The following is a 56,593-nucleotide window of genomic DNA, read 5'->3' on the forward strand; positions in this document are numbered from 1 at the left end:
TCCCCGCGGTCGGCGCGATCCTGACGGCGGCCGTCCCGGCTTCCCGCCGGACCGCGGCCAAATGGCTCGCCCTGTTCTTCTCGCTGGCGACCCTGGCCCTGGCCGTGCTCGTCGCCGTCCGCTTCGAGCCCGGTGGCGACCGCTACCAGCTCACCGAGTCCCACGCCTGGATCCCCGACTTCGGGGTCCGCTACGAACTGGGCGTCGACGGCATCGGGGTGGCGCTCATCGCGCTCACCGCGCTGCTGATCCCCTTCGTCATCGGCGCCGGCTGGCACGACGCCGACCCCCTGGAGACGCACTCGTCCCGCTGGCGGCCGACCCAGGGCTTCTTCGCCCTGATCCTGCTGGTCGAGGCGATGGTGGTCATCTCCTTCGAGGCCACCGACGTCTTCCTCTTCTACATCTTCTTCGAAGCCATGCTCATCCCGATGTACTTCCTCATCGGCGGCTTCGGGGACCGGGCGCACTCCGGGTCCGATGAGAACGCGGCCGCGCAGCGCTCGTACGCGGCGGTCAAGTTCCTCCTCTACAACCTGGTCGGCGGCCTCATCATGCTGGCCGCCGTCATCGGGCTGTACGTCGTCGCCGGGAACTTCTCGCTCCAGGAGATCACCGCCGCCCGCGCCGCGGGCACGCTCGACATGGCGACCAACACCGAGCGGATGCTCTTCCTCGGCTTCTTCTTCGCCTTCGCGGTGAAGGCCCCGCTGTGGCCGCTGCACACCTGGCTGCCGAACGCGATGGGAGAGGCCACCGCGCCGGTCGCCGTCCTGATCACCGCGGTCGTCGACAAGGTCGGCACCTTCGCGATGCTCCGCTTCTGCCTCGGCCTCTTCCCCGAGGCCAGCAAGTGGGCCACACCGGTGATCATCGTCCTGGCCCTGATCAGCATCGTCTACGGCGCGCTGGTCGCGGTCGGGCAGCGGGACATCAAGCGGCTGGTCGCCTACGCCTCGATCTCGCACTTCGGCTTCATCGTCCTGGGCATCTTCGCGATGACCTCCCAGGGCCAGTCGGGCGCGACGCTGTACATGGTCAACCACGGGCTCTCCACGGCGGCGCTCATGCTGGTCGCCGGCTTCCTGATCTCGCGGCGCGGCTCGCGGCTCATCGCCGACTTCGGCGGCGTGCAGAAGGTGGCCCCGGTCCTGGCCGGCACGTTCCTGATCGGCGGCCTCGCCACGCTGTCGCTACCGGGCCTCGCACCGTTCGTCAGCGAGTTCCTGGTCCTGGTCGGCACCTTCGCCCGGTACCCGGTCGCGGGCATCGTCGCGACCCTCGGCATCGTGCTGGCCGCCCTCTACACGCTGGTCCTCTACCAGCGCACCATGACGGGCCCGCTGAAGGAGGAGGTCCGCACCCTGCGGGACCTGGACCTGCGGGAGGTCCTGGTCGTCGCCCCGCTGATCGTCCTGCTGATCGGGCTGGGCGTCTACCCGAAGCCGCTGACCGAGATCGTCAACCCGGCGGTGGAGTACACCATGTCGGACGTGAAGCAGACGGATCCGAAGCCCGACGTCGCCGTCGAGGCCGAGCACGCCAAGAACGGGGAGGCGGCGAAGTGAGCACCGTGACTGCTGCCCAGAACCTGCTGCCGACACTGGCGGCGGCGGCGCCGATCGACAAAATCCCGGCGCCGCACATCGAGTACGCCCAGCTCTCGCCCACGCTCATCGTGCTGGGAGCGGCGGTCGTCGGAGTCCTCGTCGAGGCCTTCGTACCGCGCAAGGCCCGTTACTACGCCCAGGTGTTCCTGGCGGTCGCCGCGCTGGCCTCGGCCTTCGCGGCGGTCGTCGGGCTCGCCGCCGGCGGGTACGGCAGCACCAAGGCGCACATCGCGGCCATGGGAGCCGTGGCCGTCGACGGCCCGGCGCTCTTCCTGCAGGGCACCATCCTGCTGGCCTCGATCGTCGCGGTCTTCACCTTCGCCGAGCGGCGCCTGGACCCGGCCGCCCACGGCAACCGGGTGGACTCGTTCGCCGCGCAGGCGGCGTCCGTACCGGGCAGCGAGAGCGAGAAGGAAGCCGTCAAGGCGGGCTTCACCACCACCGAGGTCTTCCCGCTCGCCCTCTTCGCGATCGCCGGGATGCTGATCTTCCCCGCGGCCAACGACCTGCTGACGCTGTTCGTGGCCCTGGAGGTCTTCTCCCTCCCGCTGTACCTGCTCTGCGCCGTCGCCCGCCGCCAGCGGCTGATGTCGCAGGAGGCCGCCGTCAAGTACTTCCTGCTCGGCGCGTTCTCCTCCGCCTTCCTCCTCTTCGGCATCGCGCTCCTGTACGGCTACGCGGGCTCCGTCTCGTACGCGGTCATCGCGGAGGTCGTCGACGGCACCGTGGCGAACGTCGATCCGGCGCTCGCCGACACCATGGGCAACGACGCGCTGCTGCTGATCGGCGGCGCGCTCATCCTGGCGGGCCTGCTCTTCAAGGTCGGCGCGGTCCCCTTCCACATGTGGACCCCGGACGTCTACCAGGGCGCCCCGACCCCCGTCACCGGGTTCATGGCGGCGGCGACCAAGGTCGCCGCCTTCGGCGCCCTGCTCCGCCTGCTCTACGTGGTCCTGCCGGGCCTGCGCTGGGACTGGCGGCCGGTGATGTGGGGCATCGCGATCGTCACGATGCTCGCGGGCGCGGTGATCGCCGTGACCCAGACCGACGTCAAGCGGCTCCTCGCCTACTCCTCCATCGCGCACGCCGGCTTCATCCTGGCCGGTGTCATCGCCACGTCGGCGCAGGGCGTCCAGGCCGTCCTCTTCTACCTGGGCGCGTACTCCTTCGTGACGATCGGCGCGTTCGCGGTCGTCACCCTCGTCCGCGACGCGGGCGGCGAGGCGACGCACCTGTCCAAGTGGGCCGGGCTGGGCCGCCGTTCACCGCTGACGGCGGCGGTCTTCGCGGTCTTCCTGCTCGCCTTCGCCGGCATCCCGCTGACATCGGGCTTCGCGGGCAAGTTCGCCGTGTTCAAGGCGGCGGCGGAAGGCGGCGCGGGAGCGCTGGTCGTGGTCGGTGTCATCTCGTCCGCGATCGCCGCGTTCTTCTACATCCGGGTGATCGTCCTGATGTTCTTCAGCGAGCCGAAGGCGGACGGCCCGACCGTGGCCGTCCCCTCCCCACTGACGATGACGACGATCGCGGTGGGCGTCGCGGTCACCCTGGTCCTGGGTGTGGCCCCGCAGTACTTCCTGGAACTGGCGGGACAGGCGAGCACGTTCGTGCGCTGACGGGATTCCCGTACGCGTCGGGGCCCGGCTCCCTTCGGGGGGCCGGGCCCCGTGCCGTGCGGGGTTCAGCGTCGCGCCGGGGAGTCCCGGGAGGCCGCTCTCACGGATGGGCGTGCGGGGCGGGAGCCGGGGTGGCGGACACGGGGCAGGTCAGGGCGGGGTTCCAATTGTGGAAGCGGCCCGCCGGGTTCTTCTCGTAAGCCCACAGGTGGAGGTCGTAGTGCTTGGGCATGCCGGCCCAGTGGCCGGGCATGGGCCCGTCGAACGGCAGCCCGAACATGCTCGGCCGGTCGTCGGTGGTCTTCAGGTCCTGGTCGCGGTCGGTGGACATCCATTCCACGGCCTGCAGCTTGCGGCGGCCGCTCCTGTCCTTCGACGCGCTGTACAGGAGCGCGGTCGGCCTGCTCGGGTCCTTCGAACCCCAGTAGGCCTCCTTCACGTAGTGGAAGCCCATGGCGCCCGCCCCGAACGGGTTGTTCATGCACTGGCCCTTCAGGACGTACCCGTCCTTCAGGGCCGCCCGCTCGTCCGCGTACTTGGCCGTCACCCGGATCGCCGTCGCCATGTCGTTCATGGCCTGCCGGTCGGTCGGGTCGGGCGCGGGCCCGTCGACCCCGTGGGCGGGTGCGACGGTGGCCAGGCCGACCGACACGGCGGCCGCGCAGGTCAGGAAGGCCTTGCGGGTGCGGAGGGACATATGGGCTCCTGCCGTTCGGGGGCTTTCGTTCACCATCCCGGCGCGGTGGCGGGGTTGCACGCGGCGCGCCTCCGAACGGGGTCCCGGCGCGACCGGTTCGGGCCGGACGGGTGGTTCCGGGCGGGCCCGCGGCCCGCGGCCCGCGGCCCCAGGACTAGGGACGGGAGGCGTACGCGCGGACGTCCGCGTCCGGGTCGGACGTGGCCGTGGTCAGGGCCGCGGCGGCCGCCGGGTCCGGGCGGTGGGACCGCAGGGACAGGACCGCCGCCTTGCGAACGTCCGCGTTCGGGTCGGCCAGGGCACGCGACAGCGCCGGCACGGCGGCGCCCGCCCCGGCCGCGGCCAGCGCGGCCGCCGCCCCCGCGCGGACCTGCCACGCCGGATCGGCCAGCGCGGCCACCGCCGCCGCCGAGTGGCCGCCCGTGGAGGCGGCGGCGGTCAGGGCCGCGGCCCGGACCAGCGGGTCGGCGTCGGTGAGGAGCGGAGCGAGCGGCGCGGCGGCCCGAAGGGTGCCCAGGGCCTTGGCGACCGCCACCCGGACCTCCCGGGAGCCGTCCGCCGAGGCCGCCGCCAGCGGAGCCGCCGCGTCCACCGACAGCAGCGCCCGGACCGCCTGGATCCGGACGTCCACGTCCCCGTCGCGCAGGGCCCGCGCGTACAGGTCGCGGTCCCCGAGCCGCAGGACCCGCAGGGCTTCGAGCGCCGCCGATCGCACCGCCGCGTCCGCCACCGCGAGCCCCGCCCGCAGGGCCGCGCCCAGTTCCGGTTCGGGCGCGAGGACCTCCAGCAGCTCGCGCAGCGAGGCCGCCGCGGCCGCGCGGACGGCCGGGTCGCGGTCGCCCAGGCGCGCCCCGATGGCGGGACCCGCCCCCGCCGGGACGGTTTCGCCGATCACCGCGACCGCGGTGGCGCGGACGGCCGGGTCGGGGTCTTCGAGGTAGGGCCGCAGCGCGTCGAGGGCCGGGGCCTCCTCGGCGAGCGAGAGCAGTTCCAGGATCCGGGGCGATCCCGGCGCCGATCCGGTGCTCCGTCCGGCCGCGGACGCCGGCGCCCGGCCCCCGCCCGCCAGGGCCACGCCCACCAGCTCGACCTCGCCCAGGGGGACGCTCGGACCACCCGTCGGGGTGAACTCGGGGACGGGCACCAGGTACGGGTCCACCGGCCGCGCCGTGAACTCCATCGCCCCGGAATCGGATTTGCGCAGGTCCAGGTGGTGCAGCCAGCCCGCGTCATCGCGCTCCGGGTGGTCGAGGCGCTCGTGGTACAGCCCCCAGCGGGACTCCGTCCGGGCGAGGGAGGCGCGCGCCGCCATCTCCGCGCAGTCCCGGATGAAGGAGACCTCCGCGCAGCGCATCAGCTCGTGGGGGGTGTGCCCGCCCATCTCCGAGATCTCGGTCTCCATGCGGGTGAAGGCCTCCACGGCGAGCGACAGCTTCGCGCCCGTCTTGGGCGGGGCCACGTAGTCGTTCACGAAGCGCCGCAGCTTGTACTCGACCTGCGGCTGCGGCGGGCCGGCGGGATGGCGCAGTGGCCGGTAGATCAGCTCGTGGGCGGCGGCGAGCTGCTCGGACGGCAGGTCGCCCTCGTACGGCCGGTACCGCGAGGCGTCCTCGCCCGCCAGGTCGCCGAAGACGAAGGCGCCGATCATGTAGTTGTGCGGTACGGAGGCCAGGTCGCCGGCCGCGTACAGTCGGGGAACGGTGGTGCGGGCGTGGTCGTCGACCCGCACGCCGGAGGCCGAGTGGCCGCCGCACAGCCCGATCTCCGAGATGTGCATCTCGATGTCGTGGGTGCGGTAGTCGTGGCCCCGGTTCGCGTGGAAGGTGCCGCGCGTCGGCCGTTCGGTGGTGTGCAGGATCGATTCGAGGGCGGAGACGGACTCCTCGGGGAGGTGGCTGAGCTTGAGGTACACCGGGCCCCGGTCGGAGGCGAGTTCGGCGGCGAACTCGGACATCATCTGCCCCGACCAGTAGTCGGAGTCCACGAAGCGCTCGCCGTGCCGGTTGACCTGGTAGCCGCCGAAGGGGTTCGCGACGTACGCGCACGCCGGGCCGTTGTAGTCCTTGATCAACGGGTTGATCTGGAAGCACTCGATGCCGGTGAGCGCGGCGCCCGCGTGGTAGGCCATCGCGTAGCCGTCGCCCGCGTTGGTGGGGTTCTCGTACGTCCCGTAGAGGTACCCGGAGGCGGGCAGTCCGAGGCGCCCACAGGGGCCGGTCGCGAGGACGACGGCTCCGGCGCGGACGGTCACGAAGGCACCGGTGCGGGTGTTGAAGGCGGCCGCGCCGATCGCCCGGCCGTCCTCGGGGGACGTCAGGACGCGGACCGGCATCACCCGGTTCTCGATCCGGATCAGCTCGCGCATCTCGCGGCGGCGCAGCTGCCGGTAGAGGACCTTCTTGACGTCCTTGCCCTCGGGCATGGGCAGTACGTACGAGCCCGAACGGTGGACCTGGCGCACCGCGTACTCGCCGTGCTCGTCCTTCTCGAACTTCACCCCGTACGACTCCAGGCGCCGCACCATCGCGAAACCGCGGGTCGCCGTCTGGCGGACCGTGGACTGGTCGACGATGCCGTCGTTGGCGCGGGTGATCTCGGCGACGTAGTCGTCGGGCTCGGCCCGGCCCGGAACGACGGCGTTGTTGACCCCGTCCATGCCCATGGCGAGGGCCCCGGAATGGCGTACGTGCGCCTTCTCCAGGAGCAGGACCCGCGCACCGCGCTCGGCGGCGGTCAGCGCCGCCATCGTGCCGGCGGTGCCGCCCCCGATGACGAGGACGTCGCAGGCCAGTTCCTCGGCGTCGGCGATCGCGGGGATGTCCATGGGGCGGCCTTTCAGAGGGAGTCGATGACGCGTCCGCGCAGGGCGGAGCGGTCGGCGGTGCGAGAGCGGGGGTGGGGTACGTCGATCACCTCGCCGGTGGCGAGGAGCGCGACGCGGTCGCCCAGGAAGAGGGCCTCGTCCACGTCGTGGGTGACGAAGACGACGGTCGCGCCGGTCCCGGCGAGGACGGTGACGAGCAGGTCCTGCATCTCGGAGCGGGTCTGGGCGTCGAGCGCGCCGAAGGGCTCGTCCATGAGGACGGCGCGGGGCGCGGACGCGAGGGCGCGGGCGAGCTGCACGCGCTGGCGCTGGCCGCCGCTGAGCTGGTGCGGGTGTTTGTGGGCGTGATCGGCCAGCCCTACGCGGGCGAGCCAGTCCCCGGCGGTGCGGCGGCGCTCGGCGCGGGGGGTCCCGCGGATGGCGAGGGGCAGCTCGACGTTGGCGCGGACGGTGCGCCAGGGCAGGAGGGCGTCGTCCTGGAAGACCAGGGCCCGGTCGGCGTCGGGGCGGGTGACGGGGCGGCCGTCCTGCTCGACGGTGCCGGCGAGCGGGGGCAGCAGACCGGCGAGGGTGCGGAGCAGGGTCGACTTTCCGCAGCCGGAGGGGCCGACGACGGTGAGGACTTCGCCCGCGCCGACGCTCAGGTGGAGACCGTCGAGGACGGGGGTGGAGGCGGGGTGGTGACCGAGGCGGGTGCCGGTCAGCCGGAGGGTCGCGCCGGGGGGCCGGGCGGGGGTCGTGGTGGCCGTGGCCGTGGGTGCGGACATGGTCCCTCCTGTGGTCGCTGCGGTGGGCCTCAAACGCCGGCGGGGCTGGATTCGGCCGGCGCGGAGGGGGCTGGAGTGGATGTCCGGCGGGGGCTGCGGGTGGGGAGCCAGTGGGTGAGGCGGCTGCCCGTGCGTTCCACCGCTGTGGACGTGAGCCAGCCCAGCGCGCCGATCGTGGCCATGCCGACGAAGACGCCGGGGTAGTCCACGACCGTGTAGTCCTGCCAGGTGCGGTAGCCGACCCCGTACTCGCCGGAGATCATCTCGGCGGAGATCACACAGATCCACGACACCCCGATGCCCACGGAGAGCCCGCCGAAGATGCCCGGCAGCGCACCCGGGAGGACCACCGACAGCAGGACGCGGGGGCGGCCGCCGCCCATCGTCAGGACGGCCTCCTCCCACACGGGGGACAGCGCGGACACCGCGTGCCGGGTCGACACCAGCACCGGGAAGAAGGCCGCCGAGCAGGTGATGAAGACGATCCCCTGCTCGTTGGAGGGGAAGAGCAGGATGGCGACGGGGACGAGCGCGATCGCCGGGACGGGGCGCAGTACTTCGAAGAGGGGGCCCAGCAGGTCCGCCGCGAGCCGGGAGCGGGCGATCGCCGTGCCCGCCGCCACCCCCAGTACGGCCGCCAGCGCGAAGCCCGTCACGATGCGCCGCAGGCTGGAGCCGAGATCCTGCCAGTACGGGCCGATCGTCACCCGGTCCGCGAAGGTCGACGCCACCTCGACCACGGTCGGGAACTGCTCGAAGCGCAGCCACAGGTTGACGTCGAGCGACGTCAGGAGTTGCCACCCGAGCAGGGCCGCGCCGAGCGAAGCCACCCTCAGGAGGCGGCGGCCGGCCGTCATGACGCGATGCCCCCGGCTTCGGCGAAGCTCACGATCCGCGCCCCGGACCCCTGGTGGCGGGCGACGTACGACGTGGCGCCCGACGGGGTGACGAACGCGCGCAGCTCGGAGCCCTCCGCCACCCAGACCGCCTTGTCCGCGAACCAGAGGGTGCCCGTCACCGCGTCCGGGACGTACGCCGCCCGCACGTCCGCGCCCTTGAGGGCCTTGAGGAGGGCGGCGGGTGAGTCGAAGGCGCGGGTGGCCGGCTGCCCCTTCAGCCACAGCTCCGGACGCGCCGGGGCGGCCGCCGGATAGGGCTGGGTGCCCGCGGTGGCGCGGGCGAGCGGCGCCGGGTCGACGAATGCGTCCACGTCCACGGGACCCACGAGCTTCGCCTCCTCGAGTACGGGGACGTCCTCCTTCAGCGCCGCAAGCAGCTCGGGGCGCAGCGCCGGATCGAAGGTCGCGATGCCGTTCGCGCCGTTGTAGAGGTAGACGACCTCAGCCGGCAGGCCGGTCTCCTTCGCCACCGACTCGGCGGCCGCGACCGGCTGCGTGCGCAGGTACTCGGTCGCCTTCAGCTGGGCCCGCAGGAAGTCGTCCAGCACGCCCGAACCCACCCGGTCGCGGGCGAACTTCTCACGGACCGTGACCCCGTGGAAGGTCGGCAGGTCCAGTTCGGCGCCGTCGTACAGGGCCTTCGCCCGCCCCTCGTAGGCCAGTTGGCCCGGCCAGGCGACGAACTGCGACAGGGCGTCGACGCTGCCCGCCTGGAGTGCGGACGCGCCCACGCTGGGCTGCTGGTTGAGCTTCTCGATGCCCGTCGAGGGGTCGATCCCGGCGCGCCGCAGGGCCCGTACCAGGGTCCCGTCGGCCGCCGAGCCGACCGAGGTCGACACCTTCTTTCCGCGCAGGTCGGCGAGGGACTCCAGCTTCGAACCGGGCGCGGTGACCACGGTGTTGAGACCGCCGCGCAGGTTGTATCCGGTGACGGAGACGAGGTGGGTGGGCTGCCCCAGTTCCTTGCCGCGCGCCGCGTTGATCAGCAGCGGGAAGTCGCCCATCGAGCCGATGTCGATCTTCCCGGCCGCCATCTGGGCGGTGATCGGGGCGCCCGTGGCGTAGTCCTGCCATTCGACCTTGTAGGTGACGCCGTCCTTCCCGCCGCGCGCGGCGAGTTCTTCCTCGAAGTAGCCGAGGGAGCGCAGGAGCGTGCCGGCGGTGACGGTGTTGATGGTCTTGGACTGGTAACCGACGGTCACGGTCACGGTCTTGGGGCCGCCGTCCGCTCCCGAGGCGCCGCCGCACGCGGCGGCCAGGGGCAGGAGCAGGAGGAGGGCGGGCGCGAGAGCTCTCGTACGCATGGCGAGTGGGCCTTTCACCGCAGCAGGTAGGGCATGTTGACGGTCACCGCGCCGGTGGGACAGCGGGCGGCGCACGGGCCGCAGTACCAGCACTCGTCCACGTGCATGTAGGCCTTGCCGTTGTCCTCGCGGATCGCGAGCGAGTCGAGCGGACACATGTCGACGCAGAGGGTGCAGCCGTCGATGCACAGGGACTCGTCGATGGTCACGGGCACGTCGCCGCGCTGGGGGACCAGAGGCATGGCTGTCTCCAGGAAAGGGGTCGGGAGGACCGGGAGGGTGCGGGACGGAGGCGGGGGCGGGGATCTACGCGGCGCGGTGGAGCAGGCCGCTCATGGTGATCCGGTCGCCGCGGAAGCGGATGAACTCCAGGTCCACTGGCCGGCCGTCGCCCAGGTGGGTGAGGCGTTCCAGCATCAGGACGGCGGCCCCGCGCGGGGCCTGCAGGACGGCGGCGGAGTGCGCGTCGGCGTTGACGGCCTCCAGGGTGATCTCGGCGTGGCCCAGCGGCTGCCCGGTCAGGGACTCCAGCAGCCGGAAGACGTCGGTGTTCTCCAGATCGCAGCCGAGCAGGCCCTCGCCGACGTCCAGGGGGACGTACGTGAGGTCGAGCGAGAGCGGCAGCCCGTCGAGCAGCCGCAGCCGCTCGATGTAGAGCACCTCGGCGTGCTCGGGGAGCCGCAGCCGGCCGGCGACGGGGGCGGGGGCGCGGACGGGGCCGACGGTGCGGACCTCATTGGTGACCCGGCCGTGTCCGTGGAGGGTCTCGGCCAGGCCCTGGAGCCGGTCGAGCCCATGCCGGTACTTGGCGCAGACGATGACGGTGCCCACGCCCGGCCGTCGTTCGACGAGCTGTTCGCCGCGCAGCAGGTCGAGGGCCTGGCGGACGGTGTTGCGGCCGGCGCCGTAGTCGGCGGCGAGGGCGTCCTCCAGGGGGAGGACGCCGCTGGGGTAGCCGCCCGCCAGGATCTGGTGGCGCAGCAGGTCGGCGAGCTGCCGTGCCTGGTCCGCGCGCAGCCGTCGCCGGCGCGCGGCGGCGACCGGGACGGTGTGTTCGCGGGTGCGTTCGGCTGGCATGGCAGGGAACATACCGAGGGGGCCGGGCCGGTGGTGTTGCCGCAGTGTTGCGCCACCCGCGCGCGGCGGCGTACCTCCGTGACCTGCGAGAACGGCGGGGTGCGGACAAGATCCGCCACCCCGCCGTCATCGGTCGTCCCGAGGCGTGGACTACCGGGTTCCCACGATCCGGCCGACGACCTCGCCGAGACCCACGCGGGTGCCGTCGGTGCCCGGCGCCCAGGCGGTGAGGGTCACGGTGTCCCCGTCCTCGAGGAAGGTGCGCTTGCCGTCGGCGAGTTCGATGGCGTCGCGGCCGTTCCAGGTGAGCTCCAGCAGCGAGCCGCGCTGGTCGGCGTCCGGTCCGCTGACGGTGCCCGAGCCGTACACGTCGCCGGTGCGCAGGGAGGCGCCGTTGACGGTCATGTGGGCGAGCTGCTGGGCGGCGGTCCAGTACATCGACGCGAAGGGCGGGCGGGCCACCTCCTGCCCGTTGATGGAGACGCTGATGTGCAGGTCGAAGCCGCCGGGGCGGTCGGCGGCGGCGTCGTCGAGGTAGGGCAGGAGCGGGAAGTCGCGGGCGGGCGGGGCGACCCGGGCGCCGTCCAGGGCCTCCAGCGGGGTGACCCAGGCGGAGACGGAGGTGGCGAAGGACTTGCCGAGGAAGGGGCCGAGCGGCACGTACTCCCAGGCCTGGATGTCGCGCGCGGACCAGTCGTTGAGCAGGAACAGGCCGAAGACGTGGTCCTCGAAGTCGCCCAGGGCCACCGGGCGGCCCATCTCGGAGGGGGTGCCGACGACGAAGCCGACCTCGGCCTCGATGTCGAGCTTGACGGACGGCCCGAAGACGGGCGCCGGGTCGGTGGGCGCCTTGCGCTGGCCCGAGGGCCGTACGACGTCCGTGCCCGAGACGACGATCGTTCCCGACCGGCCGTGGTACCCGATGGGCAGGTGCTTCCAGTTGGGGGTCAGGGCGTCCCCGTCCGGGCGGAAGATCTTCCCCACGTTGGTGGCGTGGTGCTCGCTCGCGTAGAAGTCGACGTAGTCGGCGACCTCGTAGGGGAGGTGCAGCACAACCTCGTCCAGCGGCAGCAGGTGCGGCTCGACGGCGGGGCGGTGGCCGGGGTCGGTGACCCAGGCGGTCAGCGCGCGGCGCACGTCGCGCCAGGCCGTGCGGCCCGCGGCGAGCAGGGGGTTGAGCGTGGACTGTCCGAGCAGTCCGGTGTACGGGGACCCGAGCGCGGCGGCGGCCGCCCCGGCGTCGAGCACGTGTCCGCCGATGCGGACGCCGATCCTGCGCCGGTCCTCCCCGGCGGTGGAGAACACGCCGTAGGGGAGGTTGTGCGGCCCGAACGGGTCGCCCTCGGGAACATCGAGGGGGCTCTGCTGGGGCATGGGGTGCTGCCTCACTTTCGACGCGGTCCGGGGGTGTCCCGGGGGCTGGTTGACACGTTACGGGGCTGGTGGGGCGTGCGGGAGGCCGGATTCGGGCACTATTTGTAGGACTTGTCCGCACGGGTCCGTATCCTTGAGCGCGTGACTTCCGCCCTCCCCTATGCCTTGATCGCCACTGACCTGGACGGGACTCTGCTGCGCGCCGGAGACACCGTCTCGGCCCGCTCCCGATCGGCGCTCCGGGCCGCCCGCGCGGCCGGCGCCCGGCACATCATCGTGACAGGCCGCCCCGTCCCGCAGGTCCGCCACGTCCTGGACGGCCTCGGCTACAACGGCCTCGCGGTGTGCGGGCAGGGAGCGCAGGTCTACGACGCGGCGGCCGGGCTGCTGCTGCACTCGGTGGCCATGGACCGGGAGCTGGCCGAAGTCGCCCTCGGGAAGATCGAAGCGGAGGTCGGCGAGGTCTTCGCGGCGGTCAACCAGGAGGGCCTCGACGCGGAGATGCTGATAGGGCCGGGCTACCGGATGTGGCATCCGCACCTGCCGACGGTGCGGGTGGCCTCGCGGGCCGGGCTGTGGGCCGCCCCGATCAACAAGGTGCTGCTCCAGCACCCGAGGCTGTCCGACGACGAACTGACGGAGGTGGCACGGGCGGTGGTCGGCGACCTGGTCAACGTGACGATGGCCGGGGAGCACACGGTCGAACTGCAGCCGCCGGGCATCGACAAGGCGAGCGGCCTGGCGGTGGCGGCCGAACTCCTGGACGTCACCGCGTCGTCGACGATCGCCTTCGGCGACATGCCGAACGACATCCCGATGTTCGCGTGGTCGGCGTACGGGGTCGCGATGGCCGACGCCCACCGCGAACTGATGGCCGTGGCCGACGAGGTCACCCTCTCGAACGAGTCGGACGGGATCGCGGTGGTCCTGGAACGCCTCTTCGCCTAGGCCGTCTCTGACCGGAAGGTCCGTTGGGGCCCCGCCGGGGGCGGGGCCCCGGCACGTCAGACCGCCGCACGGGGGAGCCGCCGCTCCCACGTGCGGTGGAACACCACCTCGTCCCCTTCCCGGCAGACCACCTCGTTCGACGTCGAGAAGCCCCCCTCGTCACACGAGATCTCCGACCGCGTCTCCACCGACACGTCCCACCCCAGCTCCGGCCGGTGCAGCCGCACCGTCCACGTCGAGTGGGTGCGGGCCGACAGCGGGTCCGCCTCCTGGATCTCGTACACCTCCAGCGCGTCCTCGCTGAACTCCAGCCCGTCCGGATACACCCGCGTCCCGCCGTACCGCGGGTCGACCTCCAGCCGCCACACGCCCCGCGCGACGTCCCGTACGACGAGCCGTTCCGGCCGGGGCGCGTCCAGCGTGGCCGGGAAGGCGACGCCCAGCGGCTGCGCCTGCTCGGGGGCCTCGAAGAGGACCGGCTCCCCGCCGGCGGACGGATCGCGGACCGGGAGCTCCACGGCGCTGCCCGCCGGGTCCACGGTCCAGCCCCGCTCCGAGCCGGCCCGCGGCCAGATCCACGGCCAGTAGGCGGACGAGAGGGCGAGGCGGATCCGGTGCCCGGGCGGGAAGGAGTGCCCGATGCCGTTCAGTTCGAAGTGCACGTCCTCGTACGAGCCGACGGGCCACGGCACCGCCTTGTCCCGCCCCTGCCGCGCGGACAGGTTCAGCACCCCCCGCGTGACCAGCGTGGAGGACCCGTCGGGAGCCACGTCGCACAGCCGTGCGACGACCTGCCCGTACGGCACGTCCATCCGCAGGCGCAGCCTCACGACCGGCCGGCCCAGGATCTCCACCGGCCCGGAGCCCCCGGCCACCGGGAACTCGAAGCACGCCGACTTCGCGTCCTCCTCCCGCTGGTCGGGCGGCAGGTCGGCGTCGTTGCCGAAGGGGAAGAAGCGGCCCGCGTCCATGCCCGTGTGCTGCGGGGACGCCACGATCACCGGGGCTCCCTGGAAGGCGTACGTGACCGGGTCGACGTGGGGGGAGGGCCAGGACGGGTCACCGACCCACCGGCCCGGCAGGGTCTCGTAGGTCGTCGCGGGCGGGTGGGACTCGGAGATCCACGACCGCAGCGCCGGCTCGCCCATCACGCCGTTGTCGGCGCCCTTGAGCCAGTGGTCCCACCAGCGCAGGGTCTCCTGGAGGAAGCCGATCGCGGGCCCCGGGGGCAGCCCCCGGTCGGGGTACTGGTGAGACCAGGGGCCGATCAGCCCGCGCACCCGGTCGGCGGGCAGGGCGGAGACCAGCCGCAGCACGGTGTCCCGGTACGGGTCGTGCCAGCCGCCCACGGCGAGCACCGCCGCACGGATCGCCCCGTAGTCCTCGCACACGGAGCCGTGGCGCCAGTACGCGTCGCGGGTCTGGTGGGAGAGCCAGGTGTGGACGAGGGGTTCGACCGCGCCGAGGCGCGAGAGCCACTGCTCGCGCCAGCCCTCGCCCGCGTAGAGCGGGTCCGGCGGACGGGAGGAGAACGCCAGCATGGTCGCCGCCCAGGCGTGCATGTCGACGGCGAGCAGCGAGCCGCCCATGTAGTGCACGTCGTTGTCGAAGCGGTCGTCCGTGGAGCAGACGGTGACGACCGCCTTGAGCGGCTCCGGGGCGAGCGCCGCGATCTGCAGGCTGTTGAAGCCGCCCCAGGAGATCCCGAACATGCCCACGGATCCCGTGCACCAGGGCTGGGCGGCCAGCCACTCCACCACCGCGACGCCGTCGGCGAGTTCCCGGGCGTCGTACTCGTCGCCCGGTTCGCCGCCGCTGCAGCCGTGGCCGCGCACGTCGACCCGTACGGAGGCGTAGCCGTGGCCCGCGTACCAGGGGTGGCGCTGCCAGTCGCGCGGCGCCGTCCAGTCGGTCAGCCGGTACGGGATGTACTCCAGCAGTGCCGGGACGGGCTCGTCCGTCACCGGACGCCAGACGCGCGCGTACAGCTCGGTGGCCGGGCCCGAGGTGCCTGCGGGCACCGGGATCCGGACGTCCTCGCGGGTGGTCTCGTAGGGGAAATCGGTACGGATGATCATCGGGGGTTGACCACCAATCACCTCGGCGGACGGTCAGTGGACGGGGTGCATCGTGCGCTTGAGCCACGGCGCGAGCGCGATCACGGCCAGGCCCGCCGCGACGGCGATGGCACCGTTGACGCCGAAGTAGACGGGGTTGGAGACCTCGCCGTAGACCTTGACGACCTGGGCCTGGATGCCGTTGGCCATCGCCAGCGAGAGGAACCACAGCGCCATGGTCTGGCTGCCGAACGCCTTGGGGGCGAGCTTCGTGGTGGCCGACATGCCGGAGGTCTCCAGCAGGATGTCGCCGAGCCCGAGCAGCAGGTACGAGCCGATGATCCACCAGGCGGCCATCTCGTAGGCGTCCCCGCTGTGCCCCGAGGTGGGGATGACCATCAGCAGGAACGACAGGCCGCCGAGGATCACCCCGATGGCGATCTTGTTGGAGGCGTGCGGCTGGCGGCTGCCCATCCGGACCCACAGCGCGGCGACGACCGGGGCCAGGAGCACCTCGAAGGCGCCGAGCGCGGAGGCGTACCAGCCGGCCGGGAAGGCGAAGCCGAGGATCTCGGTGCGGGCGTTCGTCGAGGCGAGCAGCATCATCGTCGAGTACGCCTGGAAGAGGATGAAGTTGAAGGCGACCGAGGCCAGGAAGAGCACCACGTACGGGCGCAGGCGCCCCCGCTCCTCGTCCGTCACCCTGGAGCTGCGGAACATGACCGCGAAGTAGACGACCGGCGCGATCACCGAGGCCAGGGTGAGCAGGTCCACGAACCGGTCCATCGTCAGCCAGCCCTGTACCGCCAGAAGGGTGGCGAGCGCGGCGAAGGCCAGAATTCCGCCGATGATCTTCGTCACTGCGGAGCGCATCGCCTCGGGCGGGAGCGCGAACTCGGCGGAATGCTTCCGTCCGGCCAGGTGGCGGCGCCCCGCGACGTACTGGATCAGGCCCGCGGTCATGCCGATGGCGGCGGCCGAGAAGCCCCAGTGCCAGCCGTTGTGCTCACCGAGCCACGCGGTGATCAGCGGGCCGGCGAAGGCGCCGATGTTGATGGCCATGTAATAGAGGGCGAAGCCGGCGTCGCGCCGCTGGTCGGCCGTGGTGTAGAGCTTGCCGACCATGCTGGCCACGTTCGGCTTGAGCAGGCCGGTGCCTGCGCTGATCAGGCCGAGGCCCACCCAGGTCATGGCGGCCGTGGGCACGGCCATGGCGTAGTGGCCGCAGGCGATCAGGATTCCGCCCCACAGCACGGCGCGGTACGAACCGAGGATCCGGTCGGCGAGCCAGCCGCCGGCGACGGAGACGAGGTAGACCATGGTCCCGTAGGCCGCTGAGACCGAGGCTGCGGTGCCCGGGTTCATCCCCAGACCGCCGTTGGCCACCGAGTCCGCGAAGTAGAGGACGAGGATGGCCTGCATGCCGAGGAACGAGAAGCGCTCCCAGACCTCCAGCCCGGACAGCGTGGCGAGGCCCCGGGGGTGTCCGAAGAAGGCGTGGTCGTCGGCGGGCGGCGGCTGGTCCGACTCGGGGTCCGAGGGTTCGTCTCTATCGGTCACAGTTCTGGACAAAACGTATTCTCCGGTTGTTTCGGCTCCTCAAGAACATACCGGTGCGGATCGGGCACTGCTCGAGTGGTGACCGGACAGCCGCCCTGGGTGATCGAAAAGGGAACCGATACGCTGGCTTGAGTGATGGCAGCGACACATCGACAATCCATGTGATCGTCAACGTGATCGTCAGCAGACAGGAGTACCCCTCGTGACCGTCGTCGGGCCGTTCGGACTGAGCGTGCGGGACCAGGCTCTTGAGACCGATGTCCAGGCCGGACTGGCCGCCGTCGAGGCGGGTCTGCTGGAAGCCACCAAGAGCGAAGTCCCCTTCATCACCGAGGCAGCGCAGCATCTGGTGCGCGCCGGAGGCAAGCGGTTCCGGCCGCTCCTGGTGATGCTCGCCTCCCGTTTCGGCGATCCCTACGCGCCCGGGATCGTGCCCTCCGCCGTCGTCGTGGAGCTCACCCACCTGGCGACGCTCTACCACGACGACGTCATGGACGAGGCGGACGTACGCCGAGGCGTGGACAGTGCGAACGCCCGCTGGGGCAACTCCGTGGCCGTCTTGACGGGTGACTTCCTGTTCGCCCGCGCCTCGCACATCCTGGCCGACCTCGGACCCGAGGCCGTACGCATCCAGGCCGAGGCCTTCGAGCGGCTGGTGACCGGCCAGATCCTGGAGACGGCCGGCCCGCGCGACGGCCGCGACCCCGTCGAGCACTACCTCGACGTCATCGCGGGCAAGACCGGTTCGCTGATCGCGGTCTCGGGCCGCTTCGGCGCGCTGATGTCCGGAGCCGACGAGTCCGTCGTCGACATCCTGACCCAGTACGGCGAGCGGCTCGGCACCGCCTTCCAGCTCGCCGACGACGTCCTCGACATCGCCTCCGACGCGCACGAGTCCGGCAAGACCCCGGGCACCGACCTGCGCGAGGGCATCCCGACACTGCCCGTGCTGCGGCTGCGCGAGATGGCCGCCCAGGGCGGCAACCCGGACGACCTGGACCTCGTACGCCTCCTGGACGGCGATCTGACGGACGACGTCCGCCACGCCGAGGCGCTGACGCGGCTGCGGGCCCACCCCGCCCTGGAGCAGGCGCGCCGGGACACCGTCCGCTACGCGGAGGAGGCGCGGGCCACGCTGGCCCCGCTGCCGGAATGCTTCGCGAAGTCGGCGCTGGTGGAGCTGTGCGACGCGGTGGTCCACCGCGCGGGCTGACGCGGCGCGGTTCTCGCCGAAGACAGGGGCACGGGCCCGCCGTCCCCTACGGGTAGGGGGAGGCGGGCCCGCCCCTTGTCATCCCTGGGGCGTACGCGCAGTTGGCTCCGGGGGCTGACGCCCCCACCCCCTCGGCTTTGGTCAGATAGAGGCACATCCCCACCAGATCGGGTGAGAGTGGCGGCGCGGGGTGGACGTGTACACGCAAGACGGGTAGGTCGCCGCCGTACACACAGAGGCAGGGCAGACAGACATGGCAACGAACTCAAGGACGCGCAAGGCCGCTCGGTACGCCGTACCGGTCGCGGTGTTCGGTGTGGTCGCCGGCACGATCGCGATGGTCCCGGCCTTCGCGAACTCCGGCGGGCCGGACCTGCCGCAGGTGACGGCCCAGCAGCTCATCGAGAAGATCGCCGCCTCGGACGTACAGCAGCTGTCCGGCAGCGCCAAGATCAGCACGGACCTCGGCCTGCCGTCGCTGGCATCCGGCCTGCTCGGCGGCGGCGGGGTCACGGGAGGCTCCGCCGACCCCGAGGACAAGCTCGCGCAGCTGGCGAGCGGCACCCACACCTTCCGGGTGGCCGCCGACGGCCCGGACCGGCAGAGGCTCACCTTCGTCGACGGCAAGGACGAGTACAGCCTCGTCCACAACGGCGACGAAGTCTGGGGATACGACTCCAAGTCCAAGGAGGCCTTCCACGAGAAGGCTCCGGCCGGCGAGGACAAGGGCGGCAAGAGCGCGGAGCGGGGGACCGGCGACCGGCTCGCCGCCACTCCGCAGGAGATCGCCCAGGAGCTCCTGAAGGCCGCCGGACCGACCACGGACGTCAGCGTCGGCGACACGGCCCAGGTGGCCGGGCGCGACGCGTACCAGCTGGTCCTGAAGCCGAAGGCGTCCGGTTCCACGGTCGCCTCGGTGAAGATCGCGGTGGACGCCAAGAACGGCGTGCCGCTGCGCGTGCAGCTCCTGTCCACCGACGGCGGCAAGCCGATCGTGGACGCCGGCTTCACCAAGGTGGACTTCGCCAAGCCGGCCGCCGACACCTTCGCCTTCACCCCGCCCAAGGACGCCAAGGTGAACGAGGGCGGCCGCGACCACGGCAAGGGCGACAAGAACGGGGGCCTGGGCGCCCTGGAGTCCATCCCGGGCCTCGGCGGCCTCACCGGCGGGGCCGACAAGGGCGACATGAAGGTGCTCGGCGAGGGCTGGACGTCGATCGCCCGGATCGAGACCGGCTCGGCCACCGCCCTGAAGGACCTGGAGGGCGCGACGAAGGGCGAGAAGGCTCCCAAGGAGGCCGGGCAGTTCCTCGACGCCCTCGGGGACAAGGTCTCCGGGAAGTTCGGCGAGGGCCGGATCTTCAAGACCCGCGTGGTCAACGCGCTGATCACGGACGACGGCAAGGTCTACGTCGGTGCCGTCACCAAGGACGCGCTCGTCAAGGCCGCCGACGCGAACAAGTAGTCGCACGACGTGCGGGGGTGGGCGGGGACACTGTGTCCCCGCCCACCCTTGCCTCGTTCCGGCCCTGTGTACAGCAAGCCCGCTGTACCGTGAAAAGCATGTCGAGACACGTCACCATCCGCCTGGAAGAAGAGTTCCACGAACGCCTCAAGGCACGCGCGGCGGCGCTGGGGACGACGGTCACCGCGCTGATCACCGAAGTCACGGAACGCGAGCTCGACGAAGACCGGAAGAACTTCCTGTCGGGGATCGAGGAGTTCGCCGACCACTGGGGCTACTTCCAGGAGCGGTTCGGGCATTGAAGATCACCATGGAGTGGGCCTGGACCGCTCTGGCCCACCACCTCCCGTCCGATCCCGCCGTGTGGGACCCCTCCGGCGTGGCCGCCGCCGTGGCCCGGCACCAGAACGACCTCGTGCTGGTGCCCGAGCAGCCCGCCCCGGACACCGCGTGGCGGGCCGCCGCGTTCCTGCACACGCTCGCGGTGTGCCCGGCGCTGGAATCGCCGATGAACGAGTTCTACGCCGCCGCCGCGACCCGCTCGTACCTGCGCGTCGCCGGGGCCAGGCAGCTGCCGTCGCCGGAGGAGCTCGGCGATCTGGTGGAGGCCGCGAAGCTGGGGCGCGCCGATGTCGAGGCGGTCGCGGAGGAGCTGCGCGCCCGGATCCAGGAGACCCTGCCGGCCTCGCTGCGGGGCGGCGCGCAGGACGCGTAGTACGGCCCGGGCTCCGGCGCGATCCGGTAACGGCCGGGGGCTCCGGCGCGATCCGGTCCGGATCTCGCCGGAGCCCCGGGGGCCTGCCGGATCAGAAGGTGATCTTCCAGCTGTTGATGTAGCCGACGTCCTGCGCGGCCACGTCCTTGACCTGGAGCTTCCACACGCCGTTGGCGACCTCGGAGGAGGCGTTGACCGTGACGGACTTGACGATGTTGTCCGCGCTGCCGCCGGTGCGGTTGTGCAGGTTGTACAGGGTGCCGTCGGGAGCGACGAGGTCGACCACCAGGTCACCGATGTAGGTGTGGACGATGTTCACGTCGACCTTGGTGGTGGCCGGGGCGTTGCCCGTGACGCCCGAGACCGTGATCGGCGAGTTCACCGCGGCCGCCGGGGAGTCCGGGATGTTCACGTCCGCGGTGTTCTCGAAGGACGGCCCCGGCGGGACCGGCGTGGCCGCCCCCAGGTTCCAGATCGCGTAGGCGATGGCGTCGGAGTTGCGGTCCAGGGCGGTGTCGTTGATGTTCGCCGTGGTGTCGCAGGAGGAGTGGTAGCAGCGGTCGAAGGCCTGACCGGAGGTGCCGCCCCACTTCTGCGCCTGGGCCGCCGTCTTGGTGTAGTCGGCGCCGGAGAACAGCCCGCCGACGGGGATGCCCGCGTTCTTGAACGGCGCGTGGTCGGAGCGGCCGTCGCCCTCGGTCTCGATCTCGGTGGAGACGCCGATGCCCGCGTAGTAGTTCTTGAAGGTCTGCTCGATCGTCGGGTCGTCGTCGTAGACGAAGTAGCCCGGGTTCGGCGAGCCGATCATGTCGAAGTTCAGGTAGCCGGAGATCTTCGACTTCTCGGCGGCCGGCAGGTTGTTCACGTAGTACTTCGAGCCGATCATGCCCAGCTCTTCCGCGCCCCACCAGCCGAAGCGCAGGTGCTTGGTCGGCTGCAGCTGGGCGCGGGAGACGGCGAGCGCCGTCTCCAGGATGGCGGCCGAGCCGGAACCGTTGTCGTTGATGCCGGGGCCCGCGGTCACCGAGTCCAGGTGCGATCCGGACATCAGGACCGAGTTCGGGTCGCCGCCCGGCCAGTCGGCGATCAGGTTGTAGCCGGTCGCGCCGCTGGAGGTGAAGGTCTGCAGGGTGGTCGTGAAGCCGGCCGCGTCCAGCTTGGCCTTCACGTAGTCGATCGAGGCCTTGTAGCCGGCCCTGCCGTGCGCGCGGTTGCCGCCGTTGGCGGTGGCTATGGACTGCAGCTGCGTCAGGTGCGCCTTGACGTTGGCGACCGGGATGTCGGGCGGCGTCGGCGCCGCGTCGACCGTGGTCGGCGAGGCGAGCGCGGCGGGGGCGGTGGCGGCGAAGAGGCCGGCGACCGCGAGGGCGGTCACGGCGGCCAGGCGCCGGGAAACGGACAGGCTCATGTGGGGGCTCCGGGATTCCGTACTGGGGATGTGTGCGGAACGTGCGGGTGGCGCGGGTGAGCGTGCCTGTGCGCCGGCGCTACTGCGTGGGTACGGCAGTGCGTCGTGCGTCAGTGCGAGCCTGATGTTGGGTGAGAGTGTGACTGCCCGTCAAGAACACAATCCGGTCAGGTTGGTTCGGAAACCGGACGATCCCCGCTCCGGGGCTCCGGGGCGGGGATCGAGGATGCGAGAGTGCGCGCCTTCGTGACCGGGCTATACGGGCTCGCGCGCCGGAGCCTGGACGGGCGTCGTGGCGACGGCGGCGCGGTGCGGGACGCCCGGCGGGAGGGAGCCGAGGCGCAGGGCGCGGGTGCGGCGGGCGGTGCGCAGGGCTTCCCAGGTGAGGATCGAGAGGGCCGCCCAGACCAGGGAGAAGCCGGCCCAGCGGGCGGGCGGCATGGCCTCGTGGAAGTACAGGACGCCGAGCCCGAACTGGAAGACCGGTGCCGTGTACTGGAGCAGCCCGAGGGTGGACAGCGGCACCCGGATCGCGGCCGCGCCGAAGCAGACCAGCGGGATCGCGGTGACCAGCCCGGTCGAGGCCAGCAGCGCGGAGTGCCCGAGCCCCTGGGCGGCGAAGGTCGACTGGCCCCGCGCACCGAGCCACAGCAGGTAGCCGAGGGCGGGCAGGAACAGCAGCACGGTCTCGGCTGCCAGCGACTCCAGGCCGCCCATGTCGAGCTTCTTCTTGATCAGCCCGTACGTGGCGAAGGAGGAGGCCAGTACCAGCGAGATCCACGGCGGCCGCCCGTACCCGACGGCGAGGACCAGCACGGCGGCGACGCCGATGCCGACCGCCGCCCACTGCGCGCGGCGCAGCCGCTCGCCGAGGAGGAGAACGCCGAGGGCGATGCTGACCAGGGGGTTGATGAAGTATCCGAGGCTCGCCTCGACCACCGCGCCGTTGTTGACGGACCAGATGTACACGCCCCAGTTCACGGTGATCAGGGCGGCGGCCAGCCCGGTGAGCGCGAGCTTGCGCGGCCGGCGCAGCAGCTCGCTCACCCAGCCCCAGCGGCGCAGGACGAGCAGCGCCAGGCCGACGACGGCCAGGGACCACACCATCCGGTGGGCGAGGATCTCCAGGGCTCCGGAGGGCTGCAGGAGCGGCCAGAAGAGGGGTACGACGCCCCACATCCCGTATGCGCCGAATCCGTAGAACAGACCGGCGCGCTGGTCGTTCTCCGCCTTCACGGGACCTCCAGTGATATTCAAGCCAACCTGAAGACCGTAGCGCCGCACGCGCCGGATGTCATCACCGTCCGCGCGAAATGCTGCTGACGGGCCGGGGTGGAGGAGTCGACAGTGCGCGCGCACACGCCGAAGCCCGGACCTCGGGAAGAGGTCCGGGCTCAGGACGGCTCCGGCAGGTACGCGGGAGGGCTCAGCCGACGACGGTCCAGGTGTCGTTCCCGCTCAGCAGCGCGCTCAGGTCGCCCTTGCCGCTGCGGTCCACGGCCGTCTCCAGCTGCTCGGCCATGAGCGTGTCGTAGACGGGCCGGCTCACGTTGCGGAAGACCCCGATGGGGGTCCGGTGCAGCGTGTCGGGGTCGGCCAGGCGGGAGAGCGCGAAGGCGTTGGTCGGGGACGCGGAGGACGCGTCGTGGACCAGGACGCGCGACGCGTTCTCCGGCGTCACGGTCACGACCTCCAGGTCACCGGTGGCCGCGTCGCGCACGACGCCCTTGGCGTCGTCGACGCCGAAACGGATCGGCTGCCCCTGCTCCAGCCGGATCACGGCCTCCTGCGCCTGCTCCCGGTCCTTGAGGACCTCGAAGGCGCCGTCGTTGAAGATGTTGCAGTTCTGGTAGATCTCCACGAGCGCCGTGCCCTGGTGGTCGGCGGCCGCGCGCAGCACCTCGGTGAGGTGCTTGCGGTCGGAGTCCACCGTCCGCGCCACGAAGGAGGCCTCCGCGCCGATGGCCAGCGACACCGGGTTGAAGGGCGCGTCGAGCGAGCCCATCGGGGTCGACTTGGTGATCTTGCCGACCTCGGAGGTGGGGGAGTACTGGCCCTTGGTCAGTCCGTAAATCCGGTTGTTGAACAGCAGGATCTTGAGGTTGACGTTGCGGCGCAGGGCGTGGATCAGGTGGTTCCCGCCGATGGAGAGGGCGTCGCCGTCACCGGTGACGACCCAGACGGAGAGGTCGCGGCGGGAGGAGGCGAGGCCGGTGGCGATGGCGGGGGCGCGGCCGTGGATGGAGTGCATCCCGTAGGTGTTCATGTAGTACGGGAAGCGGGAGGAGCAGCCGATGCCGGAGACGAAGACGATGTTCTCCTTCGCCAGGCCCAGCTCCGGCATGAAGCCCTGGACGGCGGCGAGGACGGCGTAGTCGCCACAGCCGGGGCACCAGCGGACTTCCTGGTCCGACTTGAAGTCCTTCATCGACTGCTGGGCAGCGGCCTTGGGGACGAGGGAGAGCAGGGTGGGCGCCTCAGTCATTGATGGCCTCCTCGAGATGCGTGGCGAGCTGCTCGGCCTTGAACGGCATGCCGTTCACCTGGTTGTACGACGCCGCGTCGACCAGGTACTTCGCCCTCAGGAGGGTCGCGAGCTGCCCGAGGTTCATCTCCGGCACCACTACCTTGTCGTAACGCTTCAGTACCTCGCCCAGATTCCTCGGGAAGGGGTTGAGGTGGCGCAGGTGGGCCTGCGCGACGGGCTTCCCCGCGACCCGCAGCCGGCGTACGGCGGCCGTGATCGGGCCGTAGGTCGAGCCCCAGCCGATGACCAGGGTCCGCGCGCCGTCCGGGTCGTCGACTTCCAGGTCCGGGACCTCGATGCCGTCGATCTTGGCCTGGCGGGTGCGGACCATGAAGTCGTGGTTCGCCGGGTCGTAGGAGATGTTCCCGGTGCCGTCCTGCTTCTCGATGCCGCCGATGCGGTGTTCGAGGCCCGGGGTGCCGGGGACCGCCCAGGGCCGGGCCAGGGTCCGCGGATCGCGCTTGTAGGGCCAGAAGACCTCGGTGCCGTCCGCGAGCTCGTGGTTGGGGCCGGAGGCGAACTGGACCGTCAGGTCCGGGAGGTCCGCCACGTCCGGGATCCGCCAGGGCTCGGAGCCGTTGGCGAGGTAGCCGTCGGAGAGCAGGAACACCGGGGTCCGGTACGTCAGCGCGATCCGGGCGGCTTCGAGCGCGGCGTCGAAGCAGTCCGCCGGGGTGCGCGGGGCCACGATCGGGACGGGGGCCTCGCCGTTGCGCCCGTACATGGCCTGGAGCAGGTCGGCCTGCTCGGTCTTGGTGGGCAGGCCGGTCGAGGGACCGCCGCGCTGGATGTCGACGATCAGCAGCGGCAGCTCCAGCGAGACCGCCAGGCCGATCGTCTCGGACTTCAGCGCCACGCCGGGACCCGAGGTCGTCGTCACGGCGAGGGAGCCGCCGAAGGCCGCACCCAGGGCCGCGCCGATGCCGGCGATCTCGTCCTCGGCCTGGAAGGTCCGCACGCCGAAGTTCTTGTGCTTGCTCAGCTCGTGCAGGATGTCGGAGGCCGGCGTGATGGGGTAAGAGCCCAGGTAGAGGGGCAGATCGGCCTGCCGGCCCGCGGCGATCAGACCGTAGGACAGGGCCAGGTTCCCGGAGATGTTGCGGTAGGTGCCGGGAGGGAAGGCGCGGGTGGCCGGGGCCACCTCGTAGGAGACGGCGAAGTCCTCGGTGGTCTCGCCGAAGTTCCAGCCCGCCCGGAAGGCGGCCACGTTCGCCTCGGCGATCTGCGGCTTCTTCGCGAACTTCTGCCGCAGGAACCTCTCCGTTCCCTCGGTGGGCCGGTGGTACATCCATGACAGCAGGCCCAGCGCGAACATGTTCTTGCTGCGCTCGGCCTCCTTGCGGGAGAGCCCGAAGTCCTTCAGCGCCTCGACGGTGAGGGTGGTCAGCGGCACCGGGTGGACGTTGTAGGCGTCCAGCGAGCCGTCCTCCAGCGGGGAGGCCTCGTAGCCGACCTTCGCCATCGGGCGCTTGGTGAACTCGTCGGTGTTGACGATGACGTCCGCACCGCGCGGCACGTCCGCGATGTTGGCCTTCAGCGCGGCCGGGTTCATCGCGACCAGCACGTTCGGGGCGTCGCCGGGCGTCAGGATGTCGTGATCGGCGAAATGCAGCTGGAAGGACGACACGCCCGGCAGGGTCCCGGCGGGCGCCCTGATCTCGGCGGGGAAGTTCGGCAGGGTCGAGAGGTCGTTCCCGAAGGACGCCGTCTCCGAGGTGAAGCGGTCACCGGTGAGCTGCATTCCGTCACCGGAGTCACCCGCGAAGCGAATGATCACCCGATCGAGGCGGCGCACTTCCTTGCCGCCACCCCCGCCGGCGGGGCTGCCGCCGGCCGGGTTGTCACCGTTCGGGCCCGGGGGCGTCCGCTGCTCGCCGACGACCGCGCCTTCGGCCCCGTCGGACTGCTCGGCTGGGCTACTGACCTGGCTGGTCACTGAACTGGACCTCCTTCGAGGCGTGAGCTCTCCCAAGTTCCACCCTACGTCCGTAGGGATTGTTGCCCCTGGATGCTCATTTTCTGGACCGCCCTCTGAGACGGTCTGTCCGAATCCGGCCTTACCTGACAGAGTGTCAGTTGATCAAGATCTTAGGTAGGTGAGGACGGCCAGCACACGCCGGTGATCCCCGTCACTCGGTGACAGACCGAGCTTCATGAAGATGTTGCTCACGTGCTTCTCCACCGCCCCGTCACTGACCACCAGCTGCTTGGCCACCGCGGAATTGGTCCGGCCCTCGGCCATCAGGCCGAGCACCTCGCGCTCGCGCGGAGTGAGCCCCGCCAGCACGTCCTGCTTGCGGCTGCGACCGAGCAGCTGCGCCACGACCTCCGGGTCCAGGGCGGTTCCGCCCCTGGCCACGCGCACGACGGCGTCGAGGAACTCCCGCACCTCCGCCACCCGGTCCTTCAGCAGGTACCCCACCCCGGTGCTGGAACCGGCCAGCAGTTCGGTGGCGTACTGCTCCTCCACGTACTGGGACAACACGAGCACCCCTATACCGGGGTAGTCGCGCCGCAGCCGCACCGCGGCGCGCACTCCTTCGTCGGTGTGCGTCGGCGGCATCCGCACATCGGCCACCACCACGTCCGGCAGCGCGTCCTCCGCCGCCAGCTCCGCCACCGTCTTGATCAGGGCTTCCGCGTCCCCGACGCCCGCAACGACGTCATGCCCCCGGTCGGTCAGCAACCGGGTCAGGCCCTCACGCAGCAGCACTGAATCCTCGGCGATGACCACCCGCACCCTGTCTTCCACGACTCAGCAGCTCCCGTGTTCTCTCGCTCGTCTACTTGACGCAGCCAAGCATCCCAGCCTTGCGGCCGGATCAAGGCGGAGTGGGATCAACGAGTAGGGGTGCCCAGACGAATTCCGGGGTCGGAAGCCTTCCCTCCGCCCCGGCCCCCCCCGAGAACCAGGCCCTTCGGCCCCCGCCAAAGGGGTGAGCGGGCGGGGGCCGGACGGCGCCGGAGAGCGGCGCGCACGGCGTTTCGCGCCGGCGGCCGGCCGCGCCCGCGGCGTCTGGTGCCGTGCATGGCAAGGCGGAGGGGCGTGTCGCGTACTGGACGTACTGGGGCGCCCCGACAACGCGGCCAGGTGCGGTGTCCAGGCGTCGCGGGCCCGGCAAGGTCCGAAAGAGACGGCCTAGGCGCGCCAGGGGAGCTCGGCGGTCACGGTGGTGCCGCCTTCCGCGGGGGAGTCCACGACCAGCACGCCGTCGACCGCGTCCAGCCGCTCCGCCAGCCCGGCCAGTCCCGACCCCGCCAGGGCGGACGCGGACGCGGACGCCCCGCCGCGGCCGTCGTCCGAGACCTGGATCAGCAGCCGCTCGCCGGACTTCCACACGTCGACGGCCGCCGTACGGGCCCGCGCGTGCTTGCTGATGTTCTGGAGCAGCTCCGAGACGGTGAAGTACGCGATCCCCTCGATCGCCGCCGCCGGACGCGCGGGCAGCTCCACGGCCACCCGTACCGGCACGGCGCACCGGGAGGCCACCGAGGACAGCGCCGCGTCCAGGCCGCGGTCGGTGAGGACCGCCGGGTGGATCCCGCGGGCCAGGTCCCGCAGCTCCTGCAGGGCGATCTTCACCTCGCCGTGCGCCTCGTCGACCATGCGGGCGGCGGCCCGCGGGTCCTCGGTCAGCTTCTCCTTCGCCAGCCCCAGATCCATGGCCAGCGCCACCAGCCGGGCCTGCGCCCCGTCGTGCAGGTCCCGCTCGATGCGCCGCAGGTCGGCGGCGGCGGTGTCGACGACGACCCCGCGGTCGGACTCCAGCTCGGTGACCCGGTGCGCGAGCCGCGACGGGCCGAGCAGCCCCGCGACGAGCACCCGGTCGACGGTCGTCAGGGCCCGGACCACCCAAGGGGTGGTGAGGGTGAAGACCAGCCCGATCGCGCAGGTCACCGCGATCGCGAGAGGTGAGTCCAGGTAGAACGAGTAGTCGTCGTTCTGGAAGAGCTGCAGCCCCGGCTGGTCGGTGTAGGCCGGGAAGACCCAGAACCAGAGCGGGTACAGCAGCATGGCCCACCCGTAAGCCCAGAAGACCAGGGCCACGCAGAAGCTGAACACCGCCCAGGGGAAGTGGATCACCGAGTACAGCACGTGCCGCCAGGCGCTCCCGCTCTTCAGCAGCGCCCCCATGGCGGCGATCGCCCCGCTCTTCCTCGCCCGGACCGGCGCGGGCTCGGCGATGTCGTGGCCCAGCATCCCGCGCACCCGGGCGCGCTCCAGCCGGCCGAAGCCGCGGCACATGGCGAGCACCCCGGCGAGCACCGGGACCCCGAGGAAGGTGACCAGCAGCCCGGCGCCGAGGCTGACGCCCGTGATGGCGAGCGAGAAGTAGAGCGTGCTGAGCGGCAGCCCGACCATCAGGTACCCGAACTCCCGCCAGGTCCGTCCCTCCACGGGAGCCCGCAGCACCCTGCCGATCCCACCGCTGCCGTGCGCGCTGCTGCCCATGATCCCGACCCGCCCTTCGATCCGCCTTGACCCCCCAACCCTCCCGCCGCGCCCCCACCGAAACCATCCTGCGCGTCGGTCTCTCCCCCCGGGGGTTATCCCCACCCCTCACACCGGCCCCCACCCCTACGCCGCCCGGAGCGTCCCCACCGAGCCGAGTCATGCCCCGGCCCCCGCCAGGGAGCGTTGCCCGGGCGGGGGCGCCTCCCGGGCGGGACCGGAGCCGGCGGAGCAGGCCATCCACCCAGGCCATCCGCTCAGGCCATCCACCCAGGCCATCCGCTCAGGACCTTCCTGCCGCGCCGAAGCCATGGCTCAGCCCCGCCCCGGAGCACCTCCCGGGCGGGGCTGGAAACAAGGGGCACCAGAGCCGTTCATCAGCCCCGCCGGCGTTCGAGGCGCGGCCACGGCGCCGCAGCCGGAAACGGCGGGCCGCCCGGGAAACACCCGGGCGCCGGGCCGCAGCCGGAAACGGCGGGCCGTTCAGGAACACCCGGGCGCGGGGCCCCGCCGGGCCACCGCTCAGGCCGCGCGGTCGCGCCACGGCAGCTCCGCCGTCACCACGGTCCCCGCCCCCTCCGGGGACTCCACCGCCAGCACGCCGTCGACCGCGTCCAGCCGCTCGCCGAGCCCCGCCAGTCCCGACCCGCTCCGGACGTCCGCACCGCCGCGCCCGTCGTCCGACACCCGGATCAGCAGCCGCCGCTCCGCCCGCCAGACCTCGACGGACGCGCCCCGCGCCTGCGGACCCGCGTGCTTGCTCACGTTCTGCAACAGCTCCGAGACCACGAAGTACGCGATCCCCTCGATCGCCTCCGCCGGCCGCGCCGGCAGGTCCACCGCCACCTTCACCGGTACCAGGCACCGCGAAGCCACCGACGACAGCGCCGCGTCCAGCCCCCGGTCGGTCAGTACCGCCGGATGGATGCCCCGCGCCAGGTCCCGCAGTTCGCGCAGCGCCAGCTTCACCTCGCCGTGCGCCTCGTCCACCATCGCCGCCGCCCCCTCGGGGTCCTCCAGCAGCTTCTCCTTCGCCAGGCCCAGCCCCATCGCCAGTGCCACGAGCCGCGCCTGCGCCCCGTCGTGCAGGTCCCGCTCGATGCGCCGCAGGTCCGCCGCCGCCGTGTCGACCACGACCCCCCGGTCGGACTCCAGCTCCGCGATCCGCCGCTCCAGCTCGTCCGACGGCGACAGGAGGCCCCGTACCATCGCCCGGTCCACGTTCGCGAGCCCGCGGGCCACCCACGGCAGTACCGGCCACAGCACGAACAGCCCGGTCAGCGCCACGGTGAAGGTCAGCAGCGCCCACGGCAGCCGCACCAGCTCGAACAGCACGGTCCGCCACGCCACCGGGTCCTTGAGGCAGGCCCACAGCCAGGGGAAGAAGCCGCCGGCGCGGGACGGCCCGGGCATCGGGCTCGGCTCGTCCACGCGTACGCCCAAGAGGTCGCGCGCCCGCGCCCGTTCCAGCCGTCCCATCTGGCGAGACAGGAAAAGACCGCAGGCGAGCAGCGGAAGCCCGATCGCGGTCACGGACAGTCCGCCCGCGGTCGCCACCATGAAGACCGTGTAGACGAACCCGATGAGGGCGGCGGGCAAATTGCTCAGCAGGTACGCGAGTTCCTTCCACGTCACGGCACTGAGGGGAGCGCGTACGGGAGGGGGAGCGTCGTCGCCGGGGGTGTGATCGGTCGCGGTCATGCGCCCACCCTGTCAAGCGCGCGCGCCCGATGCCATGGGGTAGCCGGGCCGAGGTAAACGGGGGATAACCCCACCCCGTGGGAGCCAGGCCCTAGACTCCCGTCCGTACCAGATCAACCTGATCGTCGACAGTCGCCGAGGAACGAGGAACGGACGTGCCCGAACCGACGGTATCGACCGTAACCGTGCTCGCCGCGGACTACTTCCGGACGTATTCGGTCGTCGGCCTCCTGGCCGCGCTCGGCGTGCTGTTCGTGGCGGTGGCGTTCGGCGCGGGCCGCCTGCTGCGGCCCGTCGTCCCGACCCGCGAGAAGCTCCTGACGTACGAGTGCGGCGTGGACCCGGTGGGCGAGGGCTGGGCGCACACCCAGGTCCGCTACTACGTCTACGCCTTCCTCTACGTCATCTTCGCCGTCGACTCGATCTTCCTGTTCCCGTGGGCGACGGTGTTCGCCGCCGCCGGTTACGGCGCCACGACGCTGGTGGAGATGTTCATCTTCCTCGGCTTCCTGGCCGTCGGCCTGCTCTATGCGTACAAGAAGGGCGTCCTCGAATGGCTGTGACACCGGCTGGGACACCGGCCGTGCCGTCGGAGCCGCAGCTGCTCCCGGAGCCGAAGAAGCTGGGAGTGCTCTCCCGCCTCGCGCCCGAGCCCATGAAGGTGGTCCTCAACTGGGGCCGCCGCTACAGCTTGTGGGTCTTCAACTTCGGCCTCGCCTGCTGCGCGATCGAGTTCATCGCGGCCTCGATGGCCCGCCACGACTTCATCCGGCTCGGCGTGATCCCCTTCGCCCCCGGCCCGCGCCAGGCCGACCTCATGATCGTCTCCGGCACGGTGACGGACAAGATGGCCCCCGCCGTCAAGCGGCTGTACGAGCAGATGCCCGAGCCGAAGTACGTCATCTCCTTCGGCGCGTGCTCCAACTGCGGCGGGCCGTACTGGGACTCGTACTCGGTGACCAAGGGCGTCGACCAGATCATCCCGGTCGACGTCTACGTCCCGGGCTGCCCGCCCCGCCCCGAGGCGCTGCTGCAGGGCATCCTCAAGCTCCAGGAGAAGATCGCCCGCGAATCGCTGGCCGAGCGCTACGCGACGACGGCCCCGCCCTCGCCCGCGCAGCTCACCAGCGCCCTGGTCACCCCTCCGGCCACCCCCGGGACGGACGCGTGAACCTCTACGACTCCCTCCCGGACGCGGCGGGAACGGTCTTCGGCGCAGAAGCCGTCGGCTCGTACGCGTACTCCGTCCTCACCGTCGACGTCCCCACCGCGAGCTGGATCCCCGCACTGGAGATCGCCCGCGACAAACTGGGCTGCACGTACTTCGACTGGCTGAGCGCGGTCGACGAGCCGGGCACCGGCTTCCGGATCTGCGCGCACGTGGTCTCGCTGGAGAACCACCGCGTACGCCGCCTCCTGCTGCGGACCACCGTCCCGCACACCGCGCCCTCCCTGCCCTCGGCGGTCTCGGTGTACGCGGGCGCCGAATGGCACGAGCGCGAGACCTTCGAGATGTTCGGCGTCGTCTTCACGGACCACCCGAACCTCGTACCGCTGCTCCTCCCCGAGAACTTCGAAGGCCACCCGCTGCGCAAGGACTTCGTCCTCGCCGCGCGCGTCGCCAAGGCCTGGCCGGGCGCGAAGGAGCCGGGCGAGGCACACGACCCGGACGCCCCGAAGCGCCGCCAGATGCTTCCGCCGGGCGTGCCGGACCCCAACGACTGGGGCCCGATGAAGGGCCAGCTCCCGCCGGCCCCCGCCCGCCCCGCCCGCACCCCGCGGGCGGCCGCCGGGGAACGCCCCGTCCGCGCCCCGCGCGAGGGCGCCCCGGTCCGCCGCACCCGGACGGTCGGCGAGGGCTCCGCGAGCCAGGCCGCCGACCCGGCCGCCCAGGCGGCCACGACGGCTCCCGCCCCGGACGAGGCCGCCCCGCCCCGCGCGCCCCGCCGCACCCGCTCGGCATCCGAGGGCTCCGCGAGCCAGGCGCCGGCCCCGGCGGACGCCGCGTCCACCCCGGCCGGCCGGGCCGGGACCCCGGCGGCCGGCGAAGGCGCCCCCGCGGCGGAGCCGGGCACCGGCCCGGCCGACGCCCCGCGCCCCGCGCGCCGCACCCGCACCGCGTCCAAGGGCTCCGCGAGCCAGACGGCCGAGCCCGCGCGGGAAGCCCCGCCGAAGCGGCCGGGGCCCCGGAGCACGGACGCCCCCTGGCACGACCCGAAGCCCGCCTTCGACGAGCCCCCCGCCGAACCGGCCGACGCCGCCGAACCGGCCGACGCCGCCGAACCGGCCGGGACCACCGGCTCCGGGACCGAAGCCGAGACCAGCACCGACACCGGGACCGGTACCAGCACCGACACCGACACCGACCCCACCACCGACAAGGGAGGCGACGCGTGAACGACGTCCTCGACGTCGCCCTGCGGCTGATCGTCGTCTTCGCCGTCTTCCTCGTGCTCCCGCTCGTCATCGGGCAGACCGAGCACAAGGTGATGGCCCACATGCAGGGCCGCCTCGGCCCCATGTACGCCGGCGGCTTCCACGGCTGGGCCCAGCTCGTCGCCGACGGGGTCAAGTTCGCGCAGAAGGAAGACATCGTCCCGGCCAACGCCGACCGCCGCGTCTTCCAGCTCGCCCCCGCCGTCGCCCTCCTCCCGTACCTCCTGGTCCTCCTCGCCATCCCCGTCGGACCCGGCGAGGGCGCCGTCGGCCAGGTCATCGACGCCGGGCTCTTCTTCGCACTCGCCGTCATGGGCGTCGGAGTGCTCGGCTCGCTCATGGCCGGCTGGGCCTCGGCGAACAAGTTCTCCCTCCTCGGCGGCCTGCGCACCGCCGCGCAGCTGCTCGCCTACGAGCTCCCCATGCTGCTCGCCGCCGCCTCGGTGGCCATGGCCGCCGGGACCGTCTCGCTCCCCGGCATCGTCGGTGCCTTCGAGTGGTGGTGGCTGCCCTGGCAGATCGTCGGCGGGCTCGTCTTCTTCACCGCCGGCCTCGCCGAACTCCAACGGCCCCCCTTCGACATGCCCGTCGCCGACTCCGAGATCATCTTCGGCGCGTACACCGAGTACACCGGCCTGCGTTTCGCACTGTTCCTGCTCGCCGAGTACGCCGGCATCGTCGTCCTCTGCGCCCTCACCACCGTCCTCTTCCTGGGCGGCTGGCACGGCCCCTTCGGCGGCGACGACTTCGGCTGGGCCTGGACCCTGATCAAGATCGCCGCGCTCTCCTTCGTGGTGATCTGGCTCCGCGTGAGCTACCCCCGACTGCGCGAGGACCAGCTGCAGAAGCTCGCCTGGACCGTACTCATCCCGCTCGCGCTCGCCCAGATCGCGCTCACCGGCATCGTGAAGGTGGCGATCCAGTAAATGCCCCCCATCCCCGGATCCGGCCTCGCCAAGGGCCTGGCCGTGACGCTGCGCACGATGACGAAGCGCGCGCACACCGCCCAGTACCCCGAGGTGCAGCCCGAGCTCCCGCCGCGTTCGCGCGGGGTCATCGGCCTGTTCGAGGAGAACTGCACGGTCTGCATGCTGTGCGCGCGCGAGTGCCCCGACTGGTGCATCTACATCGACTCCCACAAGGAGACGGTGCCGGCCTCCGTCCCCGGCGGCCGTGAGCGCAGCCGCAACGTCCTCGACCGCTTCGCCATCGACTTCTCCCTCTGCATGTACTGCGGCATCTGCATCGAGGTGTGCCCCTTCGACGCGCTCTTCTGGTCGCCGGAGTTCGAGTACGCCGAGACCGACATCCACGAGCTCACCCACGAGCGCGACAAGCTGCGCGAATGGATGTGGACCGTCCCGGCCCCGCCGGCCCTGGACCCGGCCGCCGAGGAACCCAAGGAAGTCGCCGCGGCCCGCAAGGCCGTGGAGAAGGCCGAGGCCGCGGCAGCGGCGGCAGCCGCCGCGGAGGCCGAGCCGCACCCCGAACCCCCGGCTCAGGCCCCGGAAGGAGACGCGTGATCACCGCAGCCGCCCAAGGCAACGGCTTCCTCTCCCCGACCGGCGTCGAGATCGCCTTCGTCCTCGTCGGCCTCGCCACCCTCGGCGCGGCCGCCGTCACGGTCACCACCAAGCAGCTCGTGCACGCCGCCCTGTGGCTGGTCGTCGCGCTCGGCGGCGTCGCCGTCGAGTACCTCCTGCTGACCGCCGAGTTCATCGCCTGGGTCCAGGTGCTGATCTACCTCGGTTCCGTGGTCGTCCTCCTCCTGTTCGGCCTGATGCTCACCAAGGCGCCCATCGGCCGCTCGCCGGACGCCGACTCGGGCAACCGCCCGGTCGCGCTCGGCGTCGCCCTCGTCGCGGCCGCCGCGCTCGGCTGGGTGGTCGTCGACGCCTTCCGCACCACCTGGATCGACCTCGACGGCCCCGCCCAGGGCTCCACCAAGGTGTCCGGAGAGATCCTCTTCCGGCACTGGGTGCTCCCGTTCGAGGCGCTCTCGGTCCTCCTCCTCGCGGCCCTGATCGGCGCCATCGTGCTGTCCCGCAAGGACGCCCCCGCCACGGGGACGCCCGCCACGGGGACGCCCACCAGCCCGACGCCCGCCACCCCGACGCCCGCCAGCCCGACGCCCACCAGCCCGACGACGGCCGGTGCGCCCGCCGCGGACAAGAAGGGGCAGCGCTGATGCACCTCGCCTACCCCGCCGTGCTGGCGGTGCTCCTCTTCTGCACGGGCCTGTACGGAGTACTCGCCCGCCGCAACGCCATCCTGGTCCTGATGTCCGTCGAGCTCATGCTCAACGCCGTCAACCTCAACCTGGTGGCCTTCGACGTCTGGCTGCGCGACACCCTGCACGCAGGCCAGGCCCTCACCCTCTTCACCATCGCCATCGCCGCCGCCGAGATCGGCATCGGCCTCGCGATCGTGCTGATGGTGTACCGCAACCGGGGCACCGCGGACGTCGACAAGCTGCGCGACACCGCCGAGGGCCACGAGCCGGACAGCGCGACTGGAGCCGCCGCGTGAGCACCCCGACCCTCGCCGTACTCGTCCTCCTCCTGCCCTTCCTGGGCGCGCTGGCGGGACTGCTGCTCGGCCGCACCGCCCCCGGCTTCGTCAGGCCGCTCGCCATCCTCCCGACGCTGGCCGCCGCCGTACTGGCCGCACTGGTCGCCTTCCGCCAGGGCGGCGGAACGCCCATCGAAACGGCGACCGAGCTGACCCCGACCGGCTCGGTGCCGATCGAGCTCTCGCTCTACCTCGACGGTTTCGCCGTCATGGCGGCCGTGCTGGTCGGCGTCGTCGCCACCTGCGTGCAGATCTACTCGACGGCGTACCTGCGCGACGACCCGCGCTACCCGTCCTACGCCGCCCTGATCTCCCTGTTCACCTCCGCCATGCTGCTCGTCGTCTACTCCGGCGACCTGATGGTGCTGCTGGTCGGCTGGGAAGTCATGGGCATCTGCTCCTACTTCCTGGTCGGGCACTACTGGGAGACCGAGGCGGCCCGCTCCGCCTCCCTGAAGGCCTTCCTCGTCACCAAGCTCGGCGACGTCCCGTTCCTCATCGGCCTGTTCGCGCTCGCCACCGACGCCGGCTCCTTCCAGATCACGAAGGTCCTCGGCACCGTCGCCGCCGGCGAGCTCGACCATCCGACACTGATCGCGCTGCTCCTGCTGGCCGGAGCCGCGGGCAAGTCCGCACAGTTCCCGCTGCACACCTGGCTTCCGGACGCCATGGCGGGCCCGACCCCGGTCTCCGCCCTGATCCACGCAGCGACGATGGTCGCCGCGGGTGTCTACTTCATCGCCCGGCTCTTCCCGGTCTTCGCGGCCTCGCAGGCCGCGCTGGTGGTCATGGCCGTCATGGCGGCCGTCACGATGGTGGGCTCCGCCCTCGCCGCCCTGGCCCAGGACGACATCAAACGGGTGCTGGCCTACTCCACGATCGGCCAGCTCGGCTACATGACCGGCGCCCTGGCCGTCGGCGACCGCTCGGCCGCCGTCTTCCACCTCCTGTCCCACGGAGCGTTCAAGGCGCTCCTGTTCCTCGGCGCCGGCGTGATCATCCACGCCGCCGGCACGAACTCCCTGGCCGCCATGTCCCGCATGCGCGGCCTGGCCGGGCGCATCCCCGACGCCTTCTGGACCATGACGATCGCGCTGCTCGCCCTCGCCGCCATCCCGCCCTTCGCCGGCTTCTTCTCCAAGGAAGCCGTCCTCGTCGCCGCCGAGCACACCGCCGGCGGCCACTCGGAGGTCGCGCCGACCGCGGCCGGCTGGCTGGTCCTCGTCGCCGGCGTGCTGACCGCCCTGCTCACCGCCGCCTATGCCACGCGGCTGTGGCTGATGGCCTTCCGGGGCCGGGGCGCCGACGCCCCGGACCACGGCAAGGAGCCCTTCGCCATGACGGGCGTGCTATGGCTGCTGGCGATCCCGTCCGTGGGGTTCGGCCTGCTGGCCGGCCCGCTCGCCGACTTCTTCGACGGCAAGGAGCTCACGCCGTCGCTGACGACCTCGGTCCTCGGCACGGGCGCCGCCGTCGTCGGCGCCGTCCTCACCTACGCCCTGTGGCAGCGCGCCGAGGCCAGGGCCGCCCTGCTCCCGGCCGGAGCCCCCGCCACCCGGCCCGAGGCGTCCGCGTCCGTCGCCGCCGCCGAATCCGCCGCGGAGACCCCCGAGGTCGACGAGGTCACCCACGACCACCCCGTCGTCCCGGCCGGCCCCGCCGCCGACCCCGGTCGCGCGCTGCTCGGCCCGCTGCACCGGCACGCCGCCGACGGCTTCCACCTCGACGCCGTCTACGACCGCCTCTTCGTCCGGCCCGTCCGAGCCGCCGCAGGCCTCGTACGCTTCCTCGACCGCGAGGTCGTCGACACGTACGTCCGTGGCGCGGGCCTCGGACCCCGGCTGCTCGGGGGCCTCGTACGCCGTGCCCAGACCGGCAACGTGCAGAGCTACCTGAGCGCCCTGCTCGCCGGCGCCGTGGTCCTGGCGGTCGCCACCGCCGTCCTCGCCAACGTCAACGCCGGATCGTGAGCCGTGAGTCAGCCGTGATTGATATCAGCCCGTCCGTGATGCAGTTCCTTCTGGCGTTCGTCGTGGCCGCACCGCTCCTCGGAGCGGCCGCGGCCCTCCTGCCCGCCCCGCCCGGACTGAAGGGCAGGAGCCCCGAACAAGCCGTGCTGCGCCACGGCGTCACCGTCACCGGCGTCATCCTCGCCGCCGCGATCGCCCTCGCCCTGGGCTTCGACCACGACGCCCCGTCCCGCTTCCAGGCGACGACGGACATCAGCTGGATCCAGGCGCTGAACGTCCGGATCCACCTCGGCATCGACGGCATCTCGCTCCCCCTCCTCCTGATGACCGCGCTGCTGTTCTTCCTGTGCGCGCTCTACAGCTACTTCAAGCTCCCCGCAGGCCCTTCCCCGAAGGCCTTCGTCGCGCTCCTCCTGGTCCTGGAGTCGGGCACCCTCGCGACCTTCGCCGTGCTCGACCTGCTGCTCTTCTTCCTGGCCTTCGAGATGGTCCTCATCCCGATGTACTTCCTCATCGCCCGCTGGGGCGGCGCCCAACGGCAGGCCGCGGCCTGGAAGTTCATCCTCTACACGCTCCTCGGCTCCGTCGTCATGCTCCTCGGTCTGCTGCTGATCGGACTGAACAGCGGCACCTTCGACATGGTGGCACTCGCCTCTGACAACGGCCGCGAACTGACCCATACCACCCAGATCCTGGCGGTCCTCGCCATCGGGACCGGCCTCGCCGTGAAGACCCCGATGTGGCCGCTGCACAGCTGGCTGCCCGACGCCCACACCGCCGCCCCCACCGTCGGCTCCGTCCTCCTCGCGGGCGTGCTGCTGAAGATGGGCACGTACGGGTTCGTGCGCATCCTGCTGCCGGTCACCCCCGACGGCATGGCCACCTTCGCCCCGTACCTCGGCGCCTTCGCCGCCATCGGCATCGTCTACGGGTCCCTGGCCTGCCTCGCGCTCGCACGCAAGGGCGGCAAGGGAGACCTCAAGCGACTCATCGCCTATTCGTCCGTCGGCCACATGGGCTTCGTCCTCCTCGGCATCGCCTCGATGACCCCCACCGGCGTCAACGGCGCGCTCTTCGCCAACATCGCCCACGGCCTGATCACGGGCCTGCTCTTCTTCCTCGTCGGCGCGCTCAAGGACCGGTACGGCACCGCCGACCTCGACACCCTCGCCGGAGCCACCGGCGCGGCCCTCTACGGCCGCGCCCCCCGCTTCGGCGCGTTCCTCGCCTTCGCCGCCGTCGCCTCCCTCGGGCTGCCCGGCCTGGCCGGGTTCTGGGGCGAGATGCTCGCCCTCTTCGGGGCGTTCGACCCCGCCGAGGGGCTGTCGCGGCCCGCGTTCCTCACGTACACGGCCGTCGGAGCCTTCGGGACCCTGCTCACCGCCGCCTATCTTCTGATCGTCGTACGGCGGGTGTGCATGGGCGATCCGAAGACGGCCGGCGCCGTGAGCACCACCCCGGCGGTCCTCGCCGACATCCAGCGCTACGAGTTCGCCGCGTGGACCCCGCTCGTCGCCCTCACCGTCCTCGCCGGCCTGTGGCCCGCTGTCCTCCTCGGCCTCACCGACCCGGCCGTCCAGAAGCTCCTCGCGGGAGGAAACTCATGACGGTCCTTCACCCCGGCGTCATCACCGCCGCCGACGCCCCCAGCCTGGTCCAGTCCGTCGACTGGCTCGCCATCGCACCCGTCGTCATCACCGCGGCCGTCGCCGTGGCCGTCCTCGTCGCGGACCTCTTCCTGCCCGAGCACCGCAAGCCGCTGCTCGGCTGGATCTCCGTGGCCGGACTGGCCGCCGCGACCGCCACCCTGCTGCCGCTGCGCGCGGGCGACCGCGCCACCTTCTGCCTCGCCGGCACGGACGCGGGTGCGGCGGCCGGCGCGTGCAGCTACGCCGCCGACCACTTCGCGCTCGTCATCCAGTTCCTCGTACTGGGCGGCGCCCTGGTCACCGCCCTGCTGTCGGTCAGCACGGTCAGCGAAGCGCGCATGCCGGCCGGCGAGTACTGGTTCCTGCTGCTCTCCTCAGCCGCCGGGGCGGCCCTGCTGCCCGCCTCCCGCGACCTCGCGACCCTGATCGTCGCCCTCGAAGTCGCCTCGCTGCCCGCCTTCGCCCTCGTCGGCATGCGCCGCGGCGACCGGCTCTCCTCCGAGGCCGCCCTCAAGTTCTTCCTCTCCTCCGTCACCGCCACCGCCGTGTCGCTGATGGGCGTCAGCTTCGTCTACGCCACCACCGGCTCCCTGCACCTCACGCGGATCGCCGAACAGCTCGAACACGTCCCCGGTCAGCTCGACACCCTCGCCATGGCGGGCGTCGCGCTCACCCTCGTCGGCTTCGCCTTCAAGACGGCCGCGGTCCCCTTCCACTTCTGGGTCCCGGACACCTACGTCGGCGCGCCGCTGCCCGTCGCCGGATACCTGTCGGTCATCGGCAAGGCGGTCGGCTTCACCGGCCTCATCCTCGTTACCGTGATCGCGTTCCCGTCGTACTCCGACATCTGGGGCCCGGCCCTCGCCGTCCTCGCCGCGCTCACGATGACGCTCGGCAACACCGCCGCCCTGCGCCAGTCCGCCGACCGGCCGGGCGGCGCCGTACGGCTGCTCGCCTGGTCCTCGGTCGGCCAGGCCGGCTACCTGCTCGTCCCGATCGCCGCCGCCGCGTACGCCGGCCGCGACCAGATCGGCTCCACGGTCGCGTACGCCCTCATGTACGCCGCCGTGAACCTCGGCGCCTTCGCCGTGGCCGCCCTGGTGGCCCGTACGAAGCCGCTGCACCGGCTCGCCGACTACCGGGGGCTGTACGCCGAGCGTCCGCTCGCCGCCCTCGCGCTGGCCTTCTTCCTGCTCTGCCTGGCCGGTCTGCCGCCTGGCATCATCGGGCTCTTCGCGAAGGTCACCGTGTTCCAGTCCGCGGTCGACGCCGGACTGGGCTGGCTCGCCGTGGTCATGGCCGTCAACGTCGTCATCGCGCTGTACTACTACCTGCGCTGGACGGCCCTGCTCTTCCGCACCCCCGAGGGCGGCGCCCCGGAAGAGGGCGCCGGGACCCGTACGAGGGCCCCCTGGCCGCTCACCGCGGCCGTCGTGCTCACCGCCGCCACCGCCCTGGTCCTCTCGGGCGCCCCGCAGCTGGTGCTGCGCTTCGCCACGGGCAGCCTGTTCCCGTTGTAGGCCGCACGCACGCACGCACGTCCGGTGCGGTGTCGGGGCCACCCGTACGCGTGTCACCCGTACGGCCCAACAGGCGCGGCCGCCCCACGGCCGGGGCCGCGGGGGCGGCGGGGCGGGCGCGCGCCGGGAACCTGGCGTCCCCACCTGGCGTTGACCAGGAAGGAAGGGTCCACTGGACCGTAGGCCCCTCAGATCCACCATCCTGGACGGGTCCCCCTGCCGCACCACTTGGAGGGCGTACCGTGCACCGCCGGCACAACGGGCTGAAGACCGCCGTACTCCTCGGCGGTCTGTCGGCCCTCATCATCCTCATCGGAAGCCTCTTCGGCCGGGGCGGCCTGATCGTCGCCGTCCTCGTCGCCCTGGGGACCAACGCGTACGCGTACTGGAACAGCGACAAGCTGGCTCTACGCGCGATGCGCGCCCGCCCCGTCAGCGAGTTCGAGGCACCCGAGCTCTACCGCATGGTGCGCGAGCTCTCCACGTCCGCGCGCCAGCCCATGCCACGGCTCTACATCTCACCGACCGAGGCCCCCAACGCCTTCGCCACCGGCCGCAACCCGCGCAACGCCGCCGTCTGCTGCACGGAGGGCATCCTGCGGATACTCGACGAGCGGGAGCTGCGTGGGGTCATCGGCCACGAGCTGAGCCACGTCTACAACCGCGACATCCTCATCTCGTCGGTCGCCGGCGCCCTCGCCTCCGTGATCATGTTCCTGGTGAACTTCGCCTGGCTGATCCCCATAGGCCGCTCCAACGACGACGAGGGACCCGGCCTCTTCGGCATGCTGCTGATCATGATCCTGGGCCCGCTGGCCGCATCCGTGATCCAGCTCGCCATCAGCCGCTCGCGCGAATACGAGGCGGACGCCTCGGGGGCCCAGCTCACCGGTGACCCGCTCGCCCTCGCGAGCGCCCTGCGCAAGCTGGACGCCGGCACCAAGCAGCTGCCGCTGCCGCCCGAGCCCCGATTGGAGACGGCGAGCCACATGATGATCGCCAATCCCTTCCGTCCCGGGGAAGGACTGTCCAAGATGTTCTCGACACATCCCCCGATGGCCGAGCGCATCGCCCGGCTCGAACAGATGGCAGGCCGAAGTCAGTGAAGACCATCCTGAATGTCATTTGGCTCGTGCTCAGCGGTGTCTGGCTGTTCCTGGGCTACTGCCTGGCCGGCGTGATCCTGTGCATCACCATCATCGGGATCCCCTTCGGCATCGCGTCCTTCCGGATCGCGGTCTACGCCCTGTGGCCCTTCGGCTACACCACCGTCGAGCGGCGTGACGCGGGCGCCGCGTCCTGCGTGGGCAACGTGCTCTGGCTGGTCCTCGCGGGCTGGTGGCTCGCCATCGGCCACATCGTCACCGGCCTCGCGCTGTGCCTCACGATCATCGGCATCCCCTTCGGCATCGCCAACTTCAAGATGGTCCCGCTCTCCCTGCTCCCGCTGGGCCGCGAGATCGTCCCGACGGACGCGCCGTTCGCCTCGCGCTAAGGTGCCGGGTCGCGGCCGAGCGACGCGCACAGTGGCACGAGCGACGGGCAGGGAAGAACCGATGCCGACCGATCCCTCCACGACCCCGCAGGCCACGCACCCGCAGGCGGTGACCCCGCAGGCGGTGCCGCCCGCGCCCGCGACCCCCGCGCCCACGACCCCCTCGCCCACGACCCTCTCGGTCGTCGTGCCGATGTACAACGAGGAGGCCGCGCTCCCGGCCCTCGTGGCCAGGCTGCGCCCGGCGCTCGACGGCATCGGCACCGGCTACGAGGTCGTCGCCGTCGACGACGGCAGCGAGGACCGCACGGCGCACCTGCTGACCGGCTTGCGGGCCGAGTGGCCCGAGCTGCGGATCGTGCGGCTGCGCGGCAACTCCGGCCACCAGGCCGCCCTCACCGCCGGCTTGCACGCAGCGGTGGGCGCCTATGTCGCCAGCATCGACGCGGACCTCCAGGACCCGCCGGAGAAGATCCCGGAGATGCTCGCCCTGGCCCGCGACGAGGGCCTCGACATCGTGTACGGGGTCCGGGACGACCGCAGCGCCGACACCGCCTTCAAACGGCGCACGGCCGGCGCCTACTACTGGCTGGTGCGCCGCCTGGTCGGCAAGCAGGTGCCCGCTCAGGCGGGCGACTTCCGGCTGCTGAGCCGCGCGGCGGTCGAAGCGGTCAAGTCCATGCCCGACCAGCACCAGGTGTACCGCCTGCTGGTGCCCTGGCTCGGCTTCCCGAGCGGCCAGGTCCCCTACCGCCGCGAGGAGCGGGTGGCGGGCGAGACCAAGTACCCGCTGAGCAGGATGGTCCGCCTCGGCGTCGACAGCATCGTCAACTTCTCCGCCGCTCCCTTGCGCCTGGCGACCTGGCTGGGCGTGGCCAGCTTCTTCGGCTGCCTGCTGATGGTGGCGGCCACCCTCGTGGTCTACCTGGTGGGCAGGACCGTGCCCGGCTGGACCTCGCTGTTCATCGCGATGCTGTTCCTCGGCGGGGTGCAGCTGATCTGCGTCGGCCTGCTCGGCGAGTACATCGGCCGGATCTACACGGCCGTACAGCGCCGACCCACCTACTTCGTCGGGTACGACTCCGCGCGCGAGACGGAACGGGAAGCCGACTGAAAGTGCAGGTCAGGGCGATTGTCAGTGGTGGATGTCACTGTGTGTGCATGAATCGGAACGAGAAGTCAACGAAGCCGGTCGCCCGCCGCGCGCGCAGCTCCCACCAGCAGCTCGACGCGGCGGCCGGGGCCCCGACCGTACCCACGCCGATGCCCCTGGCCGTCGCGGGCCCGCACCGGGTCTTAGCCCGGCCTCGCGGACCGGCCCGGCGGGCCCGACGACAGCGCGCGGTTCGGCGAGGAGTCGAAGGCGGGGGAGGAGCGGGACCCGGAGCCGACCCCCGGGGCGGCCTCAGATCCCGGATGTGAGCCGCCGGCGCAGGCCGTAGGCCGCCGCGCCCAGCGCCAGCACCGCGGCCCCCGCGACCGTCGACGCGGCGGGCAGCGCGCAGGCGAGCACCACGCAGCCGGACAGCCCCGCCGCTGCCACGGCCCGCCCCTTGACACCTGAACCGAGAGTCCACGCGGAGGCGTTCGCGATCGCGTAATAGGCCAGCACCCCGAAGGACGAGAAGCCGATCGCGCCCCGCAGATCGGTGGTCGCCGCGAGCACCGCCACCACCGCCCCGACCGCGAGCTCGGCGTGGTGCGGCACCTGGTGGCGGGGATGTACGGCGGCCAGCGCGCGCGGGAGATGGCCGTCCCGGGCCATCGCCAGCGTCGTCCGCGACACACCCAGCACGAGGGCCAGCAGCGAGCCCAGCGCGGCCAGAGCCGCACCCACCCGCACGACGGGAGTCAGTGCGGACCACCCGGCCGCGCGCACGGCGTCGGCCAGCGGCGCCGCCGACCGCGCCAGACCCCCGCTGCCGAGCACGGACAGCGCCGCCACCGTGACCGCGGCGTACACGAGCAGGGCGATCCCCAGAGCGAGGGGCACCGCCCGCGGGATCGTGCGCTCCGGATCCCGGACCTCCTCGCCCAAGGTGGTGATCCGGGCGTAGCCCGCGAAGGCGAAGAACAGCAGCCCGGCGCCCTGGAGCAGACCGGCTGCGCTCCAGTGCGCGCCGCCGAGACGAGCGGCGTCGGCCGCGCCGGAGGACAGGCAGGCCACGACGACCCCGGCCAGCACGGCCAGTACCGCCGCCACGATCACCCGGGCGATCCGGGCGGACTTCTGCACCCCGCCGTAGCTCGCGGCGGTCAGTGCCACCACCGCCGCCACGGCCACGGCGCGCTGCTGCCCGGGCCACGCGTACGCCCCGACGGTGAGGGCCATCGCCGCGCAAGAGGCGGTCTTGCCGATGACGAAGCCCCAGCCGGCCAGATATCCCCAGAAGGGCCCGAGCCGCTCGCGCCCGTACACGTAGGTGCCGCCCGAGGAGGGGTACCGCGCCGCCAGCCGCGCCGAGGAGTGCGCGTTGCAGTACGCCACCAGGGCCGCCAGCGCGAGCGCCGCGAGGAGCGCTCCGCCGGCCGCGCGCGCCGCCGGTGCGAGCGCGGCGAAGATCCCGGCCCCGACCATCGCTCCGAGCCCCACGACGACCGCGTCGGACACTCCCAGGGTGCGCTTCAGCTCGTTGTCCACGGCCGGAGGGTAGCCGGGCTAGATGACGCCCTCCCGGGCCGGGAGCGCCGTCCGGGCCTGCTCCCAGCCGTCGAGTGCCGTCAGGCAGGCGTGGCCGAGGTGGCGCAGCCCGCTCAAGTCGAGCCGTGCGACCCTCCCGTGCGGCAGTGCGTCCAACGCGTCGAGGAGTTCGGGCAGCCGCAGGAAGCCGGCGTTGCCCAGGATCCGGACGCGCAGCTCCTCCCCCTCCCAGACCTGTTCGACGTGCACGTGGGAGGTCTCCCACGCGGCCTTGGCGATGGCGATCCGCAACCCGACGAGCACACCTTCGAAGAGGTTCGTGACCACGATCGCGGAGGCCGTCGCCACCGGCACGACCGCCTCGCCCCGGTGCGTGCGCCACAGGGCGGCCGCCGCCCGGGCCGGCAGCAGCTTCCAGCCCGCGTGCAGCAGCACCCCGGCGAGCGCGGCGAGCGGGACCGCCTCCAGGAGCCCGGGGACGGCCACGGCGAACAGCAGCAGCCGGCCGCCGTGCAGGAGACGGGCCGCCCGAGTCCGGGCCCCCGCCTCGACGTTGGCGGCGCTGCGGACGATGACGGCGGTCATCGGCAGTGCGCCGAGTAATCCGCACAAGGTGTTCCCGACGCCTTGTGCGACCAGTTCGCGGTCGTAGTCGGTCGGGCCCCGTCGTGCATCCGGTCCACGGCGGCCGCGTTGAACAGCGTCTCGGCGGAGGCGATCAGCGCGAGCGCCACCACGGTCCCGAGGGCTCCCAGGGAGGCCAGCACCTCGAAGTCCCCCCAGCCGGGCGGTGTCACCGCCTGCAGGACACCCGTCACCCGGACCCTTTCCACGGGCAGCCGCAGCACCGTCGCCGCGGGGTCGCGGCCGCCACCCCGACGAGCGCCCCCGGCACCAGTCGCAGCCGGTCCGGCATCCGCCGCCACAGCACCAGGACGGCGACGGTCCCGGCCCCGAGCGCCACGGCGGTCCAGTCGGCCCGCAGGCCGAGCTCCCCCGACCCGGCCAGCTTCTCCAGGGTTCGCGCGGGAGCCCGCACACCGGCCAGGGCGTACAACTGGCCCGCGATCAGGACGAGTCCGATCCCGGCCGGCATGCCGTGCACCACGGCCACGGAGATCGCCCGGAACCACCTCCCGAGCCGCAGCGCGCCCATGCCCGTCTGGGCCAGTCCGGCGGCGAGGACGAGTACGCCGAGCGCGGGTAGCCCGTACGTCCGCACGGCCTCGTAGACGAGCACGGTGAGCCCGGCGGCACGGCCCGCTCACCTGCAGCGAACTGCCCCGGAACCATCCGGTGACCAGTCCGCCCACCACGCCGGTGACGATCCCCGGTTCGGCCGGCACCCCGGAGGCGACGGCCACCCCGACGCAGAGCGGTAGCGCCACCAGGGCGACGACGACGGAAGCCCCGAGTCTTCACGGAACGTGCCGGCCCCAGGCATGCGGGAACCCCCTGTCGCTGCGGTGATGGACACCCCTCAGCGTGGTGGGCGCACTTCCCCGTCACCCGAGTGACCACAGGAGGCGCCACGGGCGCGCACGCCTCTCACGCCCGGCACACGCCCCCGGGCGCCGGACCGGGCGGCCCGGCGCGATCACCACGCCGGCGCCGAGCGCTGGGGCGGGCCGTGCGTGAGCCCGGGGGGAACGCGAAGGGGGCACCCGTCGAGGTGCTCCTCGGCGATGTGCCCCCGTCGTCACCCGCGTTCGCGCAGGTCAGGGATGCTGATCAGCGATCAGCGGTAGTTCACGAACTGGATCGCGAAGTCCAGGTCCTTGCCCTTGAGGAGGGTCTGGACGGTCTGGAGGTCATCGCGGCTCTTGGAGCTGACGCGCAGCTCCTCGCCCTGGACCTGGGCCTTGACGGCCTTGGGGCCCTCATCCCGGATGATCTTCGCGACCTTCTTGGCGTTCTCCTGGGAGATGCCTTCCTCGATCGTGGCGAAGATCTTGTACTCCTTGCCGGACAGCTGCGGCTCACCGGCGTCGAGCGCCTTGAGCGAGATGCCGCGCTTGACCAGCTTGGTCTCGAAGACGTCGAGGACGGCCTTGACGCGCTCCTCGGAGTTGGCCTCCATGAGGATCTTCTCGCCCGACCAGGCGATCGTGGCGCCGGTGCCCTTGAAGTCGTAGCGCTGCGAAAGCTCCTTGGCGGCCTGGTTGAGGGCGTTGTCGACCTCCTGCCGCTCGACCTTCGAGACGATGTCGAAACTGGAGTCGGCCATGTGCTGTGGCTCCTTGAAGTCGGTTGCGATCGCCCCGAAGGGCACGGCCGGACATCCCCGGTCCGCTCCGCAAAGCCTAGCCACCGCGCCCGCCTGCGGCGCTGATCAATCCAGTGGCGAAGCACCCCCGGCCATCGGGTATTGTTTACGTCGTTGCCACGGAGCGCCGCCGAAAGGCGGAAAGACGGCAGCGATCATGGCGGTGTGCCCGAGTGGCCAAAGGGAGCAGACTGTAAATCTGCCGGCTCAGCCTACCCAGGTTCGAACCCTGGCGCCGCCACGCGAGTGAGACCCCCGTTCATTGCGGAAACGCAGTGAACGGGGGTTTTCTCGTATGTCGCGTGCGCCGCGTACGCCGTGCCGCATACGCCGTGTGCCCCGTGCGCCCTCGCCGGGCAGTGAGTGGAAAACCCCGTGCGCCGGCGGGCGCGGAGGCGCATGCTGACCGCATGATCAATATCAGCGGCCGAAAGGGCCATGGCGCGTAAGGCGCCCTCGCAGGTCAGGTCGGACCTGCCACGCCGGGTGCCCGGAAGGGCCGCCCGAGCCGTCGTCCCCGGTGTCTCCTCCCGCACCCTCGCCGAGATCGCCCGCATCGAGCGCCACCGGACCGAGCTGGGTTCCGCCCATAGGGCGCTGACCGGGTTGCGCGCCATGGTGTACCAGCGCGGACCGTGGGTGATCTACCCGAGCTGGTACCGCGACTGCCCCTGCTGCGCACCGGACTGGGGAGACGACCGGGAGATCCTGGAAGCGTTCTGCCACCTGCTGACCCGCCGTGCCGCGCGGGAGCTGCGGGCCGTGCTCGCGCCGCTCGACGCGCGGTTCCTCGCCCGCACGCTGGCCGATCCGTACGCCCCGGCGCGCGACCCGTGGTGGCGGCGCAGGCTGGAAACGGCGTGAGGGGCCCGCCGGCGGGGACGCGGCGTGACCCATCGGGCGGATCCCGCGTGCCGATGAGGGCGCCCGGTCGTTCATCGGGGGTGAAATTTACTTCTGAGACGCGCGGAAAGGTCGGCGGCGGGGTACTCCTCGCCCTGCTCGGCGCCGGGATCCCGGCTTTGGTCGGAGCCGCACTGGACACCCAGGTGGGAGAGCCCTACCAGGAGACCCGGCTCTACTTCGGCACCGAGCGGCCGGGCCGGCCGCCGGTCGGGGAGCGGGAGTTCATGGGCTTCCTCGAGAGGGAGATCACCCCGGCCTTCCCCGAGGGGCTCACCCTCCAGGACGGGCGCGGCCAGTGGCAGCGGGACGGGAAGGTCATCCGCGAGATCTCGTACGAGGTGGTGCTGCTGTACCCGGAGAAGGAGGCCGAGGATCGCAGCGCCCGGGTCGAGCGGATCCGGCGGGCGTACGAGGAGCGGTTCCAGCAGGACTCGGTCGGCCGGTCCGACGACCAGTTGACCGCCGAGTTCTGACCGCCGAGTTCTGACCGCAGGGCCCTGACGGCGGGGCTCGGGCCGCCGGGTGGCGGGCGGTCAGTTGCCCGCCACGTCCTTGACCGCCACCGGGACGGGCGTCGAACCCGAGATCAGCTCCAGGGTGAGGCCGGCCGTCGCGGGCGTCTCGATCAGCTCGGCCAGCACCGCCGCCACGTCGTCGCGCGGGACCGGCCCGCGGCCCGTCCGCGCCTCCAGCCGGACCAGGCCGGTACCCGCGTCGTCGAGCAGCCCGCCGGGGCGCAGGACCGTCCACTCCAGGCCCAGGCGGGTACGGACGTGGTCGTCGGCCTCGCCCTTGGCGCGGAGGTAGGCGTCGAAGACGTCGTCGCCCTCGTGGCGCGCGTCGGCGCCCATGGAAGAGACCATCAGGAAGCGCCGCACGCGGGCCCGTTCGGCCGCGTCCGCGAAGAGCACCGCCGCGCCCCGGTCCACCGTGTCCTTGCGTCCGACACCGCTGCCGGGGCCCGCGCCCGCCGCGAACACCGCGACGTCCGCGCCCTGCAGGATGCCCGCCACGTGCTCGACCGACGCCGACTCCAGGTCGCACAGCACCGGTTCGGCGCCCGCCTCCCTGAGGTCGTCGCCCTGTGCCGGGTCGCGGATGATGCCCGCGACCTCGTACCCGCGCGCGGCGAGCAGGCGCTCCAGCCGCAGCGCGATCTGACCGTGTCCACCCGCGATGACGATGCGCATGTCCCGACCGTACGACGAGCCGGGCGAGCGCGCCCGCGAACGCACGGCGAACTTTCAGGGGCCGGCCTCCGCGCGGCCCTGCCGGGGCAGGTCCAGGGCCACGGCGACCGCGGAGTCGCAGTACTCCCGGACGGCACTCGTCCGGGCTACCACCCGCCCGCGGTGGATCACGATGCGGCTGTACGCCAGGGAGAGCACGCCGGCGATCCGGTCCCCGCGCACGGCGAGGAGTTCCGCCGGGAAGCCGGCCTCCACCCGCACCTCGGGCAGCCCCATCGCCTCGCGGGCGGCGGCGCTGACCGAGTGGTAGGCCTCGGTGGCGCGCAGCCCGCCCTGGGAGGCCAGGAGGTACGCGGCTTCGAGCGGATCGCCGCGCCCGACCGGATTGCCCGCGTCCCGCAAAGCCCCGCTGCCCGCGGCGACCCGGACCCCGGCGGCGCGCATCAGCCGCACGGGGGCGGTGCGCAGGCCGCGGCGTTCCAGGGCCGCGCAGTCGCCCTGGGGCAGGCAGGTCACCCGTACGCCTGCCGCCGCGAGCTGGTCGGCCGCGCGGCTCGCCGCGTCCAGGGGGAGCCGGGACAGGCCGCCGCAGGGGCCGATGGAGACGCCGGGGCGCAGTCCGCCGGCCATGGCAGCGAGCCGGGAGAGGCGGGCGGGGTCGTCGCCGTCGGTGTGCAGGTCGACGGGGCAGCCGTGCTCGGCGGCGAGTTCCAGCACGGCTTCGAGGAAGCCCGTCGGGTCGGGGTCGAGGTCGGGGCAGCCGCCGATGACGGAGGCGCCCATCTTCACGGCGTCCCGCAGCATGGCGAGCCCGTCCGCTCCGGCCACCCCGGTCAGCAGCCGGGGGACGGCGACGGCGGTGAGGTCGGCGAGCCCGCGCAGGGAGCGGCGGGCCTGGAGCACCGCCTCCAGGGGGCCGAGGCCGTGCACGTCGCCGATGCGCACGTGGGACCGTACGGCCGTGGCGCCGTGGCCGAGCTGGAGCAGGGCGGCCTCGGTCGCCCGGCGCTGCACCTCGTCGGGGGCGTAGGAGACCGGGCCCTCGCTGTCGGCGGTCAGCGCGGTGTCCCCGTGGGCGTGGGGCTCGGCCGGGGCGGGGAGCAGGAGGTACCCGCCGAGGTCGACGCGGGAGGCCGCGGGGGCGGGCAGGCTGCCGGCCGTGCCGACGGCCTGGATGCGGCCGCCGTCGAGGCGGACGTCGACGGTGCGGCCGTCGGTGAGGCGGGCGCCGGTGAGGAGGAGGGTGGCGGACCCGCCCTCGACGGGGCCGGGGTTCCCCCAGCCGCCGGGGGTGCTCCCCTGGCCGTGCCGCGGGTGGCCGTGCGAGGTGCCGTACGGGTGCCCGCTGCCGGCCGGGCGGTTGCGCGGGGACTGGGACGGCGGCTGCGGCTGGCTGTCGGACATCGCGCTCCTGCGGTGGCTCGGGCGGTCCTGGGCCTTGGCCGCGGCCCGCGGCCCAAGATCACGCAGCGTGCTCAGAGCCTAGGGGTCGGGGGTGCCCGCTTCACGGAAGAGGCGAATAGTCGTACTGGTGCGTCCGGGTGGACCGCGATGTGACACCGGACACCTTCAGGGGTGAAAAGTGGCCGGAGAGGCCTTTCGCGGTGATCGCAGAAAGGCGGCGGCGTCGCTCCGAGCCCAGGCCCCGCAAAGGATTTGGGCGATCGGCGGACGACCGTGTAATGTCTTCCTCGCTCGCCCCAATAGCTCAGTCGGTAGAGCGTCTCCATGGTAAGGAGAAGGTCTGCGGTTCGATTCCGCATTGGGGCTCTGGTGAGAGAGGTTCCCCACCCTCGGGTGGGGAGCGGATCTCATCAAAGCGGCGTAGCTCAGTCGGTAGAGCAAGCGGCTCATAATCGCTGTGTCACCGGTTCAAGTCCGGTCGCCGCTACACACAGTAGCCGATTGCGGGGTCGGTCTCCCGGTCGGCTACTCTTGTATGCGTTCATCCGTCCCAATTTCCGTCAAGGAGCACTCACGTGGCTGCCACCGACGTCCGCCCGAAGATCACGCTGGCCTGCGTGGAGTGCAAGGAGCGGAACTACATCACCAAGAAGAACCGGCGTAACAACCCGGACCGTCTTGAGATGAAGAAGCACTGCCCGCGTTGCAACTCGCACACCGCGCACCGCGAGACCCGCTGACAACTGGCGAAGTCTCGTTCAACAGGCACCGTCATGAGGTCGTCCCCGTCATTGGGGGGCGGCCTTGTGTCGTTTCAACAGGCCGTTCCGTCAAGCCGTTCCGTCAAGCCGTTCCATCAGGTCGTTCCATCAGGTCGTTTCACCAGGCCGTTTCACCAAGTCGTTTCAACAGGGAGGTAGGCAGTCATGGCGCTCGACCAGTCCTTCGTGGGGCGGAGCTACCCGCCCACCGATCCGTACGAGGTCGGCCGGGAGAAGATCCGCGAGTTCGCGGTCGCGGTGGGTGACGACAATCCCGTCTACACCGACCCCGACGCCGCCAAGGCCTTCGGTCACCTGGACGTCATCGCTCCTCCCACCTTCGTGTTCGCCATCACCTTCGCGGCGGCCGGCCAGGTCGTCGAGGACCCGCAGCTGGGGCTGGACTACAGCCGCGTCGTGCACGGCGACCAGAAGTTCGCCTACTCGCGCCCCGTCCGGGCCGGTGACCGGCTGACGGTCACATCGACCATCGAGGCCGTGAAGTCGCTCGCGGGCAACGACATCATCGACATCCGCGGCGAAGTCCACGACGAGACGGGCGAGCACGTGGTGACCGCGTGGACGAAGCTCGTCTCGCGGGCCCCGGCGCCCGAGTCCGCCGCCGCTTCCGCCCCCGAGGAGGCCTGAGATGGCTGCCCAGATCCAGTACGACGCGGTCGAGGTCGGCACCGAGCTGCCGGCCGCGTCCTTCCCCGTGACGCGGGCGACGCTGGTCCGGTACGCGGGTGCGTCGGGTGACTTCAACCCGATCCACTGGAACGAGAAGTTCGCCACCGAGGTCGGACTGCCGGACGTGATCGCGCACGGCATGTTCACCATGGCCGAGGCGGTCCGCGTGGTGACCGACTGGGTGGGCGACCCCGGCGCCGTCGTGGAGTACGGGGTGCGGTTCACGAAGCCGGTCGTCGTCCCCAATGACGAGCGGGGCGCGCTGATCGAGGTCACGGCGAAGGTCGCGGCGAAGCTCGACGACAACCGCGTGCGGGTCGACCTGACGGCGATGAGCGCCGGCCAGAAGGTGCTGGGGATGTCGCGCGCGGTGGTCGTCCTCGCGTAGCCACTCTCCGTCAAGGCCCTGACCAGTGGATGAATCCGCTGGTCAGGGCCTTTTCCGTGAGCGGGGTGCGGGAGGGGTTGTCAAGTTAGTGATTGAGCACTAACTTCGAAGCATGGCAAGGATGAGTGCGGGAGAGCGGCGCGAGAGCGTCATCCGGGCGGCGATGAGCGAGTTCGCCCGCGGCGGGTACTACGGGACCTCCACCGAGGCGATCGCCAAGCGCGTCGGGGTGTCGCAGCCGTACCTGTTCCGGCTCTTCCCGAACAAGCAGGCCATCTTCCTCGCCGCCGCCGCCCGCTGCATGGAGGACATCCGGCTCGTCTTCGAGGAGGCCGCCAAGGGCGTCCAGGGGGAGGAGGCGGTCCAGGTCATGGGGGCGGCGTACATGCAGCTCATCGCCGAGCAGCCCGACAAGCTGCAGATGCAGCTCCAGATCTACGTGACCGTCGCCGCCGCCGAAGCCGCCGGGGAGCCGGAGTTCGGGGAGATGGTGCGGGCCGGCTGGATGGAGCTGTGGGACACCGTTCACGAGCCGCTCGGCGCGGACGTGGGCGAGACGACCACGTTCCTGGCCTACGGAATGCTGATCAACACCCTGTCCGCCATGGGATTCCCGGCCGGGCACCGGGTCTGGGAGGGGTGCTACCCCGAAGTCCAGCCCCAGCCCCAGCCGCGGCCCGAGCCGCAGGAATCCCCGCAGGAGCCTGAAGCGCAGCCCGGGTCCTAGCCCGGGTCCTGGCCCGGTCCCGGTCGGGTCCCGGCCCGGCCTCAGTCGGCGGTGACGGTCCGGTCCGCCCGGTCGCACGTCCCCGCCGCCCGCGCGCGGTCCGATGGGGGCGGAGCTCTGTCCGTAAAAGTTAGTGATCAATAACTAGTCTTGGGGGAAGCCGTGCAAGACACCAAGCTCCGCGGGCCCGCGATATGGGCCCTGATCATCACCGGCGCCGCCAGTTTCATGGCCGCACTCGACAACCTCGTCGTCACCACCGCCCTCCCGTCCATCCGTGAGGACCTGGGCGGGAAGCTGGAGGACCTGGAGTGGACGGTGAACGCCTACACGCTCACCTTCGCCGTCCTGCTCATGTTCGGCGCGGCCCTCGGTGACCGGTTCGGACGCCGGCGACTCTTCATCGCGGGGCTCGGCATCTTCACCGCAGCGTCGGCCGCGGCCGCCCTGTCGCCCGGCATCGAGGAGCTCATCGCGGCGCGGGCCGTCCAGGGAGTCGGCGCGGCGATCATGATGCCGCTCTCGCTCACCCTGCTCACCGTCGCCGTCCCCGCCGCGCGCCGCGGAATGGCCCTCGGCATCTACGGCGCCCTCACCGGCCTCGCCGTCGCCAGCGGACCGCTCATCGGCGGCAGCCTGACCGAGCACATCTCCTGGCAGTGGATCTTCTGGCTGAACGTACCCGTCGGGCTCGCACTGATCCCGCTCGCCCGACTGCGCCTCGGCGAGTCGACCGCCCCGCGGGCGAGGCTCGACATCCAGGGGACGCTGCTCATCAGCGGCGGGCTCTTCGGGATCGTCTACGGTCTGGTCAACGCGAACGCGCACGGCTGGACCAGCCTCCCCGTCCTGACGGCGCTGATCGCCGGGGTCGCGCTGGTGGGCGGCTTCGTCCTCCACGGGTTCCGCAACGCCAACCCCGTGCTGCCCATGCGGCTCTTCCGCGACCGCGGGTTCTTCGGCATCAACATGGCGAGCCTGCTGATGTTCGTCGGGATGTTCGGCTCCATCTTCCTGCTGAGCCAGTACCTCCAGGGCGTCCTCGGCTACTCGCCCACCGAAGCCGGCCTGCGCATGCTCCCCTGGACCGGCATGCCCATGATCGCCGCACCGATCGCCGGGATCCTCTCCGACCGGATCGGCAGCCGGCCCGTCGTCGTCGCCGGGCTGGCCTTCCAGGCCCTGGGCCTCGGCTGGTTCGCCATGATCCTCGCCACGGACGTCTCCTACTCGGCCCAGCTGCCGCCGCTGATCCTGAGCGGCATCGGCATGGGGCTGTTCTTCGCCCCCGCCTCCAACGCCCTCATGTCCACCGTCGCCCCCGCCGACCAGGGCAAGGCCTCCGGAGCCAACAGCGCCCTGCGCGAAGTCGGCGGAGCCCTCGGCGTCGCCGTCCTCGCCTCCGTCTTCTCCTCCCGGGGCGGCTACGAGTCCCCGCAGTCCTTCACCGACGGCACCATCCCCGCCATCTGGATCGGCGCCGTGGTCGTCGCCGTCGCGGCCGGGCTGGCGCTGCTGCTCCCCGGCCGGGCGAAGGAGCAGGCGCAGGCCGCCCAGGCCTGGGAACACGAGCAGAACCAGGCCGGCGCGCGGAACCGGGCGCACGAGCAGGCGGTCCCGGCGGCGGCAGTGGCCGACGCCGAGGCCCCCGCTCTCGAGAAGGCCGCTGCCGGCGGCTGACCGGGCCGGCCCCGTCCGCGGGCCGGGGGCCGCGCGGTGCGCGGCCCCCGAGAACCGCAGCGGGGGAGCGGCACGAAGATCCGTACCGATCCGTACGCCTCGTCGAGAAGGAGAAGCCCGTCATGCCCGACATCCCCTGGTCCACGCCCACCCAGGCCGCCCCCGAGGCCGAGGTCTACGTCATGGCCTCCCGCTTCGAGACCGCCGGCCTGACCGGAGCCCTGCGGTTCTTCCTGAAGGCGCCCGGCATCATCGGCCAGATCCGCAAGGCCCCCGGCGCGCACGGGGTCGCCCTGCGGGCACGGGTCCTCCGCCGGACCTTCCTGACCCTGTCCGCCTGGGAGGACCGCGACGCGCTCTACCGGTTCGCGCGCAGCGAACCGCACCGTTCCAGCTCGCGGGCGGCCGCCGCCCACATGAAGGAGTCCCGGTTCACCTTCTGGACCGTCCGGGCGAGCGAGCTGCCCATCGGCTGGGCGGAGGCGGAGCGCCGCCTCGCCGAGCAGAAGACGGGCTACTGAGCCCGCGTACCGGGCCCGCGTACCGGGCTCGTGGTGCGACGCCGGTCCGTGGCCCCGTCCGGTTCGGGGGCACGGACCGTACTCTTGTCCACGTGCAGGAACTCCACGACGCCCCCCTCGCCCCGCTGACCACCTTCCGCCTCGGCGGCCCCGCCGCCCGCCTGGTCACCGCGACCACCGACGCCGAGGTGGTCGCCGCCGTGCGCGCCGCGGACGAGAGCGGCACCCCGCTCCTGGTCATCGGTGGCGGCAGCAACCTGGTCATCGGCGACCAGGGCTTCGGCGGCACCGCGCTGCGCATCGCGACCACCGGGTTCACGCTCGACGGCACGCGCCTGGAACTCGCGGCGGGTGAGAACTGGAGCGACGCCGTCGCCCGGGCGGTCGACGCGGGGCTCGCGGGGATCGAATGCCTCGCCGGGATCCCCGGATCCGCGGGTGCCACGCCGATCCAGAACGTCGGGGCGTACGGCCAGGAGGTCTGCGACACGATCACCGAGGTCGTCGCCTACGACCGCACGCGCGGCGAGACGGTCACGCTGTCGGCCGCCGAGTGCGCGTTCTCGTACCGCGACAGCCTCTTCAAGCACCAGCCCGAGCGGTACGTCGTCCTGCGCGTCCGCTTCCGCCTGGAGGACGCGGGCGGCCTCTCGGCGCCGGTCAAGTACCCCGAGACCGCCCGAGCCCTCGGCGTCGAGGCGGGCGACCGGGTGCCGGCGGCGCAGGCCCGCGAGACCGTCCTGCGGCTGCGCGCCGGCAAGGGCATGGTCCTCGACCCCGCCGACCACGACACCTGGTCGGCCGGCTCCTTCTTCCACAACCCGATCCTGAGCGACGAGGCGTACGCCGACTTCCTCGCCCGCGCCCAGGACCGGCTCGGCCCCGAAGCCGCCCCGCCCGCGTACCCGGCGGGCGAGGGCCGTACGAAGACCAGCGCGGCCTGGCTGATCGACAAGGCCGGCTTCGCGAAGGGCTACGGCGACGGCCCCGCCCGCATCTCCACCAAGCACACCCTCGCCCTCACCAACCGCGGCGGAGCCACCACCGAAGACCTCCTCGTCCTCGCCCGCGAGGTCGTCGCGGGGGTCCACGCGGCCTTCGGCGTCACCCTCGTCAACGAGCCGGTGACGGTCGGCGTCAGCATCTGAGGAGTCCCGGCCCGCCCATGCTCTGTCCCCTGCACGGGGCCGGTACGGACCCCACCCGGCTGGTGGGACGCACGATCAGGAAGGTCGTCGCGTCCTGGCACATCAGCGACGGCGAACGCTCCGAGGCTCCCCTCGACGTCTGGCTCCTCGACAGCGACGGAGAGTCCACCCGGATCACCACCGGGTCCGACGCCTGCCTGATCGTGGAGTCCGCGGCGCCGCACGAGCCCTACGACATGGGGGAGTGGGGCCGGGTCGAAGTCGGCGAGGACCTCGGCGACCACCCCTTCCTGCGCCACCTCGGCGAGACCGTCGCCTCGGTCGCCGAGTACGCGCTGCCCGCGCAGGGCCGTACGCACCTGGAGATCGGCTTCCCGGACGGCGCCCGGGTACGGGCCGACTGCCACGACGGCGACCT

General features: G+C 72.2%; 51 protein-coding genes, 3 tRNA genes and 1 pseudogene (2 of these 55 cut by a window edge). 33 read left to right on the forward strand and 22 right to left on the reverse strand.

Translation table 11 applies throughout. The features are described from left to right. Together ACFWBY_RS07965 and nuoN are read left to right on the forward strand one after the other, a co-directional pair. Positions 1-1,568 carry the 3' portion of an NADH-quinone oxidoreductase subunit M gene (locus ACFWBY_RS07965; RefSeq protein WP_385341340.1) on the forward strand. It extends 34 nt beyond the left edge of the window, so only the last 1,568 of its 1,602 coding nucleotides appear in the window; its start codon lies off the left edge, out of view; it ends in the stop codon at positions 1,566-1,568. Between the two features lie 35 nt (positions 1,569-1,603). Further along, positions 1,604-3,223: an NADH-quinone oxidoreductase subunit NuoN gene (gene nuoN, locus ACFWBY_RS07970; protein WP_385341407.1), complete on the forward strand. Its 1,620-nt coding sequence runs from the start codon at positions 1,604-1,606 to the stop codon at positions 3,221-3,223. A gap of 100 nt (positions 3,224-3,323) precedes the next feature. On the opposite strand, the gene ACFWBY_RS07975 is transcribed toward nuoN, so the two are convergent. From ACFWBY_RS07975 to fahA, 8 genes are all read right to left on the reverse strand, one after another. Continuing rightward, positions 3,324-3,920 carry a hypothetical protein gene (locus tag ACFWBY_RS07975; protein WP_385341338.1) on the reverse strand — a complete coding sequence of 199 codons (597 nt, stop codon included), beginning with the start codon at positions 3,918-3,920 and terminating at the stop codon, positions 3,324-3,326. A gap of 154 nt (positions 3,921-4,074) precedes the next feature. Continuing rightward, a complete protein-coding gene (locus ACFWBY_RS07980; RefSeq protein ID WP_385409636.1) occupies positions 4,075-6,744 on the reverse strand; it encodes a fumarate reductase/succinate dehydrogenase flavoprotein subunit in 2,670 nt (889 codons plus the stop codon). Between the two features lie 11 nt (positions 6,745-6,755). Next, positions 6,756-7,511 (reverse strand): ABC transporter ATP-binding protein, encoded by a 756-nt coding sequence (locus ACFWBY_RS07985; protein ID WP_385342602.1) that lies wholly within the window; start codon positions 7,509-7,511, stop codon positions 6,756-6,758. A 29-nt stretch (positions 7,512-7,540) separates the two neighbouring features. After that, positions 7,541-8,368 (reverse strand): ABC transporter permease, encoded by an 828-nt coding sequence (locus ACFWBY_RS07990; protein WP_385342600.1) that lies wholly within the window; start codon positions 8,366-8,368, stop codon positions 7,541-7,543. Beyond that, entirely contained in the window at positions 8,365-9,714 is a 1,350-nt protein-coding gene (locus tag ACFWBY_RS07995; protein ID WP_385342598.1) for an ABC transporter substrate-binding protein, read from the reverse strand. The genes ACFWBY_RS07990 and ACFWBY_RS07995 overlap by 4 nt, the downstream gene beginning before the upstream one ends. Before the next feature lie 14 nt (positions 9,715-9,728). Next, positions 9,729-9,956 (reverse strand): ferredoxin family protein, encoded by a 228-nt coding sequence (locus tag ACFWBY_RS08000; protein WP_030710222.1) that lies wholly within the window; start codon positions 9,954-9,956, stop codon positions 9,729-9,731. A 64-nt stretch (positions 9,957-10,020) separates the two neighbouring features. After that, positions 10,021-10,791 (reverse strand): GntR family transcriptional regulator, encoded by a 771-nt coding sequence (locus ACFWBY_RS08005; protein ID WP_385342596.1) that lies wholly within the window; start codon positions 10,789-10,791, stop codon positions 10,021-10,023. A gap of 150 nt (positions 10,792-10,941) precedes the next feature. After that, positions 10,942-12,165, reverse strand: coding sequence for a fumarylacetoacetase (gene fahA / locus ACFWBY_RS08010; RefSeq protein ID WP_385342594.1), 1,224 nt, complete (start codon positions 12,163-12,165; stop codon positions 10,942-10,944). A 141-nt stretch (positions 12,166-12,306) separates the two neighbouring features. On the opposite strand from fahA, the gene ACFWBY_RS08015 reads away from it, so the two are divergent. Next, positions 12,307-13,113: a Cof-type HAD-IIB family hydrolase gene (locus ACFWBY_RS08015; protein WP_385342592.1), complete on the forward strand. Its 807-nt coding sequence runs from the start codon at positions 12,307-12,309 to the stop codon at positions 13,111-13,113. A gap of 56 nt (positions 13,114-13,169) precedes the next feature. On the opposite strand, the gene ACFWBY_RS08020 is transcribed toward ACFWBY_RS08015, so the two are convergent. Then, positions 13,170-15,191 (reverse strand): CocE/NonD family hydrolase, encoded by a 2,022-nt coding sequence (locus ACFWBY_RS08020; RefSeq protein WP_385342590.1) that lies wholly within the window; start codon positions 15,189-15,191, stop codon positions 13,170-13,172. Positions 15,192-15,224: 33 nt separating this feature from the next. Beyond that, positions 15,225-16,730 (reverse strand): peptide MFS transporter, encoded by a 1,506-nt coding sequence (locus tag ACFWBY_RS08025; protein ID WP_385342588.1) that lies wholly within the window; start codon positions 16,728-16,730, stop codon positions 15,225-15,227. 202 nt (positions 16,731-16,932) lie between these two features. On the opposite strand from ACFWBY_RS08025, the gene ACFWBY_RS08030 reads away from it, so the two are divergent. The 4 genes from ACFWBY_RS08030 (at position 16,933) to ACFWBY_RS08045 (ending at position 20,123) form a co-directional block, all read left to right on the forward strand. Further along, positions 16,933-17,943 carry a polyprenyl synthetase family protein gene (locus ACFWBY_RS08030; protein WP_385342587.1) on the forward strand — a complete coding sequence of 337 codons (1,011 nt, stop codon included), beginning with the start codon at positions 16,933-16,935 and terminating at the stop codon, positions 17,941-17,943. A 253-nt stretch (positions 17,944-18,196) separates the two neighbouring features. Further along, positions 18,197-19,408 carry an outer membrane lipoprotein carrier protein LolA gene (locus tag ACFWBY_RS08035; protein ID WP_385342585.1) on the forward strand — a complete coding sequence of 404 codons (1,212 nt, stop codon included), beginning with the start codon at positions 18,197-18,199 and terminating at the stop codon, positions 19,406-19,408. Between the two features lie 98 nt (positions 19,409-19,506). Then, the gene (locus ACFWBY_RS08040; protein WP_239516343.1) at positions 19,507-19,710 is read left to right on the forward strand and encodes a ribbon-helix-helix domain-containing protein; all 204 of its coding nucleotides are present in this window, start codon (positions 19,507-19,509) and stop codon (positions 19,708-19,710) included. Then, a complete protein-coding gene (locus ACFWBY_RS08045) occupies positions 19,707-20,123 on the forward strand; it encodes a hypothetical protein (RefSeq protein ID WP_385342582.1) in 417 nt (138 codons plus the stop codon). Before ACFWBY_RS08040 ends, ACFWBY_RS08045 begins: the two co-directional genes overlap by 4 nt. Before the next feature lie 91 nt (positions 20,124-20,214). Here the strand turns inward: ACFWBY_RS08045 and ACFWBY_RS08050 are convergent, their stop codons facing one another. From ACFWBY_RS08050 to ACFWBY_RS08080, 7 genes are all read right to left on the reverse strand, one after another. After that, a complete protein-coding gene (locus ACFWBY_RS08050) occupies positions 20,215-21,531 on the reverse strand; it encodes a M28 family metallopeptidase (protein ID WP_385342580.1) in 1,317 nt (438 codons plus the stop codon). Between the two features lie 255 nt (positions 21,532-21,786). Then, positions 21,787-22,767 carry an EamA family transporter RarD gene (rarD, locus tag ACFWBY_RS08055; protein ID WP_385342578.1) on the reverse strand — a complete coding sequence of 327 codons (981 nt, stop codon included), beginning with the start codon at positions 22,765-22,767 and terminating at the stop codon, positions 21,787-21,789. Positions 22,768-22,957: 190 nt separating this feature from the next. Then, entirely contained in the window at positions 22,958-24,016 is a 1,059-nt protein-coding gene (locus ACFWBY_RS08060) for a 2-oxoacid:ferredoxin oxidoreductase subunit beta (RefSeq protein ID WP_385342576.1), read from the reverse strand. After that, complete coding sequence (locus ACFWBY_RS08065) at positions 24,009-25,994, reverse strand: 2-oxoacid:acceptor oxidoreductase subunit alpha (RefSeq protein WP_385342574.1); 1,986 nt, start codon at positions 25,992-25,994, stop codon at positions 24,009-24,011. Before ACFWBY_RS08065 ends, ACFWBY_RS08060 begins: the two co-directional genes overlap by 8 nt. Before the next feature lie 144 nt (positions 25,995-26,138). Beyond that, positions 26,139-26,798: a response regulator transcription factor gene (locus tag ACFWBY_RS08070; RefSeq protein ID WP_365919536.1), complete on the reverse strand. Its 660-nt coding sequence runs from the start codon at positions 26,796-26,798 to the stop codon at positions 26,139-26,141. A gap of 399 nt (positions 26,799-27,197) precedes the next feature. Beyond that, the gene (locus ACFWBY_RS08075; RefSeq protein WP_385342572.1) at positions 27,198-28,511 is read right to left on the reverse strand and encodes a sensor histidine kinase; all 1,314 of its coding nucleotides are present in this window, start codon (positions 28,509-28,511) and stop codon (positions 27,198-27,200) included. 522 nt (positions 28,512-29,033) lie between these two features. Beyond that, positions 29,034-30,212 carry a sensor histidine kinase gene (locus ACFWBY_RS08080; RefSeq protein ID WP_385342570.1) on the reverse strand — a complete coding sequence of 393 codons (1,179 nt, stop codon included), beginning with the start codon at positions 30,210-30,212 and terminating at the stop codon, positions 29,034-29,036. Between the two features lie 155 nt (positions 30,213-30,367). On the opposite strand from ACFWBY_RS08080, the gene ACFWBY_RS08085 reads away from it, so the two are divergent. The 13 genes from ACFWBY_RS08085 (at position 30,368) to ACFWBY_RS08145 (ending at position 42,967) form a co-directional block, all read left to right on the forward strand. Then, positions 30,368-30,775, forward strand: a complete 408-nt coding sequence (locus ACFWBY_RS08085; RefSeq protein WP_267758582.1) for an NADH-quinone oxidoreductase subunit A — start codon at positions 30,368-30,370, stop codon at positions 30,773-30,775. Continuing rightward, positions 30,766-31,383 (forward strand): NADH-quinone oxidoreductase subunit B, encoded by a 618-nt coding sequence (locus ACFWBY_RS08090; RefSeq protein ID WP_214946913.1) that lies wholly within the window; start codon positions 30,766-30,768, stop codon positions 31,381-31,383. Before ACFWBY_RS08085 ends, ACFWBY_RS08090 begins: the two co-directional genes overlap by 10 nt. Beyond that, complete coding sequence (locus ACFWBY_RS08095; RefSeq protein WP_385409637.1) at positions 31,380-32,609, forward strand: NADH-quinone oxidoreductase subunit C; 1,230 nt, start codon at positions 31,380-31,382, stop codon at positions 32,607-32,609. The genes ACFWBY_RS08090 and ACFWBY_RS08095 overlap by 4 nt, the downstream gene beginning before the upstream one ends. Then, positions 32,606-33,574, forward strand: coding sequence for an NADH-quinone oxidoreductase subunit H (locus ACFWBY_RS08100; RefSeq protein ID WP_385340668.1), 969 nt, complete (start codon positions 32,606-32,608; stop codon positions 33,572-33,574). The genes ACFWBY_RS08095 and ACFWBY_RS08100 overlap by 4 nt, the downstream gene beginning before the upstream one ends. Beyond that, a complete protein-coding gene (locus tag ACFWBY_RS08105; RefSeq protein ID WP_385340670.1) occupies positions 33,575-34,171 on the forward strand; it encodes a NuoI/complex I 23 kDa subunit family protein in 597 nt (198 codons plus the stop codon). It begins immediately after the preceding gene. Then, positions 34,168-34,836 carry an NADH-quinone oxidoreductase subunit J gene (locus ACFWBY_RS08110; protein WP_385340672.1) on the forward strand — a complete coding sequence of 223 codons (669 nt, stop codon included), beginning with the start codon at positions 34,168-34,170 and terminating at the stop codon, positions 34,834-34,836. Before ACFWBY_RS08105 ends, ACFWBY_RS08110 begins: the two co-directional genes overlap by 4 nt. Next, positions 34,836-35,177 (forward strand): NADH-quinone oxidoreductase subunit NuoK, encoded by a 342-nt coding sequence (gene nuoK, locus ACFWBY_RS08115; RefSeq protein ID WP_385340674.1) that lies wholly within the window; start codon positions 34,836-34,838, stop codon positions 35,175-35,177. The genes ACFWBY_RS08110 and nuoK overlap by 1 nt, the downstream gene beginning before the upstream one ends. Continuing rightward, on the forward strand, positions 35,174-37,189 hold the full coding sequence (locus ACFWBY_RS08120; protein WP_385340676.1) for an NADH-quinone oxidoreductase subunit L: 2,016 nt from the start codon (positions 35,174-35,176) through the stop codon (positions 37,187-37,189). Before nuoK ends, ACFWBY_RS08120 begins: the two co-directional genes overlap by 4 nt. Before the next feature lie 38 nt (positions 37,190-37,227). Beyond that, entirely contained in the window at positions 37,228-38,796 is a 1,569-nt protein-coding gene (locus ACFWBY_RS08125; protein ID WP_385340722.1) for a NuoM family protein, read from the forward strand. After that, on the forward strand, positions 38,793-40,358 hold the full coding sequence (locus ACFWBY_RS08130) for an NADH-quinone oxidoreductase subunit N (protein WP_385340678.1): 1,566 nt from the start codon (positions 38,793-38,795) through the stop codon (positions 40,356-40,358). Before ACFWBY_RS08125 ends, ACFWBY_RS08130 begins: the two co-directional genes overlap by 4 nt. Positions 40,359-40,600: 242 nt before the next feature. Further along, the gene (htpX, locus tag ACFWBY_RS08135; RefSeq protein WP_214946905.1) at positions 40,601-41,464 is read left to right on the forward strand and encodes a zinc metalloprotease HtpX; all 864 of its coding nucleotides are present in this window, start codon (positions 40,601-40,603) and stop codon (positions 41,462-41,464) included. Continuing rightward, positions 41,461-41,853, forward strand: a complete 393-nt coding sequence (locus ACFWBY_RS08140) for a YccF domain-containing protein (RefSeq protein ID WP_385340679.1) — start codon at positions 41,461-41,463, stop codon at positions 41,851-41,853. Before htpX ends, ACFWBY_RS08140 begins: the two co-directional genes overlap by 4 nt. A 61-nt stretch (positions 41,854-41,914) precedes the next feature. Next, positions 41,915-42,967 carry a glycosyltransferase family 2 protein gene (locus ACFWBY_RS08145; protein WP_385340681.1) on the forward strand — a complete coding sequence of 351 codons (1,053 nt, stop codon included), beginning with the start codon at positions 41,915-41,917 and terminating at the stop codon, positions 42,965-42,967. A 291-nt stretch (positions 42,968-43,258) separates the two neighbouring features. Here the strand turns inward: ACFWBY_RS08145 and ACFWBY_RS08150 are convergent, their stop codons facing one another. The 3 genes and pseudogenes from ACFWBY_RS08150 to ACFWBY_RS08160 all read right to left on the reverse strand — a co-directional run bounded on the left by ACFWBY_RS08150 (position 43,259) and on the right by ACFWBY_RS08160 (position 46,721). Next, positions 43,259-44,494, reverse strand: coding sequence for an APC family permease (locus ACFWBY_RS08150; protein ID WP_385340682.1), 1,236 nt, complete (start codon positions 44,492-44,494; stop codon positions 43,259-43,261). An 18-nt stretch (positions 44,495-44,512) separates the two neighbouring features. Next, positions 44,513-45,885, reverse strand: a pseudogene (locus tag ACFWBY_RS08155) (SulP family inorganic anion transporter). Positions 45,886-46,232: 347 nt separating this feature from the next. After that, positions 46,233-46,721: a YajQ family cyclic di-GMP-binding protein gene (locus ACFWBY_RS08160; protein ID WP_214946900.1), complete on the reverse strand. Its 489-nt coding sequence runs from the start codon at positions 46,719-46,721 to the stop codon at positions 46,233-46,235. Positions 46,722-46,919: 198 nt separating this feature from the next. Here ACFWBY_RS08160 and ACFWBY_RS08165 point away from each other — a divergent pair. The 3 genes from ACFWBY_RS08165 (at position 46,920) to ACFWBY_RS08175 (ending at position 48,139) form a co-directional block, all read left to right on the forward strand. After that, positions 46,920-47,001, forward strand: a tRNA-Tyr gene (locus ACFWBY_RS08165). Between the two features lie 197 nt (positions 47,002-47,198). Next, positions 47,199-47,624 carry a hypothetical protein gene (locus ACFWBY_RS08170; RefSeq protein ID WP_385340684.1) on the forward strand — a complete coding sequence of 142 codons (426 nt, stop codon included), beginning with the start codon at positions 47,199-47,201 and terminating at the stop codon, positions 47,622-47,624. Positions 47,625-47,704: 80 nt separating this feature from the next. Further along, positions 47,705-48,139 carry a DUF3574 domain-containing protein gene (locus ACFWBY_RS08175; RefSeq protein ID WP_385340686.1) on the forward strand — a complete coding sequence of 145 codons (435 nt, stop codon included), beginning with the start codon at positions 47,705-47,707 and terminating at the stop codon, positions 48,137-48,139. Between the two features lie 60 nt (positions 48,140-48,199). On the opposite strand, the gene ACFWBY_RS08180 is transcribed toward ACFWBY_RS08175, so the two are convergent. Next, the gene (locus ACFWBY_RS08180) at positions 48,200-48,856 is read right to left on the reverse strand and encodes an SDR family oxidoreductase (protein ID WP_385340688.1); all 657 of its coding nucleotides are present in this window, start codon (positions 48,854-48,856) and stop codon (positions 48,200-48,202) included. A gap of 54 nt (positions 48,857-48,910) precedes the next feature. Beyond that, the gene (locus tag ACFWBY_RS08185) at positions 48,911-50,260 is read right to left on the reverse strand and encodes an amidohydrolase family protein (RefSeq protein WP_385340690.1); all 1,350 of its coding nucleotides are present in this window, start codon (positions 50,258-50,260) and stop codon (positions 48,911-48,913) included. Positions 50,261-50,553: 293 nt separating this feature from the next. Here ACFWBY_RS08185 and ACFWBY_RS08190 point away from each other — a divergent pair. The 10 genes from ACFWBY_RS08190 to ACFWBY_RS08235 form a co-directional block, all read left to right on the forward strand. Continuing rightward, positions 50,554-50,626 (forward strand) — tRNA-Thr (locus tag ACFWBY_RS08190). 48 nt (positions 50,627-50,674) lie between these two features. After that, positions 50,675-50,747, forward strand: a tRNA-Met gene (locus ACFWBY_RS08195). Positions 50,748-50,835: 88 nt separating this feature from the next. Next, positions 50,836-51,000, forward strand: coding sequence for a 50S ribosomal protein L33 (gene rpmG, locus ACFWBY_RS08200; protein ID WP_003956487.1), 165 nt, complete (start codon positions 50,836-50,838; stop codon positions 50,998-51,000). Between the two features lie 186 nt (positions 51,001-51,186). Continuing rightward, a complete protein-coding gene (locus tag ACFWBY_RS08205; RefSeq protein WP_385340692.1) occupies positions 51,187-51,669 on the forward strand; it encodes a MaoC family dehydratase N-terminal domain-containing protein in 483 nt (160 codons plus the stop codon). 1 nt (position 51,670) lies between these two features. Then, on the forward strand, positions 51,671-52,099 hold the full coding sequence (locus ACFWBY_RS08210) for a MaoC family dehydratase (RefSeq protein WP_385340694.1): 429 nt from the start codon (positions 51,671-51,673) through the stop codon (positions 52,097-52,099). A gap of 112 nt (positions 52,100-52,211) precedes the next feature. After that, positions 52,212-52,826, forward strand: a complete 615-nt coding sequence (locus ACFWBY_RS08215) for a TetR/AcrR family transcriptional regulator (RefSeq protein ID WP_385340696.1) — start codon at positions 52,212-52,214, stop codon at positions 52,824-52,826. Positions 52,827-52,988: 162 nt separating this feature from the next. Then, a complete protein-coding gene (locus ACFWBY_RS08220; protein WP_385340698.1) occupies positions 52,989-54,506 on the forward strand; it encodes a DHA2 family efflux MFS transporter permease subunit in 1,518 nt (505 codons plus the stop codon). 122 nt (positions 54,507-54,628) lie between these two features. Then, positions 54,629-55,027, forward strand: coding sequence for a DUF3291 domain-containing protein (locus ACFWBY_RS08225; RefSeq protein WP_385340700.1), 399 nt, complete (start codon positions 54,629-54,631; stop codon positions 55,025-55,027). 92 nt (positions 55,028-55,119) lie between these two features. Further along, positions 55,120-56,175, forward strand: a complete 1,056-nt coding sequence (locus tag ACFWBY_RS08230) for a UDP-N-acetylmuramate dehydrogenase (RefSeq protein ID WP_385340701.1) — start codon at positions 55,120-55,122, stop codon at positions 56,173-56,175. A 17-nt stretch (positions 56,176-56,192) separates the two neighbouring features. Then, positions 56,193-56,593, forward strand: the 5' portion of a protein-coding gene (locus ACFWBY_RS08235) for a hypothetical protein (RefSeq protein ID WP_385340703.1). Its footprint extends 16 nt past the window's final position; only the first 401 of its 417 coding nucleotides appear in the window; the start codon lies at positions 56,193-56,195; its stop codon lies off the right edge, out of view.

Origin of the sequence: Streptomyces sp. NPDC060049, from assembly GCF_042736715.1 — a bacterium.
Taxonomy (GTDB): domain Bacteria; phylum Actinomycetota; class Actinomycetes; order Streptomycetales; family Streptomycetaceae; genus Streptomyces.

Excerpts from the sequence above, each read along its gene's own strand:
- ACFWBY_RS07975 (WP_385341338.1), bottom strand. The coding sequence starts at position 3,920 with ATGTCCCTCCGCACCCGCAAGGCCTTCCTGACCTGCGCGGCCGCCGTG.
- ACFWBY_RS07980 (WP_385409636.1), bottom strand. The coding sequence starts at position 6,744 with ATGGACATCCCCGCGATCGCCGACGCCGAGGAACTGGCCTGCGACGTC.
- ACFWBY_RS07985 (WP_385342602.1), bottom strand. The coding sequence starts at position 7,511 with ATGTCCGCACCCACGGCCACGGCCACCACGACCCCCGCCCGGCCCCCC.
- ACFWBY_RS07990 (WP_385342600.1), bottom strand. The coding sequence starts at position 8,368 with ATGACGGCCGGCCGCCGCCTCCTGAGGGTGGCTTCGCTCGGCGCGGCC.
- ACFWBY_RS07995 (WP_385342598.1), bottom strand. The coding sequence starts at position 9,714 with ATGCGTACGAGAGCTCTCGCGCCCGCCCTCCTCCTGCTCCTGCCCCTG.
- ACFWBY_RS08000 (WP_030710222.1), bottom strand. The coding sequence starts at position 9,956 with ATGCCTCTGGTCCCCCAGCGCGGCGACGTGCCCGTGACCATCGACGAG.
- ACFWBY_RS08005 (WP_385342596.1), bottom strand. The coding sequence starts at position 10,791 with ATGCCAGCCGAACGCACCCGCGAACACACCGTCCCGGTCGCCGCCGCG.
- fahA (WP_385342594.1), bottom strand. The coding sequence starts at position 12,165 with ATGCCCCAGCAGAGCCCCCTCGATGTTCCCGAGGGCGACCCGTTCGGG.
- ACFWBY_RS08020 (WP_385342590.1), bottom strand. The coding sequence starts at position 15,191 with ATGATCATCCGTACCGATTTCCCCTACGAGACCACCCGCGAGGACGTC.
- ACFWBY_RS08035 (WP_385342585.1), top strand. The coding sequence starts at position 18,197 with ATGGCAACGAACTCAAGGACGCGCAAGGCCGCTCGGTACGCCGTACCG.
- ACFWBY_RS08040 (WP_239516343.1), top strand. The coding sequence starts at position 19,507 with ATGTCGAGACACGTCACCATCCGCCTGGAAGAAGAGTTCCACGAACGC.
- ACFWBY_RS08050 (WP_385342580.1), bottom strand. The coding sequence starts at position 21,531 with ATGAGCCTGTCCGTTTCCCGGCGCCTGGCCGCCGTGACCGCCCTCGCG.
- ACFWBY_RS08060 (WP_385342576.1), bottom strand. The coding sequence starts at position 24,016 with ATGACTGAGGCGCCCACCCTGCTCTCCCTCGTCCCCAAGGCCGCTGCC.
- ACFWBY_RS08075 (WP_385342572.1), bottom strand. The coding sequence starts at position 28,511 with ATGGGCAGCAGCGCGCACGGCAGCGGTGGGATCGGCAGGGTGCTGCGG.
- ACFWBY_RS08080 (WP_385342570.1), bottom strand. The coding sequence starts at position 30,212 with ATGACCGCGACCGATCACACCCCCGGCGACGACGCTCCCCCTCCCGTA.
- ACFWBY_RS08090 (WP_214946913.1), top strand. The coding sequence starts at position 30,766 with ATGGCTGTGACACCGGCTGGGACACCGGCCGTGCCGTCGGAGCCGCAG.
- ACFWBY_RS08105 (WP_385340670.1), top strand. The coding sequence starts at position 33,575 with ATGCCCCCCATCCCCGGATCCGGCCTCGCCAAGGGCCTGGCCGTGACG.
- nuoK (WP_385340674.1), top strand. The coding sequence starts at position 34,836 with ATGCACCTCGCCTACCCCGCCGTGCTGGCGGTGCTCCTCTTCTGCACG.
- ACFWBY_RS08125 (WP_385340722.1), top strand. The coding sequence starts at position 37,228 with ATGCAGTTCCTTCTGGCGTTCGTCGTGGCCGCACCGCTCCTCGGAGCG.
- ACFWBY_RS08130 (WP_385340678.1), top strand. The coding sequence starts at position 38,793 with ATGACGGTCCTTCACCCCGGCGTCATCACCGCCGCCGACGCCCCCAGC.
- ACFWBY_RS08145 (WP_385340681.1), top strand. The coding sequence starts at position 41,915 with ATGCCGACCGATCCCTCCACGACCCCGCAGGCCACGCACCCGCAGGCG.
- ACFWBY_RS08160 (WP_214946900.1), bottom strand. The coding sequence starts at position 46,721 with ATGGCCGACTCCAGTTTCGACATCGTCTCGAAGGTCGAGCGGCAGGAG.
- ACFWBY_RS08170 (WP_385340684.1), top strand. The coding sequence starts at position 47,199 with ATGGCGCGTAAGGCGCCCTCGCAGGTCAGGTCGGACCTGCCACGCCGG.
- ACFWBY_RS08180 (WP_385340688.1), bottom strand. The coding sequence starts at position 48,856 with ATGCGCATCGTCATCGCGGGTGGACACGGTCAGATCGCGCTGCGGCTG.
- ACFWBY_RS08185 (WP_385340690.1), bottom strand. The coding sequence starts at position 50,260 with ATGTCCGACAGCCAGCCGCAGCCGCCGTCCCAGTCCCCGCGCAACCGC.
- ACFWBY_RS08205 (WP_385340692.1), top strand. The coding sequence starts at position 51,187 with ATGGCGCTCGACCAGTCCTTCGTGGGGCGGAGCTACCCGCCCACCGAT.
- ACFWBY_RS08210 (WP_385340694.1), top strand. The coding sequence starts at position 51,671 with ATGGCTGCCCAGATCCAGTACGACGCGGTCGAGGTCGGCACCGAGCTG.
- ACFWBY_RS08215 (WP_385340696.1), top strand. The coding sequence starts at position 52,212 with ATGGCAAGGATGAGTGCGGGAGAGCGGCGCGAGAGCGTCATCCGGGCG.
- ACFWBY_RS08225 (WP_385340700.1), top strand. The coding sequence starts at position 54,629 with ATGCCCGACATCCCCTGGTCCACGCCCACCCAGGCCGCCCCCGAGGCC.